Here is a 56,562-nt window from a genome sequence, read left to right as displayed (position 1 = left end):
GCCACGCGCTGATGCAGGCTGCCCGGCTCCACCTCCAGGATACGCCTGTGCCCGGTGCTGGCAAGGCCGCCTGCCTGCTCCACCAGCCATCCCATGGGGCTGGCTTCGTACAACAGCCTCAGGCGCCCGCCGCGCCCCACGCTGCGGCTATCCAAGGGGTAGAGGAACACGCCGCCCCGCACCAGCAAGCGGTGCACTTCCGCCACCATGGTGGCAACCCAGCGCATATTGAAATCCTTGCCGCGCGGGCCGCTGCTGCCGGCAATGCATTCATCGACATAGCGCTGCACCGGCGGCTGCCAGAAGCGCTGGTTGGACATATTGATCGCGAATTCCTGGGTGCCCGTGGCAATGGTCAGGTCGGGATGCGTCAGGTAGAACTCGCCCTGCTCGGGATCCAGGGTGAAACCATGCACGCCATGCCCCAAGGTCAGCACCAGCATGGTGGAGGTGCCGTACAGCGCATAACCCGCCGCTAGCTGCCGGGTCCCGGACTGTATGAACGAAGACTCGTCTATTTGCCCCTGCGGCGCGGGCAATACGGAAAAAATGCTGCCGACGGACAGGTTGAGGTTGACGTTGGAAGAACCGTCCAAGGGGTCGAACACCAGCAGGTACTCGCCCTGTTTCCCGGCAAACGCCTGTGCATGCTCCATTTCCTCGGAGGCGATGGCGGCCACCTGCGGCAGCCGGGCCGCCATCTCGACAAAAATATCGTTGCTGATCAGGTCCAGCGTTTTTTGCTGTTCACCCTGCACGTTCTCGCGGCCGGCATTCCCCATGTTGCCGCGCAACGCGCCATGGCTGATTTCGCGCGCAACCGCCTGGCAGGCGCCGGCAACCTCTTGCACAAGCGATAAGAGACTATCCGCATGGGCATATTGCCTTCCCTGCCCGGCCAGAAAATCTGAAAGTTTCAGCATGATCGTCCACGTCCTTTCCGTGATGCTAGAGCAATATAGCCAGCGGCGGCACAAAGCGCCACCTGGATAACGAATTGTTTCATTTTTACAACTAGTGTGCCTCCACGGGTTCGAGTTGTATTAAATTCGATAGACAACTAAAAACCGCTCGGTTAAAGTGGGTTCCGTTTGTGTCAAATTAGAGACACTCAATAATAATTAGGACAGATGTATGCGCGTTAAAATTTCAGGGATTGCGATTAGCGTCGCACTTGCGCTCAGCATGACAGGCTGTGCGACCCAAGCCAATAAAGACCCGCTGGAAAGCATGAACCGGGGAATTTATAAGTTCAATGATACTGCCGACAAGGCCGTCATCAAGCCGATTGCGGGCGCATACAAGGCAGTAGTGCCAAGCCCGGTCCGCACAGGCGTCAACAACTTCTTCACCAACCTGGGCACCTTCACCTCGCTGATCAACAATATCCTGCAACTGGAACTGGGCAAGGCCATGGACAATGCCGGCCGCCTGGTGATCAACTCCACCATCGGGATCGGCGGCCTGATCGACGTCGCCTCCATGGATGACGTGCCCAGGCATAAAGCCGATTTCGGCCAGACCTTGGGCAAGTGGGGCGTAGGCAGCGGCGCCTACCTGGTATTGCCGTTTATCGGCCCAAGCACATTCCGCGATACCGCTGGGCTGACCGTCGACACGCTCTACTTCGACCCGATCCAGTACACCAATCACGTCCGCGTGCGCAACCAGTTGCGCCTGCTGAGCTTCATTGACCTGCGCTCGCAGTATTTGCCCGCAAGCGACCTGATTGACGATGCTGCATTGGACCCTTACATCTTTATGCGCGAGGCTTACTTGCAGCGCCGTGAGCAATTCGTCACCGGCCAGGCATCCTCGGAGTACGATGACTTCGACGATGACGACGAAGAAGAAACGCTGCCAGCCCCAGCAGCACAATAAATAATAGCCATCCAGCAAAAAAGCCACGCATTGCGTGGCTTTTTCATTTGGTGAAAATCAAGTCAAAGACAAAGGCTATTCGCCACTTGCCACCGTCATGCGCTCGATCAAGATGGAGCCGGTCTGCTTCGACCCCTGCACCAGCACATCATTGCCCACCGCCACGACATTCATGAACATCTCGGCCAGGTTGCCCGCGATCGTGATTTCCTCGACCGGATAGGCGATGACGCCGTTCTCCACCCAGAAACCCGCCGCGCCGCGGGAATAGTCGCCGGTCACCATGTTGATGCCGTGGCCCAGCAATTCCGTAACCAACAGCCCCGTGCCCATCGCTTTGAGCAAACCGGCGAGGTCAAGGTCGCCGTGCCGGACAATCAGGTTGTGGTTGCCGCCTGCATTGCCCGTGCTCTGCATGCCGAGCTTGCGGGCGGAATAACTGCCGAGCATATAGCCTTCCAGCACGCCGCTGTTGATCAACGTCCTGCCGCGGGTGGCGACGCCTTCATTGTCGAACGGCGAGCTGGCGAGGCCGCGCGGGATATGCGGCAGCTCTTCTATGTTCACGAGCGAGGACATCACCTGCTTACCCAGGCTGTCCAGCAGGAACGACGACTTGCGGTATAGGCTGCCGCCGGAGATGGCGGAAACCAGGTGCGAAATCAATCCCGAGGCCAGCGGCGCCTCGAACAATACCGGCACCTGGCAGGTCTTGACCTTGCCCGCGCCGAGCCGGCGCGCCGCCCGCTCGCCTGCACGCAAACCGACGGCATGTGCCGAATCCAGGTCGCCGGGATGGCGTGCGCTGGTATACCAGTAGTCGCGCTGCATGCTATCGTCCGCCTCGGCGATCACCGAGCAGCTCAATCCGTGGCGGGAGCTGGGATAGCCGGCATTGAAGCCATTGCTGTTGGCATAAGAGAACAGGCCTTCATAGGTCGAGACCGAGGCGCCTTCCGAATTGCTGATGCGAGCGTCCGCGGCACGGGCCGCCTGCTCGCATTCCACCGCCAAGGCCAATGCCTGGTCCACGCTGATGTCCCACGGATAGTGCAAATCCAGGTCAGGAATCTCCCGCGCCAGCAGGGCGGGGTCGGCCAGGCCGCAGAATTCATCCTGGGCCGTGTAGCGGGCAATATTGCATGCTGCGGCGACAGTATCCCTGAGCGCATCGGCGCTGAGGTCGGAAGTGCTGGCATGGCCCTTCTGCTGGCCGAAATACACCGTCACCGACATGCCCTTGTCACGGTTGTACTCGATGGTCTCGGTCTCGCCCATGCGCACCGAGACGTTCTGGCCTATTCCCAGGCTGACTTCAGCCTCGGCCGAGCTTGCACCCGCCGCCTTTGCCAAGCGCAGGACTTCATCGCTCAAGCCCCTCAGCTCATCCAGCGTGTATGAAAAGCGCGAACCACGCTCTGTCTGGTCGTTCACAGAAGTCTCTTTGCAAAAAACTGTTATCATACATCAGCATGAAACCTAACAAGACAGAAAACACCGAACACAGCATTGAGCCTGTCAGCAAGACCAAGCGCAAGGCAGAGGCGGATGCCCTGCAAGCCATAGGCGTGACCCTAGTCGAGCTGCCGAAGGAGAAGCTGGCCAAGCTGGACCTGCCGGAAGCCCTGCTGGACGCCGTCAACGAAGCCAAGCGCATTACCTCGAACGGCGCGCTGCGCCGCCAAATGCAGTATATCGGCCGCCTGATGCGCGACATCGACACCGCGCCCATCGTTGAGCAGCTGCAGCGCTGGGAAGGCTCGCACAATGAAGAAAACGCGCGCTTCCACCGGCTGGAGCAATGGCGCAGCCGCTTGCTTGAAGATGAGTCCGCGCTCGCGGAGTTCATCAACGAATACCCCAACACGGAAGCACAACAGGTACGCAACCTGATCCGCAATGCGCGGCGCGAGCAATCGGCAGGCAAGCCACCCAAGAGCAGCCGCGAGCTGTTCAAGATATTGCGCAGCATTACGGAAAATTTGACGACCGACGCTGAACTCGACACTGATTGATGCAATCAGTGCCATAGCAGGCAGGTAAGCCCTCCGGCAGTTTCCGGCCATGCCGGTACTAGCCGAGCGCGGACAGATGCCGCACCAAGACTGGCAAGGTTACCGCAAACTTTAACGACGCATTCTTAAGACCACATGGGCTTAGCTTATTTAACACTGGTACCTTTTTTCGGGGCGATCCTCACTAAACTCAGCACCAGGCTGGGACGCTATTCGTCCGCCTGGGTCGCCATCCTTTCGGCAACGTTCTCGCTATTCCTGCTATGGCCGCTGGCGGCACAGGTCTGGCAAGGCGAGACCGTGGTCCAGCGCATCGGTCCCTGGCTACCGGAGCTGGGCATCGACCTTGCATTCCGGCTGGACGGCTTGTCGCTGTTGTTCAGCCTGATGATCCTGCTGGTCGGCCTGATCGTGGTGATCTATGCCCGCTACTACCTCTCCCCGCGCGACAGCATGGGGCGCTTCTATGCCTACCTGCTGCTGTTCATGGGCTCGATGCTTGGCGTCGTGCTCTCGGAGAACATCATCCAGCTGCTGATGTTCTGGGAGCTCACCAGCCTGTCCTCGTTCCTGCTGATCAGTTATTGGCAGCAACGCGAGGAAGCCAGCCGCGGCGCGCGCATGGCGCTCACTATCACGGGCGGCGGCGGGCTCGCCATGCTCGGCGGATTCCTGCTGCTGGGCAATATGGCCGGCAGCTACGACCTCAGCGACATCCTGCTGGCAGGCGACGCGATCCGCAGCCACGAGCATTACTCATCCATGCTGCTGTTGATCCTGCTTGGCGTATTCACCAAGTCGGCGCAGTTCCCGTTCCACTTCTGGCTGCCCAATGCCATGGCAGCGCCCACCCCGGTGTCCGCCTACCTGCATTCCGCCACCATGGTCAAGGCCGGGATATTCCTGCTGGCGCGCCTGTTTCCTGCGCTCGCCGGCACGCCGGAGTGGACCTGGATCGTCTCCGGCATCGGCATTGTCACCTTCCTCACAGGCAGCTACATCGCCCTGTTCAAGCACGACATGAAGGCGCTGCTGGCCTACTCCACCATCAGCCATCTCGGCCTGATCGTCGCGCTGTTCGGCATCGGCACGCCGCTGGCTGTGGTCGCCGGCGTATTCCACATCATCAACCACGCAACCTTCAAGGCTTCGTTGTTCATGCTGGCCGGGATCGTCGACCACGAAACCGGCACCCGCGACATGCGCCAGCTGCGCGGCCTCAGGCGCTACATGCCTTACACTGCGACGCTGATGGTCATCGCCGCAGCCGCCATGGCAGGCATTCCCGGCCTCAATGGCTTCGTTTCCAAGGAAATGTTCCTCGAGCAAGTCGTCGTGTATGGCGATACCTTCGCCCCTCCCTGGCTGCTGCCCGCGATCGTGACGGCTGGCGCGGTGTTCTCCGCCGCCTATTCCATCCGCATCGCCCATAACGTATTCTTTGGCGGCGAGCCTGCCGACCTGCCCAAGGCGCCTCACGACCCGTCAAGCGGCATGCAGATTCCGGTCGCCATCCTAGTGGCAGCCTGCGTCGTGGTCGGCTTGTTCCCGGCAATTGCGCAACCCCTGGTCACACTGGTGGCAGGCAGCGCCCTGCAGAGCGCACCGCCTGCCTTCCATCTCGCGATTTGGCACGGCTTGACGCCCGCCTTGTGGATGAGTGCGGTCGCACTGGCGGGAGGCATCCTGGTATACCGCCAGCGCGAGGCATTCTTCTCACTGCAAAGCCTCGTCAACGGCAGGATAGACGCCAAGATCATCTACAACGGCGTCATGCGCCGGTTGTTCGCCTGGTCGAGCGCCATCACCATGAATGCCGACAACCTTTCGCAAAAACGCATGTTGTGGATATTGTTCGTCACGGCGATCGTGCTGGGCGGATACGGTTTCCTCAGCGGCGGCGGCCCGCTGACGGGCAACCGCGCCATGCTGCCGGTAGACCCCATGAGCGCCATGGTCGCCATCATCATGATGGTGGCGGCCCTCGCCACTGTCATCATGCACCAGCAGCGCTTCACCGCGCTGATCCTGGTAAGCGCAGTGGGCCTGGGCGTGGCGCTGACCTTCGTGAAGTTCTCCGCGCCCGATCTGGCGCTGACCCAGCTCGCCGTGGAGTTCATCACCGCCGTGCTGCTGTTGTTGGCCTTGTTCTTCCTGCCGCAGGCAACGCCGGATGAGCAGGACCGCCTGCGCCAGGCCCGCGATATCGTGATCGCGGTTTTTTCCGGCTTAGGGATAGCCGCGCTGAGCTATGCGGTGCTGACCCGCGAATATGAAACCATCGCCGACTACTTCATTGCGAACAGCGTCAGCGGCGGCGGGGGTGCCAATGTCGTCAACGTATTGCTCGTAGACTTCCGCGGCTTCGACACCATGGGCGAGATCACGGTGCTGGCATTGGCCGGCCTGGGCATTTACGCCATGCTCGACCAGCTCAAGCTGCTCAGCCCCAAGCAGGATGCCGAAGGCCGCCCGTGGAATCCCGATACCCACCCCTTGATCCTCGCCACCTTCAGCCGCATCCTGCTGCCGCTTGCCATGCTGGTGGCGGTATTCATCCTGCTGCGCGGGCACAACCTGCCCGGCGGCGGCTTCATTGCGGGCCTCATCACCTCGGCGGCGCTGATCGTGCAATACCTTGCCAACGGGGTAGAGTGGACGCGCAGCAAGCTGCCGGCCAACACCCATCCGCTCATCGGCTACGGCCTACTGACCGCGGCAAGCACAGGCGTCGCCAGCTGGTATTTCGGCTATCCGTTCCTCACCTCGACCTTCGAGCATGTGCACCTGCCGCTGCTCGGCGAGTTCGAGCTGGCCTCGGCCATGGCGTTCGACATCGGTGTGTTCCTGGTGGTGGTCGGCACTTCGCTGCTGATCCTGATCAACCTGGGCATGATCCACCAGGTCAGCTACTTGCCCCGCATCGGCAAGAACACGGGCGGCAAAGAGCCCAAACCGGCGCGAGCCGCAGCCATCGACAAGGCTGAAAAGACTACAACGAAAAAACAGGAAGACATGCCATGGAAGCCTTGATCTCCATCCTGATCGGCATACTCACCGCAGGGGGCGTCTATCTCTGCCTGCGCAGCCACACTTTTCCCGTCGTGCTCGGCCTGACCCTGCTGTCCTATGCCGTCAACCTGTTCCTGTTCATGATGGGACGGCTGGTCATCGGCAAGCCGCCCATCATCAGCGAGCAGGCCAGCAATTACGCTGACCCCTTGCCGCAAGCGCTGGTGCTGACCGCCATCGTCATCAGCTTCGCGATGACCGCCTACATCATCGTGCTGGCGCTCAAGGCGCGTACCGAAATGGGAAACGACCACGTTGATGGAAAGGAAGTCCGTTGAGCCACCTTGCCATCGTTCCCTTGCTGCTGCCGCTGTTTACCGGCATTTTCCTGCTATTGCTGCGCGAGCAGCGCATCTACGTCAAGCGCGTCATTTCCGGCATCAGCAGCATCGCGTTGATTGCTGTCGCAGCCAAACTGCTATGCACGGTCAGCGATGGCAGCATCCTGGTCTATTCGTTGAGCAACTGGCCAGCCCCGTTCGGCATCGTCCTCATGGCCGACAGGCTCGCCGCACTGCTGGTGCTTACCACCTCCCTGCTCTCGCTGTTCGCGCTGGTGTACGGCATGCGCGGCACCGACAGGCAGGGCCGCCAGTTCCATATCCTGTTCCAGTTGCAATTGTTCGGGCTCAACGGCGCGTTCCTCACGGCCGACCTGTTCAACCTGTTCGTGTTCTTCGAAGTGCTGCTGCTGGCCTCATACAGCCTGTTGCTGCACGGCGGCGGTCGCAAGCGCATCCGCTCCGGCCTGCACTTCGTCGTCATCAATGTGGTCGGCTCCTCGCTGTTCCTGTTTGCCGTCGGCGTCCTCTACGGCATTCTCGGCACGCTCAATATGGCCGACATGGCGGTCAAGGTCACCCATGTCAGCACCGACAATGTCGGCCTGGTCAAGGCCGCAGCCCTGCTCCTGTTTGTGGTGTTCGCCCTCAAGGCAGCATTGTTGCCGCTCTATCTCTGGCTGCCTTCGGCCTACTCGCAGACCAGCGCTCCCGCTGCCGCCCTGTTCGCCATCATGACCAAGGTGGGCGCCTACAGCATCCTTCGCGTCTACACATTGGTATTCGGCAATGAAGCCGGCCCGCTTGCCAACCTGCTGGACGGCTGGCTGCTGGGCATGGCGCTCGCCACCATCGTCATCGGCAGTTTCGGCCTGCTTGGCAGCAAGCGCCTGCGCCAGCAAGTCGCCTATCTGGTCGTGATTTCCGCAGGCACCCTGCTGACGGGCTTCAGTCTCGAATCCCAAGCCGGGATCGCGGCCGGGCTGTACTACCTGCCGCATACCACGTTTGCCGCCGCCGCGCTGTTCCTGCTTGCCGATCTGATCGTGCAGCGCCGCGACCAGATGGAAGATCGGCTGGAAGCCGGGCTGGTGATCACCAGGCAAAAATTCCTCGGCGCCACCTTCTTCATCCTGGCCATCATTGCCTCGGGCCTGCCGCCGCTCTCGGGCTTCATCGGCAAGTTCATGCTGCTGCGCGCGGCGCTGGAACATCCCGCCTTGCCCTATATCATGGCGATCATACTGGCCAATGGCCTGTTGACCGTGATCGCCATGGCGCGCACCGGCACCCTGTTCTTCTTCGAAGCCCATGCGGTCGACACCTCGACCAATTCCTACATCAAACAGGGCGAGCCCGAGCCGTTGCGCGTGCGCGAGCTGCTCCCCATCCTGTCGCTATTGTCGCTATGCGTGCTCATGACCTTCTGGGCCGGCCCCATCAACAGCTACTGCCTGGAAACGGCCAGCCAGCTGCTGGATACGCCGTCCTACATCCACGCCGTCCTCGGAAAGGGAGAACAGTAATGCAACGCTTCCTGCCCCACCCGCTGCTGACCGTCATCCTGGGCGTCATCTGGCTGCTGCTGAACAACAGCATAGACCCGGGACAGATTGCCCTGGGCCTGTTGCTGGGCTGGGCCATCCCGTTCTTTGCCCTGCAGTTCTGGCCCGACAAGCTCAAGGTGCACAAGCCGCTCACGCTATTGAAGTTCAGCGGCATCCTGCTATACGACATCATCGAGGCCAACTTCATCGTCGCCATGCGCATCCTGGGCAAGCCCGAGAAACTGCGGCCGGCTTTCATCGTGGTGCCGATCGACCTCGATTCCGATTTCGCGATGAGCATCCTGGCGAACACCACCTGCCTCACTCCGGGCTCGCTCTCGGCACTGCTTGCGCCCGACCGCAAAAGCATCCTGGTGCACACGATAGACGTCGATGACATCGACGCCTTCATCCACACCATCAAAACACGTTACGAACTGCCACTGAAGGAGATTTTCGAGGAATGATAGAAATCGCCATCCACATCGCATTCGTGCTGGTCTCGGCCGCGCTGGCGCTGAACGCCTGGCGCCTGCTCAAGGGGCCCAGCGCACCCGACCGCATCCTGGCGCTGGACACGCTCTATATCAACACCATTGCCCTGCTGGTGGTGTTCGGCATCCACATCAAGAGCATGGTGTACTTCGAGGCGGCATTGCTCATTGCACTCATGGGCTTCATCGGCACCATCGCCATGTGCAAATACCTGCTGCGGGGGGACATCATCGAATGAACATCGTGCTGGAAATCCTGCTTTCGCTGCTGATCGTCACCGGCGCATTGCTCACCTTCATCGGCTCGCTCGGGCTCGCGCGCCTGCGCGACTTCTACACGCGCCTGCATGGGCCGACCAAGGGCACGACGCTGGGCGTCGGCAGCCTGTTGATCGCTTCGTCCATTTTCTTCAGCGTGCAGGGCGACGGCGTCAGCCTGCACGAAGTGCTGATCACCCTGTTCCTGTTCATCACTGCGCCGATCAGCGCGCACTTGCTGGCAAAATCGGCGCTGCACCTCAAGGTGGAATCGCTGGTGCCCTTGCCGGACGAGGCCATTGCGCGCAAGAACAGCCAGCACAAGCCCTACCAGACGCTGGATTAGCCCGACTTCAATGCGCTGGCGGCTTGTCGCCAGCATGGGCTTGAACATGAGCATGCTCGTCCGCAGCACGCTCAAGATCTTCCACCTCCACCCCGGTGTCGCGCTTGGGGGGCAACAGGAACAAGGCCGGGTTCTGGATGAAGCGCTTGGCCAATGTCTTCAGCAGCAAGCGCCACTGGGCAAACGTCACCTTGCGCGACTTCATTGCCACATACAGCGCCAGACTGAAACTCACCACCAGGTTGGTGGTGCCGATCAGCCAGATGCCCAGGATGGCCGTCACCAATACCTGCCAGGAAAACAGAAAATCCAGCGCGACGAAGGAATAGCCGGTAAACGCCGACGCAAACGCAATGTGGCGGATATCGATGGGCAGGCCAAGCAGCACGCCCAGGCCGGACATCCCGCCCAGCAGGCAGCCGAAATAGAAATTGCCGGCCAGCGCCCCAAGGTTATTCTCGACATAGCGCGCCACGCGGTCCAGGCGCGACGGGCCCAGCAGCCACTCCAGCCAGCCCAGCGCCCGCAGGCGCTGCGGAATCTTGTTATAAACCGCCAGGTTATCGTGGTAGCCCGCAATCAGGCCTGACAGGAACAGGCACACCCCGGCAATCGCGGCATAGAACACCGCGCCGCTGTGGAACGGGTCGTTGGCATCCAATAACGCATGGGCTTTTTCCGGCGTGATGAAATGCTGCCCCGTCACGCTCAGGATCAGCCAGCCCACCAGCATCGCGACGGGCACCGCCATCATGACGTTGCCGAGAATGGCGATGGTCTGGCTGCGGAAGGTTTGCGCGATGATGGTGACCAGCTTGTCGAGGTTCTTGTTCTTGCGGTCGCTCGCGTCGATGCTCGCGGCAATCGCGGCCGCCGTCATCGCCGGCTGCTTGGTCGCCACCGTGAAATGCAGGATATGGATCAGCGCGAAACCCAGGCCGTAATTGAGGCTGAACAGGATCGCCTCGGTCAGCGGCGCGTAATGGTGCTTGGCCGCGATGATCTTGAGCATGGTCATGAGCGCAATGATCACGCCTGCGCCCATGGCGGACCGCATCAAGCCGAAATACTCGCTGCGCGTTTCAGTGATGTAATGCTCGCCGGTGCGGCTGGCATTCTCCGTGACGCGCAAGGCCATCAGCTCGACGTTCTCGCGGAAATGCTGCCGCACGTCGTTCTTGTGCCGCTCCGCGGAAACCAGCGTCTTGAACAATTGCACCATCGCCGTCCCGGCATCCGCATCGCTGCGCACCAGCTTGATGATGCCCAGCAGGCTCTCGAGGCGCCGAACCTGCTGGCTCATGCGCTGCAGCAGGAAGGTGAGGTGCACGCTGGTCCCGGTTTGCGAGCTGTTGCGCCGGATCTTGGCGATCACCTCCCGACACTGGTCCAGCATCACGAGGATATGCCCGACATCGTGCTGCTGCTCCAGGGGCATGGCGAGCAAGGCCTGCAACTCGACGCTTTGCGTGATGAAGGGCGAATCGTGGTATTCGATCTCGGGATGGTTGCGGATCAGCTCCGGCTCCAGCCCAGAAGCCGCCAGGCGGTAGGACAATACCTGCGCCGCATCCAGCAGGCTCTTCTGGCATTCCGCCACCTTGTCCGCGGGCACCTCGTGGAAGCGCAAAGCATGCACGAGCTGCAGCCAGACGTCATCCGGCACCGCAGCCACCCACGTCTCGTCTCCGCCCTTCGGGAATATCTGCCCGAACAAGTCCTTGAGATAGGCCGGGTTGATGGCGTCCGGGAGTATCTTGTGCCCGATGCGCCGCGACAATTCGGTAAAGAAACCGCTGTTAGGCTGGATGCCGGAATCCACGTACAGCGATATGGGCTTCCGTCCCACCAGCAGGCTCACGATGGCATCCCTCAGCACCTGGGCCTTCCCAGGGTCGCTGTTCAATACATGGCAAAGCGCCTGCACTGCGTGGGCCGCATGGCCGGTATCGCTGTTCTGCCGCGGTCGGATTTCCGCCACCAGGTCGGCAAGCAAGCGGGCGGCATTGGTATTGTGTCGTGCGTAATCGCGCAGGATATGTTCCATCAGCATATTTCTATCGGTAATGTTTTTATGGTCTGGTTGAAGATGCTTTTTTATCGTAAAGCGTTCCGCTTGAGATATTTTCTACTATAACGCCGCGCCCAGCGTCACGCGCAATCGCTTCTCGGCGTTTACCCGGCGCAATACCAACTCCACCTCCTGCCCGGCATGACGGTGCGTCGCTTGCTGCAGCACCTGGGCGGAAGAAAGCGCTTCTCCCCCCAGGCTGAGCAATACGTCGCCGACCGCCACCCCCGCCTGCGCCGCGGGAGAGCCGGTAATCACCGCCAGGACGGTCACGCCAGGCCCGGGATCATACTTGCTGCGCTGCATCACGTGCACGCCCAGCGCAGGCGGCGCCAGCTTGGCCCAGTAGGTTGCAAAATAACTGTAGAACTCCCCGCTGCCGCCTGCGCTTGCCTGCGTCTTCGCCTGCTCCTTTATTTTCTGCATCCTCATGGCGGCCGTCGGCGCCGCGATCAATTTCGTATACACCACCACGGCATCGGCCTGCACCTTGGAGGCATGGGCCACCGCGCGCGAAGGCGGCACGTCGCCGGCCTCGAAGCTCGAGTAGCCGAGCATTTCATAACCGTCATTCAGCATGCGCTGGTAATCGTCGGTCTCCCTCACGCCCTTGTAGATAGTGGGTTCGGCCGAGCCCGGGCTGAGCTTGACGCCGTGCAGCTGGCGCGCCACATAGTGCTGGGTATACAGGTTTTCCTCTTGCGGCACCTCCACCACAGGCTCAGGCGCCACCGGCTTTTCCGGCACGGTCTCCTTGACCATCGGCTTGCTACAGGCCGCCAGCACGGCAAGCAACAGCACGATCAAATATGGTCGTAAATATGGGCGCATATCCCCTCCACTCGTTTTTCCTGGTGACAATGGTATGATGAAACCACGTTTTTTCATTCCCGGCACACAATTATGCCGGGATCATTATGACTTAAATCCCCAGAAGCATAACCATGGCAACAGACACTATCCGTATCGGGCTGGTTTCCATCAGCGACCGTGCCTTCACCGGCGTATACGAAGACAAGGGCATCCCCTCCTTGCAGGAATGGCTTGGCCGCACGCTCACCACCCCTTGGGAAAGCGCGTTGCGCGTGATTCCTGACGAGCAGGAGGAAATTGAATCCACATTGTGCGACCTGGTCGACTTCGAAGGCTGCAACCTGGTGCTGACCACGGGCGGCACCGGCCCTGCCGTACGCGACGTGACGCCGGAAGCCACCCTGGCGGTAGCGGACAAGGTCATGCCCGGCTTTGGCGAGCAAATGCGCCAGATCAGCCTGCAATTCGTGCCGACCGCGATCCTTTCGCGCCAGGTCGCCGTGATCCGCAAGCGCTGCCTGATCATCAACCTTCCGGGCCAGCCTAAGGCCATCGCCCAGACGCTGGAAGGGTTGAAGGACGAAAGCGGCAACACCGTGGTGCACGGTATTTTCGCCGCCGTGCCCTACTGCCTGGACCTGATCGAGGCGCCTTATATCGAAACCAATCCCGATATCGTGCAAGCCTTCCGTCCAAAGTCGGCCCAAAAGCCGGCCTGAGCCATGGCATCGGAATTCGACCTGATACGGCGCTATTTCCAGCGCCCCCATCCGTCGGCAGTGCTGGGCATAGGCGACGATGCTGCATTGATCAAGGTATCCCCCGGCATGGAACTCGCCATATCGACCGACATGCTGGTAGCAAACACTCACTTTTATCCTGATACCGATCCATGGCTGATCGGGTGGAAATCGTTGGCAGTCAACGTCTCAGACATGGCGGCCATGGGTGCGCAGCCGCGCTGGGCGACATTGTCGCTTGCCTTGCCCGAGGCGGACGAAAACTGGGTTGCAGGGTTTGCCGAAGGCTTCTTCGCCTGTGCCGGGCAGTTCGACATCGCCCTGATAGGCGGCGACACCACGCGCGGGCCGTTGACCATCAATGTGCAAATCATGGGCGAAGCGCCGCCGGGAACTGCCTTGTTGCGCAGCCAGGCACGACCTGGCGACGACATCTGGGTCTCGGGCCACTTGGGCGACGCCGCCCTGGCCTTGGCCGCCATCCAGGGCCGTTATCCGCTCAGCGATGCAGAACTCGGTGCCTGCAGCAAAGCCTTGCAACAGCCCGAGCCCAGGGTTGCATTGGGATTGGCATTGAGAGGGCTGGCACATGGCGCGCTGGATATTTCCGACGGGCTGCTGGCAGACCTCGGGCATATCCTGGAGAACTCGCATGTGGGAGCGGAGGTGTGGCTAAAGACGATTCCCACATCAAAAATTGTAAGCGCATACTCTCACGAAGAAGCAATACAGAAAATGATATTGGCCGGCGGCGATGATTATGAGTTATGTTTTACCGCCCCGACTGAGAACAGGCAGAAGATTGCCGGCATCGGCCGGCAATTGGGCCTGGACATGGCCGTGATTGGCCGCATCACAGATACGCGGCAACTCGTCGTCCAAGGCCTGGACGATGCGCTTCTCGCCATCAAGGAGCACGGTTTTGACCATTTTGCCTGACCGACATTTCCTGCTGCGCCACCCCGCGCATTTTCTCGCACTGGGCTTTGGCAGCGGCCTGGCGAGCAAGGGCCCGGGCACCTGCGGCACATTGGCCGCCCTGCCATTGTTCGGCTTGCTGATGCTATTGCCCGAGGCAAGCCACCTTCCCATCCTGGCGCTCCTCTTCCTGGTTGGCATCCCGCTCTGCGGCATCACCGGGCGCAACCTGGGCGTCGACGACCATGGCGGCATCGTCTGGGACGAGATCGTGGCCTTCATGCTGGTACTGGAATTCACGCCCAAGGCATGGGAGTGGTGGCTGTACGCCTTCCTCTTGTTCCGCCTGTTCGACATCTGGAAACCATTCCCGATCCGCACCCTGGACCGCCAAGTGCACGGCGGCTTCGGCGTGATGCTGGACGACCTGCTGGCCGCGATCTATGCAATTGCCGTATTGAAAGGAACACAATGGTGGATGATGCAGAGCTTTTAAGCCTTTCGCACACGCTGGGCGAAACCCTGATCAAGCAGGGCTTCAGGCTCGCCCTGGCCGAATCATGCACCGGCGGCTGGGCCGCGCAATGCGTGACGGCCGTCCCGGGCAGTTCTTCCTGCTTCGACCGCGGCTTCGTCACCTACAGCAATGAAGCCAAGCAGCAAATGCTCGGGGTGGGCGGCGAAACCTTGAGGCAGCACGGGGCGGTCAGCGAGGAAACCGCCAAGGAGATGGCCCTGGGCGCGCTCGCCTACAGCACGGCCGACATCAGCGCGTCGATTACCGGGATCGCCGGGCCGGACGGCGGAAGCGAGCAAAAGCCGGTCGGCACCGTATGCTTCGGCTGGGCCCACCGCGACGGCCGCATCGTCACCCGCACCCACCACTTTTCCGGCGACAGGGAAGCCGTGCGCAGGCAGTCTGTCAAAACCGCATTAACAGGCTTGTTGCAACTTACCTTAGCCACTGATTTATGAAATAATTGCAGGCTTTAGCAGGCAACTCGAAAAGGTATTCACTGATGGATGAAAATAGAAGCAAAGCGCTGGCCGCCGCCCTCTCGCAAATCGAGAAACAATTCGGCAAGGGCTCCATCATGCGCATGGGCGACACCGACGTCGCCGCTGACATCCAGGCAGTCTCTACCGGCTCCCTGGGCCTAGACATCGCCCTGGGCATCGGCGGCTTGCCGCGCGGCCGTATCGTCGAAATCTACGGGCCTGAATCCTCCGGCAAGACCACGCTCACCCTTTCCGTGATCGCGCAAATGCAGAAGCTGGGCGGCACGGCGGCCTTCATCGACGCGGAACATGCGCTCGACCCGCAATATGCGCAGAAGCTCGGCGTCAATGTCTCCGAGTTGCTGATCTCCCAGCCCGACACCGGCGAACAGGCGCTCGAAATCGCCGACATGCTGGTGCGCTCGGGCTCCGTCGACATCGTCGTGGTCGATTCCGTTGCCGCGCTGACGCCAAAAGCCGAAATCGAAGGCGAAATGGGCGACTCGCACATGGGCCTGCAAGCCCGCCTGATGTCCCAGGCATTGCGCAAGCTCACCGCCAACATCAAACGCACCAACACATTGGTCATTTTCATCAACCAGATCCGCATGAAGATCGGCGTGATGTTCGGCAACCCCGAAACCACGACCGGCGGCAACGCGCTCAAGTTCTACGCTTCCGTGCGCCTGGATATCCGCCGCACCGGCGCGATCAAGAAGGGCGACGAGATCACCGGCTCCGAAACCCGCGTCAAGGTGGTGAAGAACAAGGTTTCCCCGCCGTTCAAGCAGGCGGAGTTCGACATCCTTTACGGCGAAGGCATCTCGCGCGAAGGCGAAATCATCGAGCTCGGCGTCAACCTCAAGCTGGTCGAGAAGGCCGGCGCATGGTACAGCTACAAGGGCGAGAAGATCGGCCAGGGCAAGGACAATGCGCGCGAATTCCTCCGGGAACACCCGGAAATCGCCAACGAGATCGACGCCAAGATTCGCGAACACTCCAATCTGGCCAATGCCGCGATGACGACGGCGCCGGATGAAGAAGACGACGAATAAACCTGCCACCAGCCTGCGAGAGCGGGCTTTGGCATATCTGGCACGGCGAGAATATTCCTATCAGGAGTTGCTGCATAAGCTGAGTCCACATGCGGGAGAGGAGGACGACCTCCCCGCCCTGCTGGAGGACTTCAAGAAACGCGGCTGGCTATCCGATACACGTTATACCGAGCAGATCGTGCACGCCCGCAAGGGCCGCTACGGCAGCCTGCGCGTGGCGCATGAGCTCAGGCAGCACGGTGTCAGCGACGAACTGATTGGCAAGGCCGTGGCCGATATGGCCCCGGACGAACTGGAAGCCGCGACGGCGGTTTACCGCAAGAAGTTTTCCCAGCCGCCGCAATCGCGGGAGGAATGGGCGAAGCAAGCACGCTTCCTGCAAGGACGCGGCTTCGGTTTTGAAGTGATACGCAAGGTGCTGCGCGGCAGCCCGGAAGATATCGAGTGATACGGCGGCGGCATGCCGCGCAATTGGATTTTTGACATTAACGTTTTGAGCAAGAACACACATCAATGAAGAGCAACCAGATTCGCCAGGCCTTCCTGGACTATTTCGCCTCCAAGGGCCACCAGATCGTCAGTTCCAGTTCGCTGGTCCCGGCAGGCGACCCCACCCTGCTCTTCACCAACGCCGGGATGAACCAGTTCAAGGACGTGTTCCTCGGCTTCGACAAGCGCCCCTACACCCGCGCCACCTCGTCGCAGAAGTGTGTGCGGGCGGGCGGCAAGCACAACGACCTCGAGAACGTCGGCTACACCGCGCGCCACCATACATTCTTCGAGATGCTCGGCAACTTCAGCTTCGGCGACTACTTCAAGCGCGACGCCATCAGCTATGCCTGGGAACTGCTCACCGAAGTCTTCAAGCTGCCCAAGGACAAGCTCACCGTCACCGTCTATGCCGAGGACGACGAAGCCTACGACATCTGGACCAAGGAAATCGGCGTGCCCGCCGAGCGCGTGATCCGCATCGGCGACAACAAAGGCGCACGCTACGCCTCAGACAATTTCTGGATGATGGGCGACACTGGCCCCTGCGGCCCCTGTACCGAGATTTTCTACGACCACGGCGAGCATATCTGGGGTGGCCCTCCCGGCAGCCCGGAAGAAGACGGCGACCGCTTCATCGAAATCTGGAACAACGTCTTCATGCAGTTCAACCGCGACGAGCAAGGCGTGATGCACCCGCTGCCCAAGCCTTCCGTCGATACCGGCATGGGCCTGGAGCGCATTGCCGCCGTGCTGCAGGGCGTGCACAGCAATTACGAGATCGACCTGTTCCAGCACCTAATACAGGCCGCTGCCCGCGTCACCAGCACCGCAGACCTCGACAGCCCGTCGCTCAAGGTGCTGGCCGACCACATCCGCGCCTGCAGCTTCCTGATCGCCGACGGCGTCATCCCGGGCAACGAGGGCCGCGGCTACGTGCTGCGCCGCATCATCCGCCGCGCGATCCGCCACGGCTACAAGCTGGGCGCGCGCGCCGCGTTCTTCTACAAGCTAGTGGCGGACCTCGTGGCCGAGATGGGCGACGCCTATCCCGAGCTCAAGAGCGGCGAGCAGCGCATCACCGACATCCTGCGCCTGGAAGAAGACCGCTTCTTCGAGACCATCGAGCACGGCATGGCGATCCTCGAAGCCGAACTTGAGGAAATGGCCAAGACTGGCAACAAGGTATTCAATGGCGAGACCGCCTTCAAGCTGCACGACACCTTCGGCTTCCCGCTCGACTTGACCGCAGACGTCTGTCGCGAGCGCGAGGTCAGCGTGGATTCCGCCGCATTCGACGCCGCCATGGCGCGCCAGAAGGAACAGGCCCGCGCCGCAGGCAAGTTCAAGATGGCGGCCAACCTGGAATACACGGGCGCCTCGACCACTTTCCACGGCTACGACACGCTCGAAGCCCAAGGCAAGGTATTGGCGCTGTATAAGGACGGCAGCGCAGTCGACGCCCTCAACGAAGGCGAACTGGGCGTGGTCGTGCTCGACAACACCCCTTTCTATGCCGAATCCGGCGGCCAGGTCGGCGACCAGGGCATCTTGAAGGGCGCGGAAGGCATCTTCCAAGTGGAAGACACCCTGAAAATCCAGGCCAGCGTATTCGGCCACCACGGCGTATTGAGCACCGGCACCCTGCGCGTGGGCGACGAAGTCAGCGCGCGCGTCGACCTCGCCTCGCGCCACCGCACCATGCGCCACCACTCCGCCACCCACCTCATGCACAAGGCATTGCGCGAAGTGTTGGGCGGCCACGTGCAGCAAAAGGGCTCGCTAGTAGATTCTGATAAAACCCGTTTCGACTTCTCGCACAACGCCCCGGTCACCGCCGAGGAAATTCGCCGCATCGAGGAGATCGTCAACGCCGAGATCCTCGCCAACGCGCCGACCCAGGCACGCGTGATGCCGATTGACGAAGCGCAGAAGACCGGCGCCATGATGCTGTTCGGCGAGAAATACGGCGACGAAGTGCGCGTGATCGACATCGGCAGCTCGCGTGAACTCTGCGGCGGCACCCATGTGAGCCGCACCGGCGACATCGGCCTGTTCAAGGTGGTCTCCGAATCCGGCGTCGCCGCAGGCGTGCGCCGTATCGAGGCCGCAACCGGCGATGTAGCATTGCACCATATCCAGCAACAGCAGCAACTGCTTATAGACGCTGCTGCCTCCTTCAAGGCGCCTGCCGCCGAGCTGGCTGGCAAGATCAGCCAGACCCTGGACCAGGTCAAGTCACTGGAGAAGGAGCTCGCACGCCTCAAATCCAAGCTGGCCTCCTCGCAAGGCGACGAACTCGCCAGCCAAGCCGTGGACGTCAACGGCGTCAAGGTGCTGGCCGCCACGCTGGAAGGTGCTGACGCCAACACCCTGCGCGAAACTATGGACAAGCTCAAGGACAAGCTCAAGACCGCCGCCATCGTGCTCGCCAGCGTCAACGGCGACAAGGTCAGCGTCGCCGCGGGCGTGACCGCAGACACCCTAGCCAAGGTCAAGGCCGGCGAGCTGGTCAACTTCGTCGCCGGGCAAGTCGGCGGCAAGGGCGGCGGCAAGCCGGACATGGCCATGGCGGGCGGCACGGATGCCGGCAAGCTGCCGCAGGCGCTCGCCAGCGTTGCCGGCTGGGTGGGAGAAAAACTGAATTAACAGCCGCCGGCGCCTGCACCGCAAGCGCCGGTGTTTTATTGATGCACCTTTGATACCGACATAGATATGGCACTTATCGTACAGAAATACGGCGGCACCTCGGTCGCCAATCCAGAACGCATCGGCAACGTCGCCCGCCGCGTAGCGCGCCACAAGGCGCTGGGGCAGCAGGTCGTGGTCGTGGTCTCCGCCATGTCAGGCGAGACCAACCGCCTGATCGGACTCGCCAAAGAAGTGATGCCCAACCCGCACCCGCGCGAGCTGGACGTGCTGGTCTCCACCGGCGAGCAAGTCACCATCGCCCTGCTCTCCATGGCGCTCATGGAGCTCGGCGTCAAAGCCAAGAGCTACACCGGCAGCCAAGTCAGCATCGTCACCGACAACGCGCACACCAAGGCGCGCATCCTCAAGATCGACGAAGAACGCATCCGCAAGGACCTCGATGACGGCTACGTCGTCGTCGTGGCCGGCTTCCAGGGCGTGGACGAGCACGGCAACATCACCACGCTGGGCCGCGGCGGCTCCGACACCACCGGCGTCGCGCTTGCAGCCGCGCTCAAGGCCGACGAATGCCAGATCTACACCGATGTGGACGGCGTCTACACCACCGACCCGCGCGTCGTGCCCGAAGCGCGCCGCCTCAAGTCGGTCACCTTCGAGGAAATGCTGGAAATGGCCAGCCTGGGCTCCAAGGTGCTGCAAATCCGCTCGGTCGAGTTTGCAGGCAAATACAAGGTCAAACTGCGCGTGCTTTCCAGCTTCGAGGAAGAAGGCGAAGGCACGCTGATTACATTCGAGGACGACAACAACATGGAACAACCGATCATCTCCGGCATCGCCTTCAACCGCGACGAAGCCAAAATCACCGTCCTGGGCGTGCCCGACCGCCCAGGCATCGCCTACCAAATCCTGGGCCCCGTGGCGGACGCCAACATCGACGTCGACATCATCATCCAGAACGTCGCCGCCGACGGCACCACCGACTTTACCTTCACCGTGCACAAGAACGACCTGCAGAAGGCCCTGGACATCTTGCGCGACAAGGTGCAAGGCCATATCGGCGCGCGCGAGATCATCGGCGACGACAAGACCGCCAAAGTCTCCGTGGTCGGTGTCGGCATGCGCTCGCACGTCGGCATCGCCAGCCAGATGTTCCGCACACTGGCGGAAGAAGGCATCAACATCCAGATGATCTCCACCTCCGAGATCAAGATTTCCGTCGTCATCGACGAGAAATACATGGAATTGGCCGTACGCGTCCTGCATAAGGCTTTCGGACTAGAAGAAGTTTAAGAATTACGCCGTTTTGGCGTTGATTTTTGCGGCGTAATCAAGTATTGTTACGCCCTCGTGCGGAGAGCTGGCCGAGTGGTCGAAGGCACTTCCCTGCTAAGGAAGCATACGGGCTTAAACCTGTATCGAGGGTTCGAATCCCTCGCTCTCCGCCACACGACAACGGCGTGTAGCAAAGAAGAAATTATGCTGGTATTAATCTCATCTTCGCGTATAATGCACGCCTCACATACGCGCCCGTAGCTCAGCTGGATAGAGTACTTGGCTACGAACCAAGGGGTCAGGAGTTCGAATCTCTTCGGGCGCGCCAAATAATTAAAGAAGTGGGCACTTGTCATGAGTGACCCACTTTTTTATTACCTATCGCTTTAAACACTCATTTATTACCAAATCCTTGATAGAGCATCTTGGCTGATAGCAACTATACGCAACGCCTCATCATCCCATTCAGTCAGTTAAAAGACTTCGCTTAAAAAGTACTCCATACTCAAACTTGAATCGCCCCGGTTTTTCTAGACACTCTGTAGCCGGTTGAAATACTGATTTTCGAACTCTACCGGAGAAACGTCGTTTGCATAACCATGGCGACGTTTCGGGTTATAAAATATCTCGATGTAGTTGAAGACATCCCGGCGAGCTTCCTCGCGGTCGAGATAGGTTTTGCGGCGGATTCGCTCCCGTTTGAGTAGCTGGAAGAAACTCTCAGCGACAGCGTTGTCATAGCAATTTCCCCGTCGGCTCATGCTGGCCACCAGGCCATGGGCTTTCAGAAAGGCTTGCCAGTTGTGGCTGCTGTACTGGCATCCCTGGTCCGAATGGACGATCACGGGCGCCGTGGGATTTCGCCGCCAGACCGCCATCAGCAAGGCATTGATTGCCAGTTCGCTATCGATCCGCGAGCGCATCGACCATCCGATGACCTGACGCGAGAACAGGTCCAGTACCACGGCCAGATACAACCAGCCTTCGTTGGTTCGGATATAGGTGATGTCTGTCACCCAAACCTGATTGGGCGCTTCGACATCGAATTTCTGCTCCAGCTGATTCTCAGCCACGACCGCGGGCTTGCCGTAGCGACCGGCCCGACGACGGTAGCCCACCTGTGCCCGCAGCCCTTCCTGCCTCATCAAACGATAAACCCGATGTTTGCCGCAGCGCTCGCCCAGATCGCGCAGGTCATGTGCAATCTTGCGATAACCATAGACGCCACCGCTCTCCAACCAGGATTGCTTGATCAGCCCCAGCAGTCGTTGATCATCCTGCTGACGAGGCAACACGGGTTCGGCCTTCCAAGCGTAATAGCCGCTGGGATGAACGGCCATCATGTGGCAGAGCCGGCGCACCGGATACTGCGTTTCATGGGATTGAGTACCTTACCGGGACTCTTTGGCAAAGTACGCTGCGGCCTTTTTTAGGATGTCGCGCTCCTCGCTGACCCGCTTCAGTTCGGCCTTGAGTCGGCGAATTTCTGCCGCCTGGCCTTGCAACTCGCTACGCTCAACCTCGGGCACGCTGTAACGCTTCAGCCACTCGTACAGGGTCGGCAACGTCACGCCCAATCGACTCGCCACTTCTGAGGCGGGATGACCACGATCCGTGACCTGTTTGACCGCTTCAATCTTGAACTCTTCCGGGTAACGCTTGCTGCTCATGACTTCTCCTTTTGCCTAAGTTTAAGGCTTCGGAGCGTCTAATGGTTCCGAGGCGATTCAGGGTGATGTACCTCGTTGCCTTGATGCTGAAGATGAAGCCCGGCAGCGTCTGCTCGTACCAGTGCAGATAACTGCTCGGGCGCTGCAAGGCATAAAAGGAGCCGTTCAGTTCTATCGTCAGCAAGGCGCACGAGGCGAATTCAAGCTCGCGCTTTTGCACCAACCCTTTGGGATAGAAGACGTTGCGCCATGGCGCATAACGCCAGCCTGATATGCCGATACGGATATGAGCAGCCATGGTGTTTTGGCTGCGGCAAAAACGGGAAGTTCAGAATATGGATGCCCTGCCCTGGCACGCCAAACCGCAAAGGTTACACTTCGCATAAGACCATTTGAAAACCCACCAAACAAAAAGGGCTAGCAATGCCAGCCCCGTGCTTTACAGTGTCGCTAAAGGCATCAAGCTGCTTGCCGTTCCTCCAGCAGTTTAGGATTGCTCTCTACTCGGATATCGATCTTGCGGGGCTTGAGCGCTTCGGGCACCTCCCGTACCAGCTCGATCGTCAACAGGCCTTTGTCCAGCGAGGCATTGGTCACCTTGACATGGTCGGCCAACTGGAAGGTATGTTCGAAATCGCGGGCGGCAATTCCCTGGTGCAAGTAGTTGCGCGATTTTGCTTCGGCATCCCTGACATGGCGGCCTTGGACCTTGAGCTTCTGCTGCTCGGTCTCGATATGCAGCTCAGATTGGTCAAACCCTGCCACGGCCATGACGATTTTGTATTGGTCGTCGCTGAGCAGTTCGATGTTGTAGGGCGGATAGCTGATGTCGTTCTCGCTGCGCTGGGCCTCGGCGATTAATTGGGCCAACCGGTCAAAACCAATGGCAGAACGATACAGTGGCGAAAAATCAAATGTACGCATGATGTCATCCTTTCTGATTTAAGCGATTGAACATGGCAGACCCCGTGATGGGCACCTGCTTGTTTCAGAAAATAGGGATGGCCATTTATTTTTCAAGAGGATATCCGAAGCGCAATTCAATGCGGCGCGGTTCCAGGTATTTGCTCATTGCAGATTTACACGGTTGAAACACTATGCTTGCGTGGAGTGCACTGCACGGCACTTTTTCATGCCTCGGACGGTCTTTATCTCTGCCCACCACACTGCGGAGTTGCGCTATGCCGGACACGAAGATGGACGAATGTACTGCCCAACTCAATGAGACGCTGGGCAGCGAGCTGCATGGAGACATGGAGCTGTCGGCGCAAGCCGCGCGCCTGCGCTACGTGCAGGACGACAAGCCCGGCTTCGGCCGCAAGCGGACCGTCAAGGGATTCCGCTACGTGGATACGCAGGGCCGCCCGCTGCGGGACGAAAAGCAATTGGCACGCATCCGCTCGCTCGCCATTCCGCCGGCCTGGGAGAAGGTATGGATCTGCCCCTATGCCAACGGGCACCTGCAAGCCACCGGCTACGACGCCAGGCAGCGCAAGCAGTACCGCTACCACAAGGAATGGCGCGCGATCCGCGACGAGGCCAAGTTCGAGCACATCATCGATTTCGCCCTGCACCTGCCCTTGATCCGCGAGCGCATAGATGCCGAGCTGGCGCAGCCCGGCCTGAGCCGGGACAAGGTGCTGGCCCTGGTGGTCGCGCTGCTGGAAACCACCATGATCCGCGTCGGCAACGACGAATATGCGCGCAACAACCGCTCCTTCGGCCTCACCACCCTGCGCAACCGCCACGTCGAGGTCAGCGGCGGGCGGATCGCCTTTCACTTCAAGGGCAAAAGCCGGGTGGAGCATGCGATCGAGATTCAGAACGCCAGGCTGGCGCGATTGGTGCGCAAGATGAAGGAACTGCCCGGCCAGGAGTTGTTCCAGTACCTCGATGACGACGGCAAGCGCCACGCCATCGATTCCAGCGACGTCAATGACTACCTCAAGCGCATTACCGGGCGCGACTACACCGCCAAGGATTTCCGCACCTGGTCGGGCACGGTGCAGACCTTCCACACGCTATCGGCCGCCGAGCCGTTCGAGAACCAGTCGCAAGCCAAGAAGAATGTGCTGGCCGCGATTACCGAAGCCGCACGCAAGCTCGGCAATACGCCCAGCATCTGCCGCAAGTGCTATGTGCATCCGCTCATCATCGATATCTACATGACCGGAAAACTGTTCGCAGCCCTGCGCAAACACAGCCAGCCGCAGGAGCTCGACGCCTGGCAGGCGGCTGAGCAGGACGTGCTGGCGTTGCTACAACGCCATGCCGGGGTGAAACAGCCAGCCTGATGGCGGCAATTATAGGAACTTGCAAAGCGGCAGCCTGCACCTTGCTGCAGTCAACAGGCCGATCGTGGCGCTCCACTGACGGACGAGGATAAACCCACCATGGTTGACACCGGGTACGTGCTGAATTGCAATCAACGCCTGAGCCCGTGACCAGCATCGCCAACGTGGCGGCAAAATGGGGGCTCTGGCACATGAGCCTGTTCTCCCTTTATTACCGGTAACTGTTCAGGGAATGTCCCAACAAAACCTTGGAACACATGCGCCTTAAGAAAACATTCTCATAGCGCCAGCAGCATAGTCTCGAAGCAGATATCCCAAGGGATATCTGCTTTTTGACGGGCAAGAAGTTTAACGGAGGGTCTAGCGGGCGTAGCGCTTGACCGGCTTGAACGGGCGGGACGAACCCGCTTCAATATGCCGGAAGATGATCCTGCCCTTGGCAAGGTCGTAAGGCGACATCTCGACCGTGACCTTGTCGCCAGCCAGGATGCGGATATGGTTCTTGCGCATCTTGCCGCCGGTATAGGCGACCAATATATGCCCATTGTCCAAGGTGACGCGGAAACGGGAATCCGGCAGGATTTCATCTACTTTGCCCTGCATCTCGATGAGTTCTTCTTTTGCCATGGTCTTTCCTTTCAATAATATCAGGCAAAAGCCTGTGGGTTTTTCAGCCAGACCTGCCCTTGAGTGGCGGCATGGTTCAGGGCTTTTTCGCGCGAAATGAATTCGCGGGCGAAGCTGACAATACGGCAATGCGTGCCCGTTCCCTGGCCGCTGCGGATGGACAGCGAGGCGGTATAGCGCCCGTTCCCGTTGCTATGCGAGATCGGGGTGATTAAATAACGTCCGGCCATAAAAGGCTGGATGTTGAGTGATTTCATATGCAGTTACTCAGGCAGCGCAATGCTGCGGAAAACGGTGCCATGCAACCGGTTGGAGGGCTGGAGGTCACCTGCGGACTGGAAAAATCGTCCGGTATGGGGCTTGCCGTTAAGGAAGTTTGACCACTGTAAAAACTCTTTTGGGAGCCTGTGGCTTTAAGTGGCGGTGATATTGGGGAAACCGCAGCACGTCTCAGACTTGCTGTAGGAAAGGTAAGCAATTAGCTACAACACCGAACAGTATAGCGCATTAAGCGCAACTCACAAAACTCTGGTATAGAGGCAGCATGGCCCGGCGGGCCTGACAAGGCATTAAGAGCCTGTTCACGATCTTTTCATAGGGTACGTTGTCCCGGCAGGGTAGGCGATGCAAGGCGCAAACTGAAGCCGTGCTGATTGCCCGGCGAGGATTTGCAACGCGGCAGCGGCTGCGCTGCCGGGGCAACCCGAAGGGCATCGCCCCAAGATGCGTGCCCTAGATCGTGAACAGGCCCTGGTTGCTGCCGGCTGCGACAATTTGTCACATTATCCCAAGCCGGCGATGTTGCTATATTTCACCCCCTCATAACAAAAAACTGCCGATACGCCCCGTGTCGTGGCAGACATGCCGCCACGACCGCGACGCTTCGCACATTGCCTCTCGACCCAATATGACGACACCATACCCATTCCTGATCAAGGCCTTGATTGCCGGGATGTTTTCCTCGGCCATGGGCATTTCATATGCCGATGCCGAGGAATCCGCCCAGGCAAAGGACCAGCCGGACGGCACCCACACCCTGGACACCGTGCACGTCAAGGCTGCACCCATCAAGCACCAGCAGGGCTTGAACATCGACAAGCCGTCGGAGGCAGGCTCCCGGCTTGGATTGACCATCCGCGAGAACCCCGCCTCGGTCGCCGTGGCAAGCCGCCAGCAAATGGAGGAAACGGGCGCGCGCAATTTCCAGGATGCGGCCAACAGCCTGCCCGGCGTGAATGCCTCTGCACCTCCCGGGCACGGCGGTTTCGTTGCCTACAGGGGGTTCAGCGGCGCACAGGTCAACCAGTTGTTCAACGGCATCAGCTTGCAGTACAACAGCGCCAACCGCCCGGTGGACGCCTGGGTCTATGACCGCGTGGAACTGGTGGGCGGCCCCTCCTCCTTCCTCTACGGCAGCGGTTCCATCGGCGGCAGCCTGAACTATGTCACCAAGCTCGCGACCCGCGACGAGGAAATCCGCGAAGCCCGCATCAGCTATGCGCGCTACGACACGATGGAAACCGATCTCGGCCTGAACCATGCGCTGAACGGCAACAATTGGGTGCGCCTGGATTTCAGCCGCAACACCAGCAACGGCTATATCGACCGGCAGCAACGCGAGGCGGACAGCCTGGCGTTGTCATGGCTGGCCGACATCACGCCAGAGTTGTCGCATACGCTGGCATTGGAACACCACGTCGAGCAGGAAGACAGCCCTTACTGGGGCACGCCGACGCTGAACCCGCAGGCCGGCAGGTTGAAAATCGACACGTCCAACCGCTTTGCCAATTACAACGTCGCGGACGGCCGTTACGAACAGCGCGTCACCTGGGTGCGGTCCATCACCGAATACCAGTTCAGCGCGCAGACTTCGCTGCGCAACACCTTCTACCACTACACCGGCCAGCGGGATTTCCGCAACCTCGAGGTATACCGCTACAACGCCGGCAACAGCGCCGTCTTTCGTTCGGGCGCCTACATGCAGCGCCATGACCAGGAACTCAACGGCAACCGGGTCGAAGTCCTGCACAAGGGCGCGCTGTTCGGCTTGCAAAGCGACTGGTCTTTCGGCGCGAACTACAACGTGAACCGGCAAACCGTGTTCCCGACTTCGGTGAGCAGCGTCTTCGACACGGTTGCGCCCGGCAATCCCGATCCCGGCGGGTTCTCCGACATCCCCGGCATGGGCAACGGCCTGCAGAAAGGCCGCAGCACCAAGACCAGGACCTTGTCCGCATTCATCGAAAACCGCCAGTTCCTGGCCCAGCGCCTGTCATTGGTGACCGGGTTGCGTTACGACCATATCGACCTGCACCTGGACAACAATCCCGGCGCCAGCCCGGCAACGGTCGACCGGCGCTGGGATGCGTTTACCGGGCGCGCAGGCATCGTATTCGACGTCACTGAAGACGCCAACCTTTATGCCCAATACAGCACCTCGGCGGAACCGCCTGGCGGTACGCTCACCAGCGCCAGCGCGGCCCAGGTGGACAACAATTTCAAGCTTTCCACCGGTTACCAAGTGGAAGTCGGCAGCAAGTTGAATTACCTCGACGGACGGGGCACCGCCACCATCGCGGCTTACCGCATCGTGCGCAGGGACTTCCCGGTGACCGACCCGCAGGACCGCAACAACACCATCCAGGTGGGCCAGCAGACCTCCACCGGCATCGAGCTTGCCTCTTCCCTGCAGATCACGCCCAAGCTGCGCGCGGAAGGCAATATCGCCTGGATCAACGCGGAATACGACGACTTCAATGAAGCCGTCGGCACCGCCGTCGTCTCCCGCAGGGGCAGGCACCCGATCAATGTGCCCGACCAGGTCGCCAACCTGCGCCTGCACTATGAGATAGCACCAGGCTGGCAAGCCGGCATCGGCGCGCGCTACGTGGCTTCCGTATACGCCAACAACGCCAATACCATGTGGGTGCCCTCCTACACCTTGTTCGACGTGCATACGAAATACCGCGTCAGCAAGAACGCCGACCTGATCGCCCGTATCCGCAACCTCACTGACGAAACATACGCGCGCTTCATCCACCAGACCAATACCCAATACTATGTCGGCGAGCCGCGCAGCCTTGAAGTTGCGCTGCATATACGTTTTTGATTACCAAAAGGCCTGAGAAAGGCAGCCGATTAGGCTGCCTTCATGACCTCAAATTGTCGCCATATCGTATTCAATTGGACATGTTGGTTTGTCAGTATCGTCCTACAGCAACATCAGCCCAGCCTGATAAGCGGGACTAAATTTTCACTCTACAATCGTGCCCACTTATTTACTTTGCTATCAGGAGCCGCAATGTTTGGCCAGAATCTCGAGCAATCTATTTATGACGCGCAACAAAGCATTCAAGTCCTGCAACCCCTCAAGGACAATATCGAGGCCTACAAGGACGTGCTCACCGTAGAAGACGTATTGAGCCTGATCGAGCAGCAAATCCGGGATGCCAACAAGCGGCGGCAAGCCTTCCTGCTGGCAAAAAAACTGGACCGGCATTTGCCGGATACCGCAAAAGCGGCCTTGATCAATACTTAAATATCATCAATAAAAAAGCCGGCATGAACCGGCTTTTTTATTGATGGAAACCACTCAATTACTTGATAGGCAAAGGCACCAACTCGCCGCCCTTCATGTCAGGAATCAAGAGGAAGCGCCCATCGGCAGATACTGCTATGTCTGCAGCGGATTGGTGGCCCTCGCTGATCAACTGCGGCGTCGCGCGCGGTTCGGTCAATTGCCAGACCTTGCCGCCGGCCCAGTCGCTGACGTAGAGCAAACCGTCCGTATCCCGCACCAGGCCGTCAGCGCCGCCAAAGCCCTGGTTGAGCAGCGTGACGCTCGCCTTCTTGCCGACGAAATTCACCTGGAACAGTTTGCCGCTGCCGAAATCGGCCACCAGCAGCTTGCCGGGACCGTCGAGCAGCAGCCCGTTCGGGCGCTTGATGCCGGACTTGTCGTTGATCAATTGGGCGATCTTGCCTTCGGGAGATATCTGGTAGATCGCGCCGTGCTTGCCATTGTCATCGCCGCTGTCCGAGACATAGACGTTGCCCAGGCCGTCGATCTCGATGTCGTTGAGGAACACTGGTTTTTCCTGGAAGTCTCCCGGCTTGGCAATCACGGTCTTGCTGCCGTCCAGCCCGACCCTCACCACCTGGTCCACGTCCGCGACATAAAGCTGATTGTTGAAGAGGTCGACACCCTTGGGATCGTTCAAGCCCTCCGCCAGGGCCTGGCGGCTGCCGTCCTTGTTGATCACGGTGATCTTGCCATCGCCATTCTTGCCGAACTCGCCAATCTCGCTGATGAATATACAGCCATCCGGGTGAGCCACGGCAGACTCCGGCATCTGCAGCCCGGTCACTTTTGCCTGGTGGCCGCTCTTGCCGCGGGCAGGCGCAGCCGCGGCGGATTCGCCGTAGCTGACACGGTAGATGACGCCGCTATAGTCGTCGGATACCAGCAAGGAGCCGTCGTTGAGCTGCAGCACGTCGACAGGGCGGCCCCATGCCTCGCCGTCATTGAGCCAGCCGTCGATGAAGACTTCGTTCGATTTCACCTTGTGGTTTTCGTCGAATACCACGCGCATCAACTGGTAGCCGACAGGCTTGCTGCGGTTCCACGAACCGTGCTGGGCGACGATGGCGTTGCCCTGGTATGCGCTCGGGAACTGCTTGCCGGTGTAGAACTTGAAGCCCAGGTTCGCGCTATGCGCCTGGAAGCCAAGCACGGGCGGCGTCACGGCTTGTGGCGGCTTCTTGTTCTGCCAATCCTTGGGGCGCGCATCTTGACCGCCGACGTAAGGGAAGCCGAAATGCAGGCCGGCCTTTGGCGCGGCGTTGAACTCGTCAGGCGGGATATCGTCGCCCATCATGTCCATGCCGTTGTCGGTGAAGTGCAATACATTGGTGCCCGGCTGGAAATCCAGGCCGACGGAGTTGCGCACGCCCTTGGCGAACACTTCTGTGTTCTTGCCGTCAGGGTCCATGCGGATGATGGAGGCCTCGATGCCTTGCGGGTCGCACACGTTGCACGGCGCGCCAATCGTCACGTACAGCTTCTTGTCCGGGCCGAACGCGATGTAGCGCCAGCCGTGGTGCGCCTTGTCCGGCAGTTGGTCATAGATCACTTCGCGCATTTGCTTGAACGGCAGGTTGAGGTCGAAATCGGGCGCGGCATAACGCGTGATGCGGTGCTGCTCGGCCACGTACAGATGCCCGTCCCACATGGCGACGCCATTGCCCACCTTCAGGTCGTCGAGGATGGTGATCACCTCGTCGGCCTTGTGGTCCTTGTTCTTGTCCACCACGGCGTAGACCTTGTTGCCCCGGGTGCCGACGTAGACGGTGCCGGAAGTCCCCAATGCCATTTGCCGTGCGCCAGGCACTTCGGCATAGACTTCCACCTTGAACCCTTCCGGCACCTTGAGACGGCCCAGGTTCGCTTCCACGTCCGCCAGATCGGCGTTGGCGGCCCCCGCCCAACCCATGGCTAATATCAGGCCGAGCACTTTGCTTGTTGTTTTCATTACGTGTTGGCTCCTTATTAAATAATCATAAACAGTATGACAAAAGCCCAGATTTCGATATATAAGAATATCCCAATTACACAATTCCATATTCAGGAACAATGGACCTGTTAGGAAAATTCCTACATCAGTTTAAGAAAACTCAGGCTTACATCATTTAATCAATTCTTAATATGATTTCCCTAGAATAGATTTCATTGTATTGAGGACCAGAACCATGTGCAGAGGCATCAAATTAACCGACCATTCCGGTGTCGAGAAACGGATCGAGTTTCCCCATCCCAAGGCGGCGTTGCCGATCCAGAGCGCTGAAGGCCATATCAAGTGGCTGCGCTGGGGCAACGACCTTGAGGAAAAAGAAGGCGGCTTCTTCATTGGCGGCTGGGCTCGCCAGACATCTCTGGAGCAAGGCAAATGGGACAAGCTCAAGCCGGAACCTGTAGATCTGCTTGCCGAGGAATTCTTGAGCCGCGACCCGGAACGCAATGCGCACTGGATCGACATCCCGCCAGGCCATGCCATCAAGGGCGTTATTGCCACCCACCACGATGAGCGCCGCATTTATGTCATCACCACCGAGCCTCCCGAGGAATATGCCTGGATGGATGACCGCTGGCCGCTGATTGCGCCTTCGGCCAGCAATTAAAACAAACAAAGAAACCCGCGATTGCAGGCTTCTTTGTTATTTCTTGCCGTGAATCAATGCCTGCCTGGCAGGTTGCAGTATTGGGCGATGTCCTCGTCCAATTCGCTGAACCGCGACTCTTCGCCTTCATGCACCTCGACGACAAATTTGCGTGCTTCGCCGTACTCACCGTTTTCAGTCTTCACGCGGTACTCTCCGCAGACAACGCTGGTATCGCCGTGACGGACTTCTTCCAAATTCTCCAGTTTGGCAGTTTCAGGATTCTCAATATGCTTCAATGCGGTCGCCTTGGCGGTATCCACAGCCTTGCCATCGAGCATGCGTATTTGGGTAAAAGCTACCCACACCAATATCAATGCGATGATGGCAGCAAACAGTTTGGACTTGGATAATCTCATTTCTTCTCCTTTTTATCATGCAAAACGGGCGGCACGCGCGCTATCAGCAAGTGCGCATATAGCAGGGTGAGCGTTACATTTTGACGGTGCTTTTATTGAACGCGCCGGGCTTGTGGAGGCAAATCCCCTTGTCCACCAATACAGGCCGTTGATAACGCTCGAAACCGCGCGACTTGCCCAGGGCTTGCTTATCCTGCAAGACGTTCTGCCGAGAGGACAGTGACCGGTCGCTGACGCTCAGCATGGCTCCCTTGTTCATTTGTACCGGCACGGCATGCTGCAGTTCGCTACTGCACATTTCGGCAGCCGGTGCGGCATTGCCCGCGAGGCTGGTCATTGCGATGAGGGATGACAGAACGAGCACTCGAAAGGTTGTCTTCATCTTATTCTCCTTAACAGTCATGCTGGTGATGCTGTTCGATGATGGATCCATGCAAATTATTTGGCTTACCGATGAAACTTAACTTGCATTGGTGTTGCCCAATTGACTATGGCTCCATCATAGCCAAGCCGCTTGCGCCTCCCCATAGGACGGCGATGATAGTTTTTGTCAGAAGGCGCTGACATCCTCTGTTCCAAATGCACAAACGAGAAAGCCCCGCTTGGCGGGGCTTTCTCTTGCTTGTCACCGGCGTTTAGAACAACAGCCAGATCAACACCAGGACCGTAATAGGGACACCCAGCAACCATGCGATGATATAAGGCATATATCTCTCCTTTGGCTAATTAATATGTATTTCTGGCGGCGGCATGCACCAGGTTGCGCGCAGTGACGGAACCCGCCACCACAGCGGCGACAAGGCTGAGCAGGAACCCTAGGGTAGCCCACAACGCGAACTTGGCGGCTGCTTCAGCTGCCTGGTCGGCTGCTTCCTTGGCTTTTTCCTTGCCGGCGGCGTAGGCGTCCTCAAGCTTTTTCACTTCCTCGTCGGCCTGCTCCTTGGAAACGCCTGTCGCATCCGCCAGTGTGGAAACAACGCGGTCACGATCGATGGCTCGGCTCGCTTCATCAGGGTTGGCCAGGTAGCGGCTCAAGGCGTGCCAGTAAGCACCGCCGCCACGATGACCCCTGCCCTGGCCTTCCTCGGTCACCTGTTGGTCCACGCTGTTCTTGGCATTGCGGAAGAATTCTTCCACTTCTTGCCTCAGTTCGCCGCCAGGTCCATTGGTCGCAAGCAAGGTGCCGCCGGCGACGGCGCCGCTGCCAGCTACGCCGAGCACGCCTGCGGTGGTCTTGAATGCGCCGCCAGCGAGGTTGGTGAATACGCAAGCGCCCGCGATGGTGGCCAATGCCCAGATGACGATGCCCAGCAAGGCCCCGCGGCAACGCGTGATTTCACCGGAAGACAACACGGCAACGATGGTCCCCGCGGTCAATGAGAATATCCATGACACGATCCACCATAATGCTGCGCCGATGCCAAATGCCTGGGCCGTAGGCGTCCCGCCTGGATCGGTCGGTTCTACGAAACTGAAGCCCACGCCTGTGCCCAACAGGCTCAAGATCAGTTGTATCGCGACCGCCACGGCCACCCCGGCCAGGATTGCCCGCCATGAAATGGGTAAGACCAGCCAGTCATCCCTCCTTGCTGCTTCGCTATGCAACGTTGCCATATTTGCCTCCTAAACATATTTGAGTGGTTGTTTTATTTCTAGCCTCGAATGCGGCTGAGAAGCAGATTAGGAGAAGCAGAGCAGCAACGTCATAGGCAAACTGCTCGAATAGTTGTCAGAACGGTCCTACGCGTACCTGCAGGCCGTCAAACTTCATTTTTTCCTACAAAGAAGCGCTATATTGTCCTACATCGTCGATACGGCATTATGAGTAGGATATGAAAATCTCTTCATTGCCCTAGACTTAGCGCGCCATGAAAAAAATTGCATTGATCAGCCAGGACAGCTTGGTCAACTATTCGCTCAGCCATCTGCTTTCGCAGCATAAGGAAATGCAGATCAAGCACGTACTGGCGAATATAGACGAGGAAAAGATCAGGAAACTGCGGGCCAAGCGGCAGCTCGACTTAGTCATCGTCTGCGTGTCTTCCTGCAAGAGAGACGGGTTGGAGCTGCTGTCGCACTTGCGCGGCATTGCACCGCACATTCCCGTGCTGTTGCTCAGCAATACCGAAGAAGAGCATTTCCTGCTTAACTTCATCCGTTGCGGCAGCAAGGGCTACCTCGACAAATATGCTGGCGAAGGCGAGCTGTTCCAGGCCATAGAAACGGTGTCTGGCGGAAAATATTACCTGCCGGAAAAACTCAGGCTGGCACTGCAGGCGGAACAAGAGCCCCTCCCGCACGAGCAACTTTCCAAGCGCGAGTTCCAGGTGTTCTTGAAATTCATCCAGCGCAAAACCATTGCCACCGTGGCGCGCGAACTGAACGTCACCGCGGGCGCCGTCAGCGTGTTCCGCAGCCGGGTGTTGAAGAAACTCAACTTCAAGAGCAATGCCGATTTCATCTTCTACGCATTGCAGCACCACTTGCTGACATTGCCAGACATACAACCCCAGCACTCCCCAACCTAGCATGCACTGAAACAGTCAGGCTATTATTCAGCCTGACTGCTTGGCCTGTTCACGGTCCTGTCATGACATGACGCGTGAACAGGCCCTTGTACCTACTTTTCCATCCAGAGGAATTGGTCATTATCAGTCTTGATGAAGAAATGGCCGTTCTTGTCTATCTTCAATGCGCGAATGCGGTATTCGTTCAACACCGGCTCGGCATATATCAGGCGCTCGCCTTCCTTGCGCATGTATAGCAGGGAATTGGCGGCCATCCCCGCGACGAAGAAGCCGCCCTCCCAATACTCGTTCTTGCCGGTCTTGGGATATTTGGCGATCGCGCCCACGCCTATGGAGGGGTTGAATACGAATGCGGGCTTCTCGAACTTCTCGTGCGAGTTGTACTTGTTGCCGTAGTAGTTGCCCATGCCCTCGCGTTCGTACAGGGTGCCGTAGCTCACCACCGGCCAGCCGTAGTTGCGGCCATGCTTGATGAGGTTGATTTCGTCCCCGCCCCTCGGGCCGTGCTCGGTTTCCCATAACTCGTTGCTTTCACGGTCGAAATACAAGCCGCCGGAAGGCGAGCGCAAGCCCGAGGCATAGATCTCGGCACTGGCGTCCCGCAGGTTGATCTTGATCATCTTGCCGAGCGCAGTGGTTGGGTCCTGCACCCCGTCTGGCTTGGAAAAATCCCCCACGCTCAGGAACATGGTGTCGTCATCCGCGCCCAATACCAGCTTGCCACCCACTTGGTGGCCGAGGAAAGGCTCCTTGATCGCCGGGTAAGTGACGAAGATATCCTTGCGGAAGGTCAGCTCAGCATTCTCCTGGTCGAGCTCAAAGGCGGATACCGCCAGCCTAGCGCCGTTCGCCTCGTGGTCCCAAGTGGTATAGGCCACATAAAGGGTATTGCCGACCAGCAGCGAGTCCTTGACTCCGGCCAGCTCCTTGCAATACACCAGGTTGTCATAATCATCGCCCTTGCTTTCCTCGCGTTCTTCCAGCCCGGGCTTGGTCAATGCATCGGCATTCTTGGTAATCTCAAGCTCGCTGGCTTCGTTGATCTTGGTGAAATAAACCTCGCCGCACTTAGTAATGAAGAGGAATTGCTTGTTGCCCAGCATTTCGAAAGGACCGGTGGGGTACTGGTCGCTGAACGGCAGTTCGCGCACTTCGAGCTCTTCCGTGCCGAAGATCGAGGATATTTTTGCCTGGCGAGGCTCAGGTACTATTTCATCCACGTCGACACTGGCAAAATAGCCTTGACCGAAAGGCCACCATTGCATGTGATACTGGCCGGCTCCGGCAAAAAATAAAGCAATGCCAACAATCAGGAATAACAGGGAAAGAAAAAACTTTTTGTACTTTTTAATAATATGCATACGCTGCCTTATTAATGTTGATTTGTATAGGAAGTTTCTGCAGCAGAACTCCCATTCAAAATGACAAGCGCATTGCTCAAAAGTTGCTGAGCCATTAGTTCATGCTGTCATATTCTGCTTCGACAGCCACATGCCAACGGTTGCGCCCCGCCAGTTTTGCCTTATACATCGCCTTGTCGGCCTGCCTCAACAAGACATCATCCGTCATCTGCCGCCCGGAACTCAATGCGATACCGATACTGGCGGAAATGTGCAAACCGCCCTCCACCGGGCGCGCCAACTCCACCACCAGTTTTTCCGCAATCCGTATGGCATCTTCGGCCCCATGGATATCCTCCAGCACCACGACGAACTCGTCCCCTCCCAGCCGGGCGGTCACATCGCTCACCCGCGTCACCTTGCGCAGGCGCGCAGCCACCACCTGCAGCACCAGGTCGCCGGCGGCATGCCCGTAAGTGTCATTGATTTCTTTGAATCCGTCCAAATCGATCAACAGCACGGCCACGACGCTATTGTCCCGCTCTGCCCGGGCGAGCGCGCGCTTGAGGCTGTCGTTCATGAGGGTCCGGTTTGCCAGCCCGGTCAGGGCGTCGTGCAATGCCATATAGCGCAGTTCGCGCTCCTTGTGGCGCAGCTGGGTGTTGACTGCCTCGATCTCCTTGGTGCGCAAGGCGACCCGCTCTTCCAAGTCGTGCTCCGTCTTGATCAGGGCATCCACCAGCTCCTGTTTGGCATTCAGGGTGTCGCGCTGGGCCTGTTCCTTTTCCTTGCGCATGATGGTGATGCGGTCGGCCAGGGCGAAAGACAGCATGAGCATCTCGATGGCAGAACCGATCTGCATGGAATAAATGGTGAAGGCATTGGTCGGCACCCAGCCCAGATTGCGCAGCCCGAGGATCACGACCCCGGCCAGCACAGCGCTCCATGCCAACAGGAAATAGAACGCGCCTGGGTTTTTGCGCATATAGGAAACGACCGCCACCGAGGTGACAAACAATGAAAATACCACGCCCGACAAGGAAACCAACAGCGCAGAAAAGCGATATGACAAGGCCAGCGGGGATAGCATAATCAAGGCAAACAATACGGCAAACGCCAGCATCGCCCGGTCCAGCCTCGGAAAATTCCCCCGTGTATTCAGGAAGATGCGGCTGAAGAACACGCCAAAGAATCCAGTGGCCGCCATGCCGCAGGGCAAGGCGACATTGCCCCACTCGGGCCATGTGGGCCAGAGGAACTGGTTCCCCAGGCCGTTCAACGATGCCTGCGCCACCACCATGCTGCCGACGAAAGCCACGTAAAACAGGAACACGGTTTCGCGCGTAGAGAGGTAGATCAGGAAATTGTAGAAAAACAGGGCAAGCAGGGCGCCGTAATACAAGCTCAGCAAAGAATAGGCGTATTGGTCATGCGCATGCATCGCCTTGACTTGCCAGAGGTTGACCGGCACCGTCAACGTCCCCTGCGACACGACCTTGATGTAAATGGCATGCTCCCCCGCCGGCAGCTTGAGCGGGAACACCAGGTTGCGGTGCGGGTAAGGCCGCTGATTGAAAGGATAAATATCGCCAGCCGCCTGTCGCCGGTAGATGCCATCACTATCCGGGCTATAGACTTCGACATGGTCCAGGGAGGCAAACGCGACTTCCAGCAGCCGGTCCTCGGCGCTACCGGGCGCCACGGACACCGGCAGCGCAAACCAAAACGCGGAACGGGAGTAGCCCAGGTTGACGTTGCCCAGCTCATTCAGCGCGGGCTTCCATACGCCGCTTTCTTGCAAAGACGGCAAGTCTTTCAACGTAAGCTGATGGCCTCGATCCTCCAGGTATTGCAGGAAAGGGCCGGCATACGCCAACGCGTGACTGTCATCCAGGCGCAACGCGGCAGGTTGCGCCCAGGCACAGGCATGGCAGATCAGCAGCAATATCAATGTGACTAGCCTACGCAACCACTCCCCTTTTCCGCGCCATGATATTTATCGCATCATGACGACAATACCTCCTGCTGATGGCGGGAAACAAACTCCATAATGTTGTTTGCCGGCAGGGGCTTGCTGAAATAATAGCCCTGGGCGCTATCACAGCCCTGGGCACGCAAATAATCCAATTGTGCTTCAGTTTCGACGCCCTCCGCCACCAGCCCCAGTCCCAGAATGCGCGCAAGCGCGATGGTGGCGGCACAAATCGCCGCGTCGTTCGGGTCGGTCTCGATGTCCTTGACGAAGGAGCGGTCTATCTTCAGGCGCGTCAACGGCAACAGCTTGAGATAACTCAAGGAAGAATATCCCGTACCAAAGTCATCGATCGCCAACGCGACACCCTTGTTCTTCAATTTCTTCATGCGCGGAATGGTCTGCTCGGGATCATCCATGGCCGCGCTTTCGGTGATCTCGAGCTCAAGCATTCCCGGCTTGATATTATGCGCCGAAATCAAGCTGTCAATCAGGGTAAACAGATGCCTGGATTTTAATTGACGCGCGGAAATATTGACAGAAATACACACCTCTTCCAAGCCTTGCTGGCTCCATTGGCTGATTTGCCGGCATGCCTCGCGCAACACCCATTCGCCCAGCGGAATCACCAGGTTGCATTCCTCCGCAATCCTGATGAACTTGTTCGGGTACACCATGCCCCACTCCGGATGATTCCAGCGTACGAGCGCTTCCATGCCGATGATGCGTCCAGTAGCGATCTCTACCTGCGGTTGGTAGTGCAGCTCGAACTCGTCCCGCAGCAATGCCTGGCGCAAATGGTTCTCCATATGCATGCGCTCATTGATTTCCTCGCGCATCTTTTCGGTGAAGAACTTGAAATTGTTTTTGCCGGAGGACTTGGCCTCATACATCGCGGTATCGACATTCTTGAGCAGGCTATGGGCGTCGCTGCCGTCGCGCGGGGAAATCCCGATGCCGATGCTGGAAGACGAATGCAGCTCATAGCCTTCGATCAGATAAGGCTGCGCCAGACGCTGCAACACCTGCTCCGCCACGCGGCCCACCATCTGCGGCGCCTGCTGGCTGCCGAGTACGATCACAAACTCGTCCCCGCCAAGCCGGGCCACCAGCCCTTGGTCGGCAACACAGGAAACCAGGCGCCTCGCCACTTCCACCAATAGCTGGTCCCCGACATGGTGCCCCAGGGTATCGTTGATAATCTTGAAATTATCAAGATCGAGGATCATCACACCGATGGGCTGCGCGTCTGCCAGCCGCTCCTCCAGCCCGTTATAGAGGCTCATGCGATTCGGCAGGCCGGTGAGCGTGTCGGTATGCGCCAGGTCATGAATCCTGGCCTCGTTGGCCTTGCGTTCGCTGATATCGCTGAAAGTGTTGATGTAGCACTCGGCCCTGCCGTCTTGGCCGGTGACCGTGGTAATGGTCAGCGCGACGGGGAAAACGTGCCCCTGTTTGTGCCGTATCAAAGTTTCGCCTTGCCAGATGCCTTTCTCATTGACGGAAAAATAAGCCTGCTGCCTGTTTTCCGCCATCATCTGCTCGGCCGCAAGGAAACTGACCGGCATGCCCAATAACTCCTGTGCCGAATATCCCGTCAATTCGGTGACTGCAGGATTGATGCCGATCACTTCATCGCCGGGGCTGGCAATCAGCATGCCTTCGCTGGAAGAAGTGAATACGCTGGTGGCCAGGCGCGTCCTGGCATCCCGCTGGCGCAACTGCTGGATAGTGCGCAACCAAACATAGGCGAGCGTTGCCAAGGCCAGCGCCAGCGACACACCGATCCAGAAAATCCAGTTGTCCGGCTGGGCCAGCTGCCCCCATCCCTTCGTCGGCATGCTGGCAAGCTGCCAGTAAACATGCCCGTCCAAGGTAATGTCCAGCAACACCGGGTCATGGCTGAACAAGGCGCTGTCCCCGCTGATCATTTCAGCATGGCCGCGGTCATCCATGCGCCGCAGGGCATAACTCAGGACCGCGCCATGCACCTGCAAACCCGCAGCCTGCAACAGGCTGTCAATATCCAGTGCCACCGAAGCCGCTCCCCAATAAGACTCCTTACCAGCCTGATCAAACACGAACAGCGGCAAGCGGTGCACCAGGCCGCGCCCGCCCTGCACCAGGTCAATCGGCCCAACCAATTCGGGATGCCGCGATTCCTCCAGAGAGGCCTCCTGGCCAGTCGCCTGGGCCTGGTAGCGTAACCCGAGCAGCTTTTCATTCCCTGCCAGGGGATATACGTAGCGCACCACATTGCCCGGCGCCATCGTGATGGTCTTGAGGTGGCGCCCGTAATGCACCAGGCTGGCCACGACGCGGTTGAAACTGTCGGCATTGAAATTGGGATTGGCGGCAACATAGGTGGTCAGGCCCAGCCCGAGATGGATGGAGCTGTTCAGCTCTCCCTCGATACGAGCACGCACGCCTGCTGCCAGCGTCGTCACGTAATGGCGCTCTTCCTTGATCTTGGCTTGACGGTCAACCGTATGGATATAGGAAGCGACGCCAAGCAGGGAAATACCAATCAGGACTGCCACGATCAAGGGGGAGTAAAACCTCCATCCTCCTGATGCAATGCTGAATTGGCCGCCCTGGTCAGAAAACATGTTTTTTAGGTTCTTCGATTTTGAAAATGATGCGCTAATTGTAGCTTGGGTTGCCGGCCCATCGACCGGCAAAAGAGAATGGGAAGCCGCCCTTGATCAATTAACGGCTGGATCCAGGAAAGATTGAATTTTTTAGGCCGTCTGGGCCGGTGGTGGATGGTGTGATTCGTGCTTGCAATACCGTACATGATTCAGCACGGAGGATACGGCAATGCTCCTGATCCTGCTTGTCGCCCTGATTGTACTATCGCCCCTGGCAATGACGGGTGCGTTTTCACGTATCCTGCTGGTCAGCGTTTACGCAGGGCTCGCCCACCTGGCGAGCTTCATTGCGATCGCCGCCCTGCTGCGCCATATCATGCGCCGGCAACAAGTTGCCAACTGGCGCGCAAGGCGGCTGCGCTCGTGACCTCGGTTACTGCCAGACATACCCGAGGTTGAAGATCAGAGCGCTATCCGTGCTCTTGCGCCCGTCTGCCGGCTGTCCCGCCCAATCCAGGTTGTATTGGATCGAGGCATTGAAGTTGTTGATGATGGGGAAGCGCAAGCCGGTCTTGGTGAAGGCCAATGCATTGCTTGCGCTGTCCAGGCCCAGCAGGACTTCATGCTCATGGAAGAACTGGGTGCTGCCGCCGAAGACGCGCTGGTCGTACTTCAACGCCCAGCGCGCGCCCGGGTAGCTCTCGTTCTCGGCTTCGTAATAATTGACCGTCACATAGTTCAAGCCGCCTTCGACGAAGAGGTTGAGGTCCGGCCGCTCGTACACCTGGTAACCGCTACCGACGCCGGTTGTCGTCCGCAGCTTGATGTCGCGGAAGCGGTCGTTTTCCAGCGTGTTGTTGGCATAGACGTACCACTTGTTGCTGACGAATCGGTCCAGCTTGATGGAGGATCGGTTGTTGAACTGCGTATTCTCGCCGTTGTTGGTCGCGCGGTTGACCACGGCAGCCACTGTCAGACGGTGGTTGAGCGTGCGTGCGATCGATTCGCCGTCAAGACGGACCGTGGTGGTGTCGGTATTACCCTGCGTGACGGAACCCCCAAGGTTGATGCGGCCGCTCCAGTTGACCCCGACGCCCGACAATTCTGGCGTCGGGTTGATGTAGAGCAGGTCGGCCAGCGGAATCTCTTTCTCCTCGTACTGCTTCTTGCCGTCCTCCTCGTCATCCAGCTGCACCAGCTTGATCGTGGCCTTGCCGTTATCGTAGCTTTCCAGCGTCGTCTTCAGGTTGGAGCGGTCAGTCAGCGTGACGGCCAGCGGCTCATCGGTCTTGATGGTCTCGATCTCGGACCAGGTGACCTGGATGTCGCCCGCATACGAGGTATTGAACACTACCTTCTCATTGAATTTTCGCACCACTTTACCCGTGATCACGTCGCCATTTTTCAGGCGGATCTCATCTGCCCCGGCCGATAACGGCAATACCCCCAAGCCGACTATCACGGCACTGGCAACAGTGAAACCTTTCCACACAACACGATACAAAATTGATCCTTTCTGGTCCCATCCCTTACGGAACTCCAACCGGTAACTCGACATAGGGCGGTTCATTACAAACTCTCAGCTACGAGAGACTTGGTCACGCACGTCTACCCATGGGCTATCAATTGCAATACGGCTTTAGCTAATGCTGACTTACTGGTTCACAGGTTTGCCCTGGACCGCTTCCCCGACAGACTCGCCTATCAACAAACCACAAGACGGCGGATGAAATGCATCTTGATTAAAGCTTGATATCCGTAATGGCTATCATTCTATTATCCAATAATCCATGAGATCAAACCTCTGGCAAAGAGTTCAGCTTCATTCGGCTCAGCCTTACGATCCCGGTATCGATTATGAGAAAATAGCCGTAGACAACATTGTATCCAAGGAAGAGTCCGCATGAACAAGCCCGCTATCATCCTGCTCGCCGCCCTGTCGCTGCACGGCACCGCCGCATTGGCCGTATGCAAGGACTATGGCAACTTCAAGCCAGAAGAAGGCAGCCAGGTTGTCGGCGGCGTCGCGTTTGCGGACTACAAGGAAGACAAGATAGACGCCTACTTTTACGGCGAAATGTGCTGGACCGCCTCCGAAATCGCCGAGGAAGGCAACCGCCGTATTTTCTACAAGCTGATCGCCGGCCATGATGCCAACGGCCGCATTGCAGGCTACGTGCCGCTTGCCGAATCGGCGCCTGCCATGTTCACCTGCCCGCAAGGCAGCGTACAAGCCCCCTCCGATGGCTACTTCGACAAGGTAGAAGGCCCCAGGCCCGGCTTCCGCACCCTGGTTTGCAAAACCACGCAAACTGCGCCATAAGCCTGACATCTTCCCGCAGTATCATGCCCGGAACGACACAAACACAGGCATGAAGGCCTGCATAAAGCTATAATAATCAACTTTTTTACAATACCAATGCCGTGCCATGCCTGGTTACCCTCCGGGCGGCGGTGAGAAAAGAATGAGCCCATATCAAAAAATTGCGACTGACGATGTTCGCATCAAGGAAATCAAGGAGCTGAGATTACCGTCCGAGCTGCTTGAGGAGCTGCCCGCCAGTACCGCCATCACCGACAACATCGTGGCTACCCGCAGCGCCATTCATAAGATCCTGCACAGCGCCGACGACAGGCTGCTCGTCGTCATCGGCCCCTGCTCCATCCACGACTACGATGCCGGGCTGGAATACGCCCGCCGCCTGGTCGCCCTGCGCGCGCGCTTCGAGCACGAACTGCTGCTCGTGATGCGGGTCTATTTCGAAAAGCCGCGCACCACAGTGGGCTGGAAGGGCCTGATCAACGACCCCTTCCTCGACGGCAGCTACCGCATCAACGAGGGCCTGGAACTGGCACGCCGCTTCCTGCTGGACGTCAACGCCCTCGGCATGCCTGCCGGCACCGAATTCCTCGACGTCATCACCCCGCAATACACCGCAGATCTGGTCAGCTGGGGAGCGATCGGCGCTCGTACGACCGAATCGCAAATCCACCGCGAACTGGCCTCGGGCCTTTCCTGCCCGGTGGGCTTCAAGAACGGCACGGACGGCAATATCCGCATCGCCGTCGATGCCATCAAGGCAGCGGCCAGCCCGCACCATTTCCTCTCCGTGACCAAGGAAGGCCGCTCCGCCATCATCTCGACCAGCGGCAACGAGGATTGCCACGTCATCCTGCGCGGCGGCAAAACGCCGAACTACGATGCCGCCAGCGTGGAAGATGCCGCGCGCGAACTCGCCAATGCAGGGCTGGCCGCCAAGGTCATGATCGACTGCTCGCACGCCAACAGCCTCAAGCAGTATAAGCGCCAGATCGACGTCGTCGCCGACGTCACCAGCCAGATTGCCGGCGGGGACGACCGCATCGTCGGCCTGATGATCGAGTCGCACCTCAACGAGGGTCGGCAGGACCTGATCCCTGGTTGCCAGCTAGAATACGGCAAGTCGATCACCGACGGCTGCTTGGGCTGGGACGACTCCATCACTTTGCTCGATACCCTGGCCGAAAGCGTGCGCCAGCGCCGCAAGCGCCAGGAAGAAACCGAATAAGGCCGCGAACCGGGAACCGACATGCAGCCCGCAGCCTCATGGAGGCCGATGCATGCAAGCGACCTGCCAGCCGTCATGCGGATAGCCGGGCAGGTGCATCCCGGCTATCCAGAAGACCTAGCAATTTTCACTGAGCGCCAGCAGCTGTATCCTCAAGGTTGCTGGGTGCGGCAACAGGCAAGCCATATCTGCGGCTACCTGCTCAGCCATCCGTGGCAGCTCGGCATGCCTCCCGCCCTCAACAGCATGCTGCATGCGCTGCCCAGCCAGGCCACCACCTACTACCTGCACGATATTGCCCTGCTGCCGTCCTCACGCGGCTCGAATGCCGCTGGCGAGATTCTCGCGCAACTATATGCACAGGCCGCACATGAACGCCTGGACAACCTCTCGCTTATCGCAGTCAATCGCTCGTTCCGCTTCTGGCAGCGACAACAATTCCAGGCAGCCAATCATCTTGTCCCGGCAGCAAAACTGCAAAGTTACGATGACGCCGCTAGCTACATGGTGCGTGCATTGGCTTGATTCAAACCTGCCCCAGCGGCAGGCATGAAAAAGCCCGGCTAGGCCGAGCCGTTTGCACGCGATATCCTATTTTTAATGAACTGGAGCCGATGCCGCCGATTGCGTGGATTTGGGCTCATGCATAAGCAGCAAGGCCAACCCTGCCCCGATTCCCGCAGCAGCCGCGCCCAGCAGGAAAGCAAGCTGGTAGCCGGCCAGTAACGCCGACGGCAAGGCATTACCGTGCGCCAGCCACTTTTGGCTCACCAAGGCGGCCAGGCTTGCCAATACAGCCAATCCCACCGCGCCGCCCATCATGAAGGCCGTATTCACCACGCCGGACGCCAGGCCGGAATCTTCGGGCGCCACATCATTCATCGCAGCCAGCAGCAATGGGTTGAAGGCGATGCCGCCGCCCAACCCCAGCAGCACCATGGAAGGGAATATATCCAGCCAGAACATGCCATCCAGCGGCGCACGGGCGAACCATCCCAAGCCTAGCGCCGCCAGCACCAATCCCAGCGTCAACGAAGCGCGAATCCCGATGCGCATCACCAGCCACGCGGACAAGCCGAGGGAAAACAAGGCCATCACCACATTGGCCGGCAGGAACGCCAACCCCACCTGCAAGGCGTCGTAGCCCAGCACGAACTGCATATACAGCGCCGACATGAAGAACCAGGCGAACAAGGCAGCCGCCCAGAGCACGGCTACCACGTTGGCCACCGACACATTGCGCTGCCGGAACAGGCTCAAGGGCATCAATGGCGCGGCCACGCGCAATTGCAAGCGGATAAACCATGCAAACAATAACCCGGCCAGGGCAAACAAGCCCAGGGTCTCGCCGGAAAGCCAGCCCGTCTCGTTGCCGTTCACAATCGCATACACCGCCAGCATCATCGACGCCGTAATGCTCAACGCCCCGGCGACATCGAGCTTCTGCGGACGCAACTCGGCGCCATGCGCAGGCAGCAGCCGCAAACACAGCCCATAGACCACGATCCCGATCGGCAGGTTGACGAGGAAGATCCAGTGCCAGCTCAAGGTGCTCGTAAGCAATCCGCCCAACAATACCCCCAGGCTGCCGCCGCCCGCGCAGACAAAGCCGTAGACCCCCATCGCCTTGGCGCGCTCGCCCTGCTCGGTGAACAGATTCATGATCAACGACAACGCCACCGCCGACACCACCGCCCCGCCGAGCCCCTGCACGGCGCGCGCCCAGACCAATTGCTGCTGCGTCGCGGCCATCCCGCAAATCAGCGAAGCCAGCGTAAACGATGCAATCCCGATCAGGAACAAACGCCGCTGGCCGAAGAAATCCCCCAGCCGGCCGCCGAGAAGCAGAAAACCGCCGAAGGTGAGCATATAGGCGTTCACCACCCACACCAGCGAAGTTTCGCTGAACCCAAGGTCGGCCCGGATCGAAGGCAGCGCCACATTCACGATCGTGGTATCGAGCACGATCATGAGCACGCCGAAACACAAGACGATCAACGCCAGCCAGCGGTTATGGGTTTGTGCATGATGGCCTGTTTGCATAGCGCTAACCTCACAATTAAAAATACCAGGCCAAGCCTGGGAAGAAAAACCAATTTGAAGATACGGCCTTGAAACGAAAAAAGGGTTAGCTAAAAAGCTAACCCTTTGATATTCCTGGTGGGCCGTGCGGGGCTCGAACCTGCGACAAACGGATTAAAAGTCCGCTGCTCTACCAACTGAGCTAACGGCCCTTGAGATGAGACTCTCATCTCGGAAAGCGCGCAATTATGAAGAAAAGCGCCGGTGGCGTCAATGCTGGATTGCAATTTCCTTTGCTTCAGCAACCCATCCCATCAAGCGATTTCGATGCAAGCCTATGTGCAGGAAAGAATTTCCCCGCGCATCACCTCATGCCGGGAAAACGGCCCTGCATTGCGCGCATGATCTTGCTCATGCCGCCCTTCGAGAACATTTTCATCATTTTCTGCACTTCCTCGAACTGGTTGAGCAGGCGGTTGACCTCCTGCACCTGGACCCCTGCGCCGGCGGCAATGCGGCGCTTGCGCGTGGCCTTGATGATATCCGGCTTGCGGCGCTCCAAGGGAGTCATGGCATTGATGATGCCCTCAATGCGGCGCAAGGCCTTGTCGCCTGTCTCGCTATTGACTTGGCCCATCATGCCGGAAATCTGCGCGGGCATCTTGTCCATCAACGAGCCCATGCCACCCATCTTGCGCATTTGCAGCATCTGCGCCTTGAAGTCTTCAAGGTCGAAATTCTTGCCGGACTTGACCTTGTCGGCCAGCTTCTTGGCTTCGTCCAGGTCCACGTTCTTCTGTGCCTGCTCGATCAGCGAAAGCACGTCGCCCATGCCCAGCACGCGTGACGCCATGCGCTCAGGATGGAACAACTCTATGCCATCGACCTTTTCGCTCACGCCGATGTACTTGATCGGCTTGCCGGTGACATGGCGCACGGACAATGCCGCGCCACCTCGGGCATCGCCGTCGAGCTTGGTGAGCACCACGCCGGTCAAGGGCAGGGTTTCTCCGAATGCGCGTGCGGTGTTGACCGCATCCTGACCCTGCATGGCATCGACCACGAACAGAGTCTCGATCGGGTTGAGCAACTCATGCAGCTGCTTGATTTCCGCCATCATGGCTTCGTCGATGCCCAGGCGGCCCGCGGTATCGAAGATCAGCACGTCATAGAAATGCCGCTTGGCGAAGTCGAGGGCCTGCGCGGCGATATCCGCAGGCTTTTGCGTCGCATTGGAATCGAAACAGTCCACTTCCAGGCTCTTGGCCAGGGTTTTCAACTGCTCGATCGCGGCAGGCCGGTAGACGTCGGCGCTGGCCAGCAGCACCTTCTTTTTCTCGGCCTTCAGCAGCCGTGCCAGCTTGGCTGAGGTGGTGGTCTTGCCGGAGCCCTGCAAGCCTGCCATGAGGACGATGGCGGGAGGATTGGTGGCAAGATTGAGGCCGACGTTCTGCTCGCCCATGAGGCGGGTGAGCTCTTCGTGCACGACCTGGATCACGGCCTGGCCTGGAGACAGGCTTTGCAGCACTTCGCGGCCTACCGCGCGCTCCTTCACCTGGCTGACGAAATCCTTGACCACCGGCAAGGCCACATCGGCCTCCAGCAATGCCATGCGCACTTCGCGCATGGCGTCGGTGATGTTCTCTTCCGTGAGGCGGGCGTGCCCGCGTAGGGTTTTGACGACTTGCTGTAATCTGCTGCTGAGGTTTTCGAACATGATGGATACCAGTGGCGGCCGCCGTGGATTAACGCGTGCGTCAGGCGGCTGCATGTTATAGTGTTGTGAATATATGAATTCTAACCCAAGTCATCCCGTATGATTGCGTTTCTACCCGCTATTACCGCATTGATTTACCTGTTGGTGGCCGTCAACTACTGGCGCCAGACCAAGACCAGCGACGCATCGACCCCTTCCAAGCAGAATTGGCAGTCCGGCCTGATCGCCGTCGGGCTGGTGCTGCACGCGCTCTCGCTTTATTGCCACTTGTTCTCGCAGGGACTCAACCTGAGCTTTACCAATGCGCTGTCCACCATCCTCTGGCTCACCGTGCTTATTTACTGGATCACCAATATCAAGCACCACCTGCATAGCCTGCAGGCGTTCGTGCTGCCGCCAGCGGCCTTTTTCGTATTGCTGCAGGCATGGCAGCCCGAATCGCACGTGATCCCCTACGCCGACCAGCCCTTGTTCGTGGCCCACCTGGTGATTGCGATGCTGGCCTACAGCCTGCTGACTTTTGCCGCGCTGCATGCCTTGCTGATGACGGCCGCCGAACGCAAGCTGCACCAGAAATCGAGCTGGCTCAAGCTGCCCGACTTCCCGCCGCTCATGACGATGGAAACCCTGCTGTTCCGCATCATTACGCTGGGATTCATCCTGCTGACGCTGACCCTGATCAGCGGCATGATGTTCTCGGAGCTGTTGTTCGACCAGCCGTTCCAGTTCAACCACAAGAACGTGTTCACCATTCTCTCGTGGCTGATCTTCGGCGGGCTGCTGTTTGGCCGCTACCGCTACGGCTGGCGCGGACGCACCGCGGTGCGCTGGACCTTGAGCGGATTTGTCGTGCTATTGCTGGCTTATGCCGGCAGCAAGTTCGTGCTGGAAGTCCTGCTGCACCGCTAAAGCAGCTAACAAAACACTTCTGGCTATATATCAACGCAGGCTGATGACAGGCCAGCCCGCTTCCTCCGCATACGTCTTGAGCGTAGGGTCCGGATCCACCGCCACAGGCTTGTCCACCAGCTTCATCAATGGCAGGTCATTATGGGAATCGCTGTAGAACCAGGTAGTTTCGAAGTCGCTTAATGCCTGGTTGCGCTCTTCCAGCCACTCGTTGAGCCGCGTGATCTTGCCGGCCTGGAAGCTTGGGGTTCCCGTCACCTTGCCGGTAAACCTTCCATCCACTTCCTCTGGCGTGGTGCCAATCAGGTTATCGATGCCGAACTCGTGCGCGATCGGGGTGGTCACAAAGCTGTTGGTCGCGGTAATGATCATGAGCAGGTCGCCATTCTGGCGGTGCTTCTCCACCAATGCGCGTGCCTTGTCGGTGATCATGGGGCGGATTTTCTGCGCCATGTATTCGCGGTGCAATACGTCCAACTCGCTGCGCGGACGTTCGCTCAGGGGCTTGAGCTGGAAATCCAGGAAGGCGTAGATATCCAGCCTGCCGGCCTTGTAATCCTCATAAAAGGCAATATTCTTGGCCAGGTGTTCCTGCTCGTTGAGCAATCCCTTGCTGATGAGGAACTGGCCCCACTGGAAATCGCTGTCGCCAGCCAGCAGCGTGTTATCGAGGTCGAACAATGCGAGCTGCAAAATGTTTCTCCGTCTACGGCAAAAATTGTTAGAGTTTAGCTCATGAACCCGAAGTATGCGATCATCCCCGTGCCGCAAGGCCATCCAGGGCAATGAACCTGCCTGACTACCTGGTTCCGGCCGCCTGGCAATGGGTTGCCAATGCGCTGGCGCTGGCCCTGCTTGCCTATGCCGTCATCAAGTCCCCCTGGAGGCATTTGAGCGATCCGGCATTGCAACACGTTTTCCTCGGGTCCATCGTGGCGTTGATGGTCATTTGGAGCGTCAAGGCGGGCATACGCCCCGGCCTGAACATCCACCTCCTGGGCGCCACGGCCTTGTGCCTGATGTTCCGTTGGCAACTGGCGCTGATCGCGCTGGCGTTGATCCTCGTCAGCATCACCGCATTCGGCATGGCGGGATGGCAAACGCTGGGCGTCAACTTCATCATCATGGCCGCTATCCCGGTGGCTTTCAGCTACAACCTGTTCCGCCTAGTGGACAGCAAGCTGCCCAACCACCTGATCATCTACATCTTCGCCTGCGGCTTTCTATGCGCGGGACTCACCATCAGCCTGTGCGGCTTGAGCGCGGTGCTGATGCTAAGCGGCATGCAGGCCTACCCGCTTGATTACCTGTTCAGCAACTACCTGCCCTACTTCATCCTGATCGCCTGGTCGGAAGCTTTTCTTACCGGCATGGCGGTCACGCTGATGACGGCGTTCCGGCCACATTGGCTGGCTACTTTCAGCGACAAGCGCTATCTCAAGACCAAGCATTGACGGCTTAGCTGTGCCGCAACACGCATGGCAAGATAAGTCGAGCCCCAGATGTAATACAACCCGAATAATAAAATGTTGCGAGAGAAACGCACACATTGTCCCTTCCGGACTTTTACCGGCTTTGCGCAATAAAAAAGGCGCCCAGGAGGCGCCTTGCTTAACCACTTAAATTGTTTACAAGTGAAAATCGCCAGCAGCCTCAGGCTGGTAATCAATCTTCAATATCCTGTACTGGCGCACGCCTCCCGGCATGGCCCAGTCGATCACGTCGCCGACCCGGTATCCCAGGATGGCAGTGCCCAAGGGAGCCACCACCGAAATGCGGTTGGCCGAAGCGTCCGCATCGGCAGGAAACACCAGCGTGCAGTGCATCTCATGCCCATTCGCCTCGTCGCGCAGCAGCACGCGCGAATTCATGGTCACCACATCCGCGCCGACCTGCTCGGAGGCCACTTCTTCGCTGCGCGCCAGTTCATCTTCGAGGCGGGTAAGGTTGCCTGCCTCGGGGAAGCCGTTCTTGCGCAGTTGCTCAATCATGGAAAACAGCCGGTCCATATCAAAACTTGTTACCTGGATTGCACCTTGCAACATGGGGATTCCTTTACTTTTACCTTGATGATATTCGATCGTTAAATGAATGAATGCACTATACCTGCGGATGTGCCCGCTCGGCATTCGCATGCAGTTTGTTGAGGGCGTTCAGGTAGGCCTTGGCCGAGGCGATCACGATATCCGTATCCGCCCCCTGCCCGTTGACGATGCGCCCGCCCTTGGACAACCGCACCGTCACCTCGCCCTGCGCATCGGTACCGCTGGTGATGTTGTTGACGGAATACAGCAGCAGCTCGGCGCCGCTGCTGATAATCTTCTCGATAGCCTTGAACGCCGCATCGACAGGGCCGCCGCCAGTAGCGTCCGCACGGCGCTCGACGCCGTTCTCCGCCACGGTCACCTCCGCATGCGGCACTTCGCCCGTCTGCGACGCCACATGCAGGTAGCTCAGCTTGAAGCTTTCCTCGTTGACCACGTTATCGCTGACCAGGGCCTGGATATCCTCATCGAATATCTCGGACTTCTTGTCCGCCAACTCCTTGAAGCGCGCGAATGCCGCATTGAGCGCATCCTCGCTTTCCAGGGTGATGCCCAGCTCGGTGAGACGGGTGCGGAAAGCATTGCGCCCGGACAACTTGCCCAGCGTCAGCTTGTTGGCGCCCCAGCCCACATCTTCCGCACGCATGATCTCGTAAGTCTCGCGGTGCTTGAGCACGCCGTCCTGGTGGATGCCGGACTCATGGGCGAACGCGTTCGCGCCGACGACAGCCTTGTTGGGCTGCACCGGATAGCCGGTGATCGTCGATACCAGCTTGGATGTCGTCACGATCTGCGTGGTATCGATGGTGGTATCGAGCTGGAACACGTCGCGGCGGGTCTTCACCGCCATCACCACTTCCTCCAGGCTGGCATTGCCCGCCCGTTCGCCCAGGCCGTTGATGGTGCACTCCACCTGCCGCGCGCCGGCCAGCACGGCAGACAGCGAGTTCGCCACCGCCATGCCGAGGTCGTTGTGGCAGTGGGTCGACCACACCACCTTGTCGGCGTCCTTCACGCGCGCAATCAGTTGCGCCATGCGCTCGCCCCATTGCTGCGGCACGGAGTAGCCCACGGTGTCAGGCACGTTGATGGTCTTGGCGCCTGCCGCGATCACGGCGTCGAACACCTGCACCAGGAAATCGATGTCGGACCGCACGGCATCCTCGGCGGAGAACTCGACGTCGTCGGTATATTCTAGCGCCCACTTCACTGCCTGCACGGCACGCTCCAGCACCTGCTCAGGTGTCATGCGCAGCTTGTTCTGCATATGGATCGGGCTGGTCGCGATAAAAGTATGGATGCGGCGCTTCCTGGCCGGGCTGATCGCCTCTCCCGCGCGGCGGATGTCGTTCTCGTTGGCGCGCGCGAGCGAACAGACGGTGGACTCGGTAATCACTTCGGCAATGGCGCGGATGGCATCGAAATCCCCGGGGCTCGCCGCTGCAAAACCGGCCTCGATCACATTCACGCCCAGCTTTTCCAGTTGACGGGCGATTCGCAGCTTCTCTTCCTTGGTCATGGCCGCGCCAGGGCTTTGCTCGCCGTCGCGCAGGGTGGTATCAAAAATGATGAGCTGGTTCTGTGTCATGGCCTGAAATTCCATCAACGTTTGGGTTTATGAGCGGAAGCGTCTCAGTAGGTATGGCTAAAGCTGGGCAGGAGCAATACTAGCGCGGGCTGCGCAGCATCAGGCTCGCCGGGGCCAAGAAAGCCCGGGCAAGGGGGAAATCCGGATTGTGCCTGAAGTTCTGCATAGGTGATTGAATATAATTCTTTTCCTCCCGCAAGGCAAGCCGAAGCCCTGGCATGCCTGCGGATTCAAGCCGGCAACTTGGCGCGTGGGCGAATTTGAGGCACGATGGCGGACATTAACCCGCAATCGCTTACAGGCCAGCATGTCCCATACCACATTTCCATTACGCACCTTTTTCCTACGTGGGCTGAAAAGCGCATTTTTCCAGCGAGTGAATGTTGAAGGACTGCGGATCAGCCCATTGCAGCTACTATTGATGCTGGCGATTACCACTGCCGGCAGCATCCTGATGGGACGGCTGGTGATCATCGGCCAGGCGGAATTCTTTCCCAAGGCGTTGCTCTGGGGCTGGCTGGTCGTGCTGCTGTTGCTATGGCTGTGCTGGTACCTCAGCGACCACGCGCGCGCGCACGGCCTGCAGGTGCAGGCCGCCGCATTGTTTGCCATCGGCACCGCGCAGGCGTTCGTGCTGGATATCCTCAGCACCTTGGTCTATGTCGGCCTAATCCAGCCGCAAGGCCTGGATGGATCCGCCTGGCACTGGGCACTGTATATCGCCACCACCACCTGGGCGGCGCTGGCCTTCTGGCTGCTGCTGACACGCAGCACGCAAGTGCCGGGCAGACTCATCTTGCTGACCGGGATATTCGCGTTTGGCGCGCCGCTGATCGTGCATTTTTCACAAGCCCCCATGTACTGGCTGCCTTATGAAGAGGATAGCGCCGGCACGGACAACAGCCTGCAGCTGACCCAGGAAAAGCTGGAAACCCAACTGCAGCTCGCCAGCAAGCAACGTGCAGCCGTCAAGCCTGAGCGGCCAGGCGTTGTCGACCTGTTCAGCATCAGCTATGCGCCTTATGGCGACGACGAGGTATTCCTGCGCGAGAGCAGCATGGTCAATGCCGTCATCGAGGAGCGCTTCGATGCCGCAGGTCATATGCAGGAGCTCGTCAACCACCCTGCCACCCTGGAAACCCTGCCATGGGCCAGCCTCGAAAACCTGGAGCGCGCCATTAACCGCGCCGCAGACCTCATGAATACCGAGGAAGACGTGCTGTTGATCTACCTTACCTCGCATGGCGCGCAGAACGGGGAACTCGCCGCCTCGCTCTGGCCGTTGGAAATGGACATGCTCACCTCGCAGGCCCTCAACCTGTGGTTGGACAAGGCAGGCGTCAAGTACCGCGTCATCGTGGTATCGGCGTGCTATTCCGGCAGCTGGATAGCGCCGTTGCAGAACGAGAACACGCTGATCATGACCGCAGCCGACGCCACCCATACCTCATTCGGCTGCGGCAACGGCTCGGAGTTGACCTTCTTTGGCCGCGCCTTGTTCGACGAAGCCTTGCGTAACACCTATTCATTCGAAGAGGCTTTCCAGCATGCCCTGCCTGTCATCCGCAAGCGCGAACAGCAAGCAGGCAAGACGGATGGCCCTTCCAACCCGCAAATCCATGTCGGTGAAAAAATAAAGCCCGTGCTGCAGGCGTTGCAGCACGGGCATTGATCCAGCAAGCGCTTAGTTTTATTGACCGGGAGGAGCGGACTGGTCGGCAGCGGCGGGCTTCGGCTTGCGCTTGCCCCATAGCCAGAGGATATAGCCTGAGACCCCGTAGGCCAGGAACACGGCGAACAGCACTTCCGGCGGACTGTAGGAAATCAGCACGAACGCCAGCACGATCAGCAGGATCACGACGAACGGCACGCTGCGGCGCAGGTTGATGTCCTTGCCGCTGTAGTAACGCAGGTCGCTCACCATGGATAGGCCGGCAAACAAGGTGATGAACCATGCCACCCACTGCATCTTGACGGCATCAAAAAACACCTCCGTGCCGCTCACGTGGTTTTCATACGACACCCAGACCAGCCCGGCAAGCAGGGCAGCAGCCGCAGGGCTGGGCAGGCCCTGGAAATAGCGCTTGTCGCTTTCGTCCAGCTTGGTGTTGAAGCGCGCAAGGCGCAAGGCCGCACCGGCGCAATAGATGAAAGCAGCGATCCATCCGAGCTTGCCCAGCGGTTTCAGGGCCCAGACGTACATCACCAATGCCGGCGCGACGCCGAACGACACCATGTCGGACAGGCTGTCGTACTCGGCGCCGAACGCGCTTTGTGTATTGGTCATGCGCGCCACCCGGCCATCGAGGCCGTCCAGGACCATGGCAATGAAAATCGCCACGGCGGAATGCTCAAAGTTGCCGTTCATGGCCTGCACAATCGCATAGAACCCGGCAAAAAGCGCCGCTGTGGTGAACAGATTGGGCAACAGATAAATGCTGCGCTCGCGCAGGCCGGCCTCCATGAAGGAGCGGTGGCGGTGTGGACGGTTGGGAATGTCAGCCATTCAAGCATTTCCTCATTGAACGATCGTGCAGGATATCTGCACGCAAAACTGCGCACAGTATAGCAAGCACATGGCCATCATGCGCGCGCTCGATACCATATAAAGCGTCAGTCCATGGTAGTATCGCGGCTTGAATTTTGGCTAAGCATCATGGAATTTACCCTTATCAAGCAAGACGGCGCCGCGCGGCGTGGCACCGTCAGCCTCGCGCACGGCGATGTGCAAACCCCGGCCTTCATGCCGGTCGGCACTTATGGCTCCGTCAAGTCGTTGTCCCCGGTCGAAGTGCGCGACACCGGCGCGCATATCCTGCTCGGCAACACCTTCCACCTCTGGCTGCGCCCCGGGCTGGAAGTCATCAGCGAATTCGGCGGCCTGCACCAATTCATGGGCTGGGACGGCCCCATCCTCACCGACTCGGGCGGCTTTCAGGTTTGGAGCCTGGGCGACCTGCGTAAGATCACCGAGGAAGGCGTGCGCTTCCGCTCCCCCATCAATGGCGACAGCTGTTTTCTCACGCCCGAAGAATCCATGCGCATTCAAAAAGTGCTGAACTCGGACATTGTCATGATCTTCGACGAGTGCACGCCCTATCCCGCGACGCATATCGAAGCGCGCGACTCCATGCGCCTCAGCCTGCGCTGGGCCGCGCGCAGCAAGGCCGCGCACCAGGGCAACCCGAACGCGCTGTTCGGCATCATCCAGGGCGGCATGTACGAAGACCTGCGCGACGAATCGCTCGCCGAGCTCGCCGAGATCGGCTTCGACGGCTATGCGATCGGCGGCCTCTCGGTAGGCGAACCCAAGGAAGACATGCTGCGCATCCTCGCCCACACCGCGCCGCAAATGCCGCAGGACAGGCCGCGCTACCTGATGGGCGTGGGCACGCCTGAAGACCTGGTCGCCGCCGTAGCGCACGGCGTGGATATGTTCGACTGCGTGATGCCGACCCGCAACGCGCGCAACGGCTGGCTGTTCACGCGCCATGGCGACATCAAGCTCAAGAACGCGCGACATCGGAAGGATACGCGACCGCTGGACGAGGACTGCAGTTGCTATACCTGCCGCCACTTCAGCCGCGCCTACCTGCACCACCTGCACCGCAGCGGCGAGATCCTCGGCGCGCGCCTCAACACCATCCACAACCTGCATTATTACCAGGAATTGATGGCCGGGATGCGCCAGGCCATTGAGCAAGGCCGGTTTGCCGCTTTCGCTAGCGAGTTCAGGCAAGGGCGGCAGAAATTGCAGCAAGCAGCATAATCCAGCGCATATGCCACAATATGTTAGAATTTTGGGCTAATATTTTGCGCTTCAAGTATTTCTACCCATTGAAAAGAAAGGTTTACCCGTGTTAATCGCTTCTGCGTACGCTGCTGATGCAGCCCAGGCCGCTCCAGACTGGATGAGCTTCCTTCCCTTGATCGTTATCTTCGTGCTGTTCTGGTTCATGCTGATCCGCCCGCAAATGAAACAGGCCAAGGAACAACGCAAATTGATCGAGGCCCTGCAAAAAGGCGACGAAGTGACCACCAGCTCCGGCATCGTCGGCCGCATCACCAAGGTAGGCGAAGGCTACGTCAGCCTGGAAATCGCGCCGGAAACCGTGATTACCGTACAAAAGCACACTGTGCAAACCCTGTTGCCCAAGGGCACCATCAAGTCCCTGTAACATAGCCGCTATACACTTGACTCACGATCTTTAACATCACTGAAACACTGAAATG

General features: G+C 59.0%; 53 protein-coding genes, 3 tRNA genes and 1 pseudogene (1 of these 57 only partly in view). 33 read left to right on the top strand and 24 right to left on the bottom strand.

Translation table 11 applies throughout. The annotated features are described in order from the left end of the window. On the bottom strand, positions 1 to 923 hold the 5' portion of the coding sequence (locus tag ACWXTG_RS13930; RefSeq protein WP_480220238.1) for a class 1 fructose-bisphosphatase. The gene continues 73 nt to the left of window position 1, outside the view; the window shows 923 of its 996 coding nt (coding positions 1–923); its start codon is at positions 921 to 923; its stop codon lies off the left edge, out of view. Positions 924 to 1,134: 211 nt separating this feature from the next. Between ACWXTG_RS13930 and ACWXTG_RS13925 the strand changes: the two genes are divergently transcribed. Then, the gene (locus ACWXTG_RS13925) at positions 1,135 to 1,881 is read left to right on the top strand and encodes an MlaA family lipoprotein (protein WP_309564472.1); all 747 of its coding nucleotides are present in this window, start codon (positions 1,135 to 1,137) and stop codon (positions 1,879 to 1,881) included. Positions 1,882 to 1,956: 75 nt separating this feature from the next. Here ACWXTG_RS13925 and pmbA read toward each other — a convergent pair whose 3' ends face one another. Continuing rightward, positions 1,957 to 3,315 carry a metalloprotease PmbA gene (gene pmbA / locus ACWXTG_RS13920; RefSeq protein WP_480220237.1) on the bottom strand — a complete coding sequence of 453 codons (1,359 nt, stop codon included), beginning with the start codon at positions 3,313 to 3,315 and terminating at the stop codon, positions 1,957 to 1,959. Positions 3,316 to 3,353: 38 nt separating this feature from the next. Here pmbA and yjgA point away from each other — a divergent pair, with 38 nt between their 5' ends. The 7 genes from yjgA to ACWXTG_RS13885 all read left to right on the top strand — a co-directional run bounded on the left by yjgA (position 3,354) and on the right by ACWXTG_RS13885 (position 9,894). Beyond that, a complete protein-coding gene (gene yjgA, locus ACWXTG_RS13915; RefSeq protein WP_457138030.1) occupies positions 3,354 to 3,896 on the top strand; it encodes a ribosome biogenesis factor YjgA in 543 nt (180 codons plus the stop codon). Between the two features lie 135 nt (positions 3,897 to 4,031). After that, positions 4,032 to 6,929 carry a monovalent cation/H+ antiporter subunit A gene (locus ACWXTG_RS13910; RefSeq protein ID WP_480220236.1) on the top strand — a complete coding sequence of 966 codons (2,898 nt, stop codon included), beginning with the start codon at positions 4,032 to 4,034 and terminating at the stop codon, positions 6,927 to 6,929. Continuing rightward, positions 6,917 to 7,246 carry a Na+/H+ antiporter subunit C gene (locus tag ACWXTG_RS13905; protein WP_407995713.1) on the top strand — a complete coding sequence of 110 codons (330 nt, stop codon included), beginning with the start codon at positions 6,917 to 6,919 and terminating at the stop codon, positions 7,244 to 7,246. Before ACWXTG_RS13910 ends, ACWXTG_RS13905 begins: the two co-directional genes overlap by 13 nt. Further along, complete coding sequence (locus ACWXTG_RS13900) at positions 7,243 to 8,775, top strand: monovalent cation/H+ antiporter subunit D (protein WP_480220235.1); 1,533 nt, start codon at positions 7,243 to 7,245, stop codon at positions 8,773 to 8,775. Before ACWXTG_RS13905 ends, ACWXTG_RS13900 begins: the two co-directional genes overlap by 4 nt. Next, positions 8,775 to 9,263 carry a Na+/H+ antiporter subunit E gene (locus tag ACWXTG_RS13895; RefSeq protein WP_309564466.1) on the top strand — a complete coding sequence of 163 codons (489 nt, stop codon included), beginning with the start codon at positions 8,775 to 8,777 and terminating at the stop codon, positions 9,261 to 9,263. The genes ACWXTG_RS13900 and ACWXTG_RS13895 overlap by 1 nt, the downstream gene beginning before the upstream one ends. Then, positions 9,260 to 9,529: a K+/H+ antiporter subunit F gene (locus ACWXTG_RS13890; RefSeq protein ID WP_230347967.1), complete on the top strand. Its 270-nt coding sequence runs from the start codon at positions 9,260 to 9,262 to the stop codon at positions 9,527 to 9,529. The genes ACWXTG_RS13895 and ACWXTG_RS13890 overlap by 4 nt, the downstream gene beginning before the upstream one ends. After that, positions 9,526 to 9,894 carry a Na+/H+ antiporter subunit G gene (locus ACWXTG_RS13885; protein WP_309564465.1) on the top strand — a complete coding sequence of 123 codons (369 nt, stop codon included), beginning with the start codon at positions 9,526 to 9,528 and terminating at the stop codon, positions 9,892 to 9,894. The genes ACWXTG_RS13890 and ACWXTG_RS13885 overlap by 4 nt, the downstream gene beginning before the upstream one ends. Positions 9,895 to 9,901: 7 nt before the next feature. On the opposite strand, the gene ACWXTG_RS13880 is transcribed toward ACWXTG_RS13885, so the two are convergent. Together ACWXTG_RS13880 and ACWXTG_RS13875 are read right to left on the bottom strand one after the other, a co-directional pair. Next, positions 9,902 to 11,947, bottom strand: a complete 2,046-nt coding sequence (locus tag ACWXTG_RS13880; protein ID WP_407995097.1) for a site-specific recombinase — start codon at positions 11,945 to 11,947, stop codon at positions 9,902 to 9,904. Positions 11,948 to 12,025: 78 nt separating this feature from the next. Beyond that, positions 12,026 to 12,796, bottom strand: coding sequence for a PDZ domain-containing protein (locus tag ACWXTG_RS13875; RefSeq protein WP_480220234.1), 771 nt, complete (start codon positions 12,794 to 12,796; stop codon positions 12,026 to 12,028). 113 nt (positions 12,797 to 12,909) lie between these two features. On the opposite strand from ACWXTG_RS13875, the gene mog reads away from it, so the two are divergent. The 10 genes from mog to ACWXTG_RS13825 all read left to right on the top strand — a co-directional run bounded on the left by mog (position 12,910) and on the right by ACWXTG_RS13825 (position 21,231). Next, positions 12,910 to 13,497: a molybdopterin adenylyltransferase gene (gene mog / locus ACWXTG_RS13870; RefSeq protein ID WP_480220233.1), complete on the top strand. Its 588-nt coding sequence runs from the start codon at positions 12,910 to 12,912 to the stop codon at positions 13,495 to 13,497. A 3-nt stretch (positions 13,498 to 13,500) separates the two neighbouring features. Continuing rightward, positions 13,501 to 14,457 carry a thiamine-phosphate kinase gene (gene thiL, locus ACWXTG_RS13865; RefSeq protein ID WP_480220232.1) on the top strand — a complete coding sequence of 319 codons (957 nt, stop codon included), beginning with the start codon at positions 13,501 to 13,503 and terminating at the stop codon, positions 14,455 to 14,457. Further along, positions 14,441 to 14,932: a phosphatidylglycerophosphatase A family protein gene (locus ACWXTG_RS13860; protein ID WP_480220231.1), complete on the top strand. Its 492-nt coding sequence runs from the start codon at positions 14,441 to 14,443 to the stop codon at positions 14,930 to 14,932. The genes thiL and ACWXTG_RS13860 overlap by 17 nt, the downstream gene beginning before the upstream one ends. Next, entirely contained in the window at positions 14,908 to 15,411 is a 504-nt protein-coding gene (gene pncC / locus ACWXTG_RS13855; RefSeq protein WP_407995092.1) for a nicotinamide-nucleotide amidase, read from the top strand. The genes ACWXTG_RS13860 and pncC overlap by 25 nt, the downstream gene beginning before the upstream one ends. 44 nt (positions 15,412 to 15,455) lie before the next feature. Continuing rightward, positions 15,456 to 16,490 (top strand): recombinase RecA, encoded by a 1,035-nt coding sequence (gene recA, locus ACWXTG_RS13850; protein WP_309564458.1) that lies wholly within the window; start codon positions 15,456 to 15,458, stop codon positions 16,488 to 16,490. Continuing rightward, positions 16,471 to 16,938, top strand: coding sequence for a recombination regulator RecX (gene recX, locus ACWXTG_RS13845; protein WP_480220230.1), 468 nt, complete (start codon positions 16,471 to 16,473; stop codon positions 16,936 to 16,938). Before recA ends, recX begins: the two co-directional genes overlap by 20 nt. Before the next feature lie 65 nt (positions 16,939 to 17,003). Continuing rightward, complete coding sequence (gene alaS / locus ACWXTG_RS13840) at positions 17,004 to 19,628, top strand: alanine--tRNA ligase (RefSeq protein WP_480220229.1); 2,625 nt, start codon at positions 17,004 to 17,006, stop codon at positions 19,626 to 19,628. A 66-nt stretch (positions 19,629 to 19,694) separates the two neighbouring features. Then, positions 19,695 to 20,921 (top strand): aspartate kinase, encoded by a 1,227-nt coding sequence (locus ACWXTG_RS13835; protein WP_407995090.1) that lies wholly within the window; start codon positions 19,695 to 19,697, stop codon positions 20,919 to 20,921. Positions 20,922 to 20,982: 61 nt separating this feature from the next. Further along, positions 20,983 to 21,076: transfer RNA gene (locus ACWXTG_RS13830), tRNA-Ser, on the top strand. A gap of 78 nt (positions 21,077 to 21,154) precedes the next feature. Then, positions 21,155 to 21,231 (top strand) — tRNA-Arg (locus ACWXTG_RS13825). 202 nt (positions 21,232 to 21,433) lie between these two features. Here the strand turns inward: ACWXTG_RS13825 and ACWXTG_RS13820 are convergent. The 3 genes and pseudogenes from ACWXTG_RS13820 to ACWXTG_RS13810 all read right to left on the bottom strand — a co-directional run bounded on the left by ACWXTG_RS13820 (position 21,434) and on the right by ACWXTG_RS13810 (position 23,497). Next, positions 21,434 to 22,573 (bottom strand): annotated as a pseudogene (locus ACWXTG_RS13820) (IS3 family transposase). Continuing rightward, the gene (locus ACWXTG_RS13815; RefSeq protein WP_480220228.1) at positions 22,536 to 22,871 is read right to left on the bottom strand and encodes a DUF72 domain-containing protein; all 336 of its coding nucleotides are present in this window, start codon (positions 22,869 to 22,871) and stop codon (positions 22,536 to 22,538) included. Before ACWXTG_RS13815 ends, ACWXTG_RS13820 begins: the two are co-directional and overlap by 38 nt. A gap of 161 nt (positions 22,872 to 23,032) precedes the next feature. Then, positions 23,033 to 23,497, bottom strand: a complete 465-nt coding sequence (locus ACWXTG_RS13810) for an Hsp20 family protein (RefSeq protein ID WP_480220227.1) — start codon at positions 23,495 to 23,497, stop codon at positions 23,033 to 23,035. Positions 23,498 to 23,754: 257 nt separating this feature from the next. Between ACWXTG_RS13810 and ACWXTG_RS13805 the strand changes: the two genes are divergently transcribed. Further along, positions 23,755 to 24,867 carry a DNA topoisomerase IB gene (locus tag ACWXTG_RS13805; RefSeq protein WP_480220226.1) on the top strand — a complete coding sequence of 371 codons (1,113 nt, stop codon included), beginning with the start codon at positions 23,755 to 23,757 and terminating at the stop codon, positions 24,865 to 24,867. Positions 24,868 to 25,227: 360 nt separating this feature from the next. Here ACWXTG_RS13805 and infA read toward each other — a convergent pair whose 3' ends face one another. Both infA and ACWXTG_RS13795 read right to left on the bottom strand, forming a co-directional pair. Next, positions 25,228 to 25,494 (bottom strand): translation initiation factor IF-1, encoded by a 267-nt coding sequence (infA, locus tag ACWXTG_RS13800; protein WP_407995701.1) that lies wholly within the window; start codon positions 25,492 to 25,494, stop codon positions 25,228 to 25,230. 20 nt (positions 25,495 to 25,514) lie between these two features. Further along, a complete protein-coding gene (locus ACWXTG_RS13795) occupies positions 25,515 to 25,751 on the bottom strand; it encodes a hypothetical protein (RefSeq protein WP_480220225.1) in 237 nt (78 codons plus the stop codon). On the opposite strand from ACWXTG_RS13795, the gene ACWXTG_RS13790 reads away from it, so the two are divergent. From ACWXTG_RS13790 to ACWXTG_RS13780, 3 genes are all read left to right on the top strand, one after another. Beyond that, on the top strand, positions 25,752 to 25,874 hold the full coding sequence (locus ACWXTG_RS13790) for a hypothetical protein (RefSeq protein WP_267864441.1): 123 nt from the start codon (positions 25,752 to 25,754) through the stop codon (positions 25,872 to 25,874). Positions 25,875 to 26,401: 527 nt separating this feature from the next. After that, the gene (locus ACWXTG_RS13785) at positions 26,402 to 28,603 is read left to right on the top strand and encodes a TonB-dependent receptor (protein WP_480220224.1); all 2,202 of its coding nucleotides are present in this window, start codon (positions 26,402 to 26,404) and stop codon (positions 28,601 to 28,603) included. 192 nt (positions 28,604 to 28,795) lie between these two features. Beyond that, the gene (locus ACWXTG_RS13780) at positions 28,796 to 29,032 is read left to right on the top strand and encodes a hypothetical protein (RefSeq protein WP_309564447.1); all 237 of its coding nucleotides are present in this window, start codon (positions 28,796 to 28,798) and stop codon (positions 29,030 to 29,032) included. Between the two features lie 58 nt (positions 29,033 to 29,090). On the opposite strand, the gene ACWXTG_RS13775 is transcribed toward ACWXTG_RS13780, so the two are convergent. After that, on the bottom strand, positions 29,091 to 31,025 hold the full coding sequence (locus tag ACWXTG_RS13775) for a PQQ-dependent sugar dehydrogenase (protein ID WP_480220223.1): 1,935 nt from the start codon (positions 31,023 to 31,025) through the stop codon (positions 29,091 to 29,093). A gap of 217 nt (positions 31,026 to 31,242) precedes the next feature. Between ACWXTG_RS13775 and ACWXTG_RS13770 the strand changes: the two genes are divergently transcribed. Further along, entirely contained in the window at positions 31,243 to 31,671 is a 429-nt protein-coding gene (locus ACWXTG_RS13770; protein ID WP_309564445.1) for a hypothetical protein, read from the top strand. Between the two features lie 53 nt (positions 31,672 to 31,724). Here ACWXTG_RS13770 and ACWXTG_RS13765 read toward each other — a convergent pair whose 3' ends face one another. The 3 genes from ACWXTG_RS13765 to ACWXTG_RS13755 all read right to left on the bottom strand — a co-directional run bounded on the left by ACWXTG_RS13765 (position 31,725) and on the right by ACWXTG_RS13755 (position 33,683). Beyond that, entirely contained in the window at positions 31,725 to 32,069 is a 345-nt protein-coding gene (locus ACWXTG_RS13765) for a hypothetical protein (protein ID WP_480220222.1), read from the bottom strand. 73 nt (positions 32,070 to 32,142) lie between these two features. Then, complete coding sequence (locus tag ACWXTG_RS13760; RefSeq protein ID WP_480220221.1) at positions 32,143 to 32,451, bottom strand: hypothetical protein; 309 nt, start codon at positions 32,449 to 32,451, stop codon at positions 32,143 to 32,145. 344 nt (positions 32,452 to 32,795) lie between these two features. Further along, positions 32,796 to 33,683: a hypothetical protein gene (locus tag ACWXTG_RS13755; protein ID WP_480220220.1), complete on the bottom strand. Its 888-nt coding sequence runs from the start codon at positions 33,681 to 33,683 to the stop codon at positions 32,796 to 32,798. 254 nt (positions 33,684 to 33,937) lie between these two features. Between ACWXTG_RS13755 and ACWXTG_RS13750 the strand changes: the two genes are divergently transcribed. After that, positions 33,938 to 34,597, top strand: coding sequence for a LuxR C-terminal-related transcriptional regulator (locus ACWXTG_RS13750; RefSeq protein WP_480220219.1), 660 nt, complete (start codon positions 33,938 to 33,940; stop codon positions 34,595 to 34,597). 92 nt (positions 34,598 to 34,689) lie between these two features. Here ACWXTG_RS13750 and ACWXTG_RS13745 read toward each other — a convergent pair whose 3' ends face one another. The 3 genes from ACWXTG_RS13745 to ACWXTG_RS13735 all read right to left on the bottom strand — a co-directional run bounded on the left by ACWXTG_RS13745 (position 34,690) and on the right by ACWXTG_RS13735 (position 40,518). After that, entirely contained in the window at positions 34,690 to 35,862 is a 1,173-nt protein-coding gene (locus tag ACWXTG_RS13745; protein WP_480220218.1) for a PQQ-dependent sugar dehydrogenase, read from the bottom strand. A gap of 190 nt (positions 35,863 to 36,052) precedes the next feature. Continuing rightward, positions 36,053 to 37,906: a 7TM diverse intracellular signaling domain-containing protein gene (locus tag ACWXTG_RS13740; RefSeq protein WP_480220217.1), complete on the bottom strand. Its 1,854-nt coding sequence runs from the start codon at positions 37,904 to 37,906 to the stop codon at positions 36,053 to 36,055. Between the two features lie 35 nt (positions 37,907 to 37,941). Beyond that, a complete protein-coding gene (locus tag ACWXTG_RS13735) occupies positions 37,942 to 40,518 on the bottom strand; it encodes a bifunctional diguanylate cyclase/phosphodiesterase (RefSeq protein WP_480220216.1) in 2,577 nt (858 codons plus the stop codon). Positions 40,519 to 40,729: 211 nt separating this feature from the next. Between ACWXTG_RS13735 and ACWXTG_RS13730 the strand changes: the two genes are divergently transcribed. After that, a complete protein-coding gene (locus ACWXTG_RS13730) occupies positions 40,730 to 40,927 on the top strand; it encodes a hypothetical protein (protein ID WP_480220215.1) in 198 nt (65 codons plus the stop codon). Positions 40,928 to 40,933: 6 nt separating this feature from the next. On the opposite strand, the gene ACWXTG_RS13725 is transcribed toward ACWXTG_RS13730, so the two are convergent. Continuing rightward, a complete protein-coding gene (locus tag ACWXTG_RS13725; protein WP_480220214.1) occupies positions 40,934 to 42,004 on the bottom strand; it encodes a DUF481 domain-containing protein in 1,071 nt (356 codons plus the stop codon). Between the two features lie 399 nt (positions 42,005 to 42,403). Between ACWXTG_RS13725 and ACWXTG_RS13720 the strand changes: the two genes are divergently transcribed. From ACWXTG_RS13720 to ACWXTG_RS13710, 3 genes are all read left to right on the top strand, one after another. Further along, positions 42,404 to 42,823, top strand: a complete 420-nt coding sequence (locus tag ACWXTG_RS13720) for a hypothetical protein (RefSeq protein ID WP_480220213.1) — start codon at positions 42,404 to 42,406, stop codon at positions 42,821 to 42,823. A gap of 142 nt (positions 42,824 to 42,965) precedes the next feature. Then, positions 42,966 to 44,048, top strand: coding sequence for a 3-deoxy-7-phosphoheptulonate synthase AroG (gene aroG, locus ACWXTG_RS13715; protein WP_407995050.1), 1,083 nt, complete (start codon positions 42,966 to 42,968; stop codon positions 44,046 to 44,048). A 48-nt stretch (positions 44,049 to 44,096) separates the two neighbouring features. Next, positions 44,097 to 44,573 (top strand): GNAT family N-acetyltransferase, encoded by a 477-nt coding sequence (locus ACWXTG_RS13710; RefSeq protein WP_480220212.1) that lies wholly within the window; start codon positions 44,097 to 44,099, stop codon positions 44,571 to 44,573. Between the two features lie 72 nt (positions 44,574 to 44,645). Here the strand turns inward: ACWXTG_RS13710 and ACWXTG_RS13705 are convergent, their stop codons facing one another. From ACWXTG_RS13705 to ffh, 3 genes are all read right to left on the bottom strand, one after another. Beyond that, positions 44,646 to 46,091, bottom strand: coding sequence for a DHA2 family efflux MFS transporter permease subunit (locus tag ACWXTG_RS13705; protein WP_480220211.1), 1,446 nt, complete (start codon positions 46,089 to 46,091; stop codon positions 44,646 to 44,648). A gap of 115 nt (positions 46,092 to 46,206) precedes the next feature. Next, positions 46,207 to 46,282 (bottom strand) — tRNA-Lys (locus ACWXTG_RS13700). Positions 46,283 to 46,434: 152 nt separating this feature from the next. Further along, positions 46,435 to 47,787, bottom strand: coding sequence for a signal recognition particle protein (ffh, locus tag ACWXTG_RS13695; protein ID WP_309564431.1), 1,353 nt, complete (start codon positions 47,785 to 47,787; stop codon positions 46,435 to 46,437). Positions 47,788 to 47,886: 99 nt separating this feature from the next. Here ffh and ACWXTG_RS13690 point away from each other — a divergent pair, with 99 nt between their 5' ends. After that, entirely contained in the window at positions 47,887 to 48,696 is an 810-nt protein-coding gene (locus ACWXTG_RS13690) for a cytochrome C assembly family protein (RefSeq protein ID WP_480220210.1), read from the top strand. Between the two features lie 30 nt (positions 48,697 to 48,726). Here ACWXTG_RS13690 and ACWXTG_RS13685 read toward each other — a convergent pair whose 3' ends face one another. Continuing rightward, positions 48,727 to 49,389 carry a histidinol-phosphatase gene (locus tag ACWXTG_RS13685; protein WP_480220209.1) on the bottom strand — a complete coding sequence of 221 codons (663 nt, stop codon included), beginning with the start codon at positions 49,387 to 49,389 and terminating at the stop codon, positions 48,727 to 48,729. A 92-nt stretch (positions 49,390 to 49,481) separates the two neighbouring features. On the opposite strand from ACWXTG_RS13685, the gene ACWXTG_RS13680 reads away from it, so the two are divergent. Continuing rightward, entirely contained in the window at positions 49,482 to 50,150 is a 669-nt protein-coding gene (locus ACWXTG_RS13680) for an energy-coupling factor ABC transporter permease (protein ID WP_480220208.1), read from the top strand. Between the two features lie 174 nt (positions 50,151 to 50,324). Here the strand turns inward: ACWXTG_RS13680 and rnk are convergent, their stop codons facing one another. Both rnk and ACWXTG_RS13670 read right to left on the bottom strand, forming a co-directional pair. After that, entirely contained in the window at positions 50,325 to 50,741 is a 417-nt protein-coding gene (gene rnk / locus ACWXTG_RS13675; protein ID WP_407995043.1) for a nucleoside diphosphate kinase regulator, read from the bottom strand. 55 nt (positions 50,742 to 50,796) lie between these two features. Continuing rightward, positions 50,797 to 52,329, bottom strand: coding sequence for a 2-isopropylmalate synthase (locus tag ACWXTG_RS13670; RefSeq protein ID WP_480220207.1), 1,533 nt, complete (start codon positions 52,327 to 52,329; stop codon positions 50,797 to 50,799). 406 nt (positions 52,330 to 52,735) lie between these two features. Between ACWXTG_RS13670 and ACWXTG_RS13665 the strand changes: the two genes are divergently transcribed. Then, entirely contained in the window at positions 52,736 to 54,001 is a 1,266-nt protein-coding gene (locus ACWXTG_RS13665; protein WP_480220206.1) for a C13 family peptidase, read from the top strand. Between the two features lie 18 nt (positions 54,002 to 54,019). Here ACWXTG_RS13665 and pssA read toward each other — a convergent pair whose 3' ends face one another. Further along, entirely contained in the window at positions 54,020 to 54,835 is an 816-nt protein-coding gene (pssA, locus tag ACWXTG_RS13660; protein ID WP_407995675.1) for a CDP-diacylglycerol--serine O-phosphatidyltransferase, read from the bottom strand. A 150-nt stretch (positions 54,836 to 54,985) separates the two neighbouring features. Here pssA and tgt point away from each other — a divergent pair, with 150 nt between their 5' ends. Next, complete coding sequence (gene tgt / locus ACWXTG_RS13655; protein WP_480220205.1) at positions 54,986 to 56,098, top strand: tRNA guanosine(34) transglycosylase Tgt; 1,113 nt, start codon at positions 54,986 to 54,988, stop codon at positions 56,096 to 56,098. An 88-nt stretch (positions 56,099 to 56,186) separates the two neighbouring features. Next, positions 56,187 to 56,507: a preprotein translocase subunit YajC gene (gene yajC, locus ACWXTG_RS13650; RefSeq protein ID WP_407995039.1), complete on the top strand. Its 321-nt coding sequence runs from the start codon at positions 56,187 to 56,189 to the stop codon at positions 56,505 to 56,507. Positions 56,508 to 56,562: the final 55 nt, after the last annotated feature.

It is taken from the genome of Methylobacillus sp. DLP286 (genome assembly GCF_056636515.1).
This window is presented reverse-complemented; position numbering and strand designations above follow the sequence as displayed.

Excerpts from the sequence above, each read along its gene's own strand:
- ACWXTG_RS13735 (WP_480220216.1), bottom strand. The coding sequence starts at position 40,518 with ATGTTTTCTGACCAGGGCGGCCAATTCAGCATTGCATCAGGAGGATGG.
- ACWXTG_RS13790 (WP_267864441.1), top strand. The coding sequence starts at position 25,752 with ATGCAGTTACTCAGGCAGCGCAATGCTGCGGAAAACGGTGCCATGCAA.
- ACWXTG_RS13815 (WP_480220228.1), bottom strand. The coding sequence starts at position 22,871 with ATGGCTGCTCATATCCGTATCGGCATATCAGGCTGGCGTTATGCGCCA.
- ACWXTG_RS13780 (WP_309564447.1), top strand. The coding sequence starts at position 28,796 with ATGTTTGGCCAGAATCTCGAGCAATCTATTTATGACGCGCAACAAAGC.
- ACWXTG_RS13895 (WP_309564466.1), top strand. The coding sequence starts at position 8,775 with ATGCAACGCTTCCTGCCCCACCCGCTGCTGACCGTCATCCTGGGCGTC.
- recX (WP_480220230.1), top strand. The coding sequence starts at position 16,471 with ATGAAGAAGACGACGAATAAACCTGCCACCAGCCTGCGAGAGCGGGCT.
- ACWXTG_RS13730 (WP_480220215.1), top strand. The coding sequence starts at position 40,730 with ATGCTCCTGATCCTGCTTGTCGCCCTGATTGTACTATCGCCCCTGGCA.
- ACWXTG_RS13745 (WP_480220218.1), bottom strand. The coding sequence starts at position 35,862 with ATGCAATGGTGGCCTTTCGGTCAAGGCTATTTTGCCAGTGTCGACGTG.
- ACWXTG_RS13890 (WP_230347967.1), top strand. The coding sequence starts at position 9,260 with ATGATAGAAATCGCCATCCACATCGCATTCGTGCTGGTCTCGGCCGCG.
- rnk (WP_407995043.1), bottom strand. The coding sequence starts at position 50,741 with ATGTTGCAAGGTGCAATCCAGGTAACAAGTTTTGATATGGACCGGCTG.
- ACWXTG_RS13785 (WP_480220224.1), top strand. The coding sequence starts at position 26,402 with ATGACGACACCATACCCATTCCTGATCAAGGCCTTGATTGCCGGGATG.
- infA (WP_407995701.1), bottom strand. The coding sequence starts at position 25,494 with ATGGCAAAAGAAGAACTCATCGAGATGCAGGGCAAAGTAGATGAAATC.
- ACWXTG_RS13875 (WP_480220234.1), bottom strand. The coding sequence starts at position 12,796 with ATGCGCCCATATTTACGACCATATTTGATCGTGCTGTTGCTTGCCGTG.
- ffh (WP_309564431.1), bottom strand. The coding sequence starts at position 47,787 with ATGTTCGAAAACCTCAGCAGCAGATTACAGCAAGTCGTCAAAACCCTA.
- ACWXTG_RS13770 (WP_309564445.1), top strand. The coding sequence starts at position 31,243 with ATGTGCAGAGGCATCAAATTAACCGACCATTCCGGTGTCGAGAAACGG.
- ACWXTG_RS13905 (WP_407995713.1), top strand. The coding sequence starts at position 6,917 with ATGGAAGCCTTGATCTCCATCCTGATCGGCATACTCACCGCAGGGGGC.
- ACWXTG_RS13690 (WP_480220210.1), top strand. The coding sequence starts at position 47,887 with ATGATTGCGTTTCTACCCGCTATTACCGCATTGATTTACCTGTTGGTG.
- ACWXTG_RS13765 (WP_480220222.1), bottom strand. The coding sequence starts at position 32,069 with ATGAGATTATCCAAGTCCAAACTGTTTGCTGCCATCATCGCATTGATA.
- ACWXTG_RS13925 (WP_309564472.1), top strand. The coding sequence starts at position 1,135 with ATGCGCGTTAAAATTTCAGGGATTGCGATTAGCGTCGCACTTGCGCTC.
- ACWXTG_RS13710 (WP_480220212.1), top strand. The coding sequence starts at position 44,097 with ATGCATGCAAGCGACCTGCCAGCCGTCATGCGGATAGCCGGGCAGGTG.
- ACWXTG_RS13795 (WP_480220225.1), bottom strand. The coding sequence starts at position 25,751 with ATGAAATCACTCAACATCCAGCCTTTTATGGCCGGACGTTATTTAATC.
- aroG (WP_407995050.1), top strand. The coding sequence starts at position 42,966 with ATGAGCCCATATCAAAAAATTGCGACTGACGATGTTCGCATCAAGGAA.
- recA (WP_309564458.1), top strand. The coding sequence starts at position 15,456 with ATGGATGAAAATAGAAGCAAAGCGCTGGCCGCCGCCCTCTCGCAAATC.
- alaS (WP_480220229.1), top strand. The coding sequence starts at position 17,004 with ATGAAGAGCAACCAGATTCGCCAGGCCTTCCTGGACTATTTCGCCTCC.
- pssA (WP_407995675.1), bottom strand. The coding sequence starts at position 54,835 with ATGGCTGACATTCCCAACCGTCCACACCGCCACCGCTCCTTCATGGAG.
- ACWXTG_RS13750 (WP_480220219.1), top strand. The coding sequence starts at position 33,938 with ATGAAAAAAATTGCATTGATCAGCCAGGACAGCTTGGTCAACTATTCG.
- pncC (WP_407995092.1), top strand. The coding sequence starts at position 14,908 with ATGGTGGATGATGCAGAGCTTTTAAGCCTTTCGCACACGCTGGGCGAA.
- ACWXTG_RS13670 (WP_480220207.1), bottom strand. The coding sequence starts at position 52,329 with ATGACACAGAACCAGCTCATCATTTTTGATACCACCCTGCGCGACGGC.
- ACWXTG_RS13810 (WP_480220227.1), bottom strand. The coding sequence starts at position 23,497 with ATGCGTACATTTGATTTTTCGCCACTGTATCGTTCTGCCATTGGTTTT.
- ACWXTG_RS13805 (WP_480220226.1), top strand. The coding sequence starts at position 23,755 with ATGCCGGACACGAAGATGGACGAATGTACTGCCCAACTCAATGAGACG.
- ACWXTG_RS13885 (WP_309564465.1), top strand. The coding sequence starts at position 9,526 with ATGAACATCGTGCTGGAAATCCTGCTTTCGCTGCTGATCGTCACCGGC.
- ACWXTG_RS13880 (WP_407995097.1), bottom strand. The coding sequence starts at position 11,947 with ATGCTGATGGAACATATCCTGCGCGATTACGCACGACACAATACCAAT.
- ACWXTG_RS13705 (WP_480220211.1), bottom strand. The coding sequence starts at position 46,091 with ATGCAAACAGGCCATCATGCACAAACCCATAACCGCTGGCTGGCGTTG.
- ACWXTG_RS13760 (WP_480220221.1), bottom strand. The coding sequence starts at position 32,451 with ATGAAGACAACCTTTCGAGTGCTCGTTCTGTCATCCCTCATCGCAATG.
- ACWXTG_RS13720 (WP_480220213.1), top strand. The coding sequence starts at position 42,404 with ATGAACAAGCCCGCTATCATCCTGCTCGCCGCCCTGTCGCTGCACGGC.
- ACWXTG_RS13835 (WP_407995090.1), top strand. The coding sequence starts at position 19,695 with ATGGCACTTATCGTACAGAAATACGGCGGCACCTCGGTCGCCAATCCA.
- ACWXTG_RS13755 (WP_480220220.1), bottom strand. The coding sequence starts at position 33,683 with ATGGCAACGTTGCATAGCGAAGCAGCAAGGAGGGATGACTGGCTGGTC.
- ACWXTG_RS13910 (WP_480220236.1), top strand. The coding sequence starts at position 4,032 with ATGGGCTTAGCTTATTTAACACTGGTACCTTTTTTCGGGGCGATCCTC.
- yjgA (WP_457138030.1), top strand. The coding sequence starts at position 3,354 with ATGAAACCTAACAAGACAGAAAACACCGAACACAGCATTGAGCCTGTC.
- ACWXTG_RS13775 (WP_480220223.1), bottom strand. The coding sequence starts at position 31,025 with ATGAAAACAACAAGCAAAGTGCTCGGCCTGATATTAGCCATGGGTTGG.
- tgt (WP_480220205.1), top strand. The coding sequence starts at position 54,986 with ATGGAATTTACCCTTATCAAGCAAGACGGCGCCGCGCGGCGTGGCACC.
- mog (WP_480220233.1), top strand. The coding sequence starts at position 12,910 with ATGGCAACAGACACTATCCGTATCGGGCTGGTTTCCATCAGCGACCGT.
- ACWXTG_RS13680 (WP_480220208.1), top strand. The coding sequence starts at position 49,482 with ATGAACCTGCCTGACTACCTGGTTCCGGCCGCCTGGCAATGGGTTGCC.
- thiL (WP_480220232.1), top strand. The coding sequence starts at position 13,501 with ATGGCATCGGAATTCGACCTGATACGGCGCTATTTCCAGCGCCCCCAT.